The 54,786-nt window shown below is 71.6% G+C and carries 57 protein-coding genes and 1 pseudogene (1 of these 58 only partly in view); 40 read left to right on the forward strand and 18 right to left on the reverse strand.

Annotated elements, in window-relative coordinates; all coding sequences use genetic code 11:
* Positions 1-126: 126 nt before the first annotated feature.
* Both tal and tkt read right to left on the reverse strand, forming a co-directional pair.
* Entirely contained in the window at positions 127-1,245 is a 1,119-nt protein-coding gene (gene tal, locus ACZ4WH_RS12605; protein WP_468179513.1) for a transaldolase, read from the reverse strand.
* A 33-nt stretch (positions 1,246-1,278) separates the two neighbouring features.
* Positions 1,279-3,366, reverse strand: coding sequence for a transketolase (gene tkt / locus ACZ4WH_RS12610; RefSeq protein WP_468179515.1), 2,088 nt, complete (start codon positions 3,364-3,366; stop codon positions 1,279-1,281).
* Positions 3,367-3,729: 363 nt separating this feature from the next.
* On the opposite strand from tkt, the gene ACZ4WH_RS12615 reads away from it, so the two are divergent.
* From ACZ4WH_RS12615 to ACZ4WH_RS12630, 4 genes are all read left to right on the forward strand, one after another.
* A complete protein-coding gene (locus tag ACZ4WH_RS12615) occupies positions 3,730-4,698 on the forward strand; it encodes a heme o synthase (protein WP_468179517.1) in 969 nt (322 codons plus the stop codon).
* Positions 4,699-4,756: 58 nt separating this feature from the next.
* The gene (locus ACZ4WH_RS12620; RefSeq protein ID WP_468179519.1) at positions 4,757-5,077 is read left to right on the forward strand and encodes a hypothetical protein; all 321 of its coding nucleotides are present in this window, start codon (positions 4,757-4,759) and stop codon (positions 5,075-5,077) included.
* Positions 5,078-5,249: 172 nt separating this feature from the next.
* A complete protein-coding gene (locus tag ACZ4WH_RS12625; RefSeq protein ID WP_468179520.1) occupies positions 5,250-6,356 on the forward strand; it encodes an amidohydrolase family protein in 1,107 nt (368 codons plus the stop codon).
* Between the two features lie 18 nt (positions 6,357-6,374).
* A complete protein-coding gene (locus ACZ4WH_RS12630) occupies positions 6,375-7,112 on the forward strand; it encodes a nucleotidyltransferase domain-containing protein (protein ID WP_468179522.1) in 738 nt (245 codons plus the stop codon).
* Position 7,113: 1 nt separating this feature from the next.
* Here the strand turns inward: ACZ4WH_RS12630 and ACZ4WH_RS12635 are convergent, their stop codons facing one another.
* From ACZ4WH_RS12635 to ACZ4WH_RS12650, 4 genes are read right to left on the reverse strand one after another with little or no spacing between them, the layout of a single operon-like run.
* Positions 7,114-8,124 (reverse strand): COX15/CtaA family protein, encoded by a 1,011-nt coding sequence (locus ACZ4WH_RS12635; protein ID WP_468179524.1) that lies wholly within the window; start codon positions 8,122-8,124, stop codon positions 7,114-7,116.
* Positions 8,125-8,183: 59 nt separating this feature from the next.
* On the reverse strand, positions 8,184-8,900 hold the full coding sequence (locus ACZ4WH_RS12640; protein ID WP_468179787.1) for an ABC transporter permease: 717 nt from the start codon (positions 8,898-8,900) through the stop codon (positions 8,184-8,186).
* A 50-nt stretch (positions 8,901-8,950) separates the two neighbouring features.
* The gene (locus ACZ4WH_RS12645) at positions 8,951-9,874 is read right to left on the reverse strand and encodes an ABC transporter ATP-binding protein (protein ID WP_468179526.1); all 924 of its coding nucleotides are present in this window, start codon (positions 9,872-9,874) and stop codon (positions 8,951-8,953) included.
* 31 nt (positions 9,875-9,905) lie between these two features.
* Positions 9,906-10,721, reverse strand: a complete 816-nt coding sequence (locus ACZ4WH_RS12650) for an AAC(3) family N-acetyltransferase (RefSeq protein ID WP_468179528.1) — start codon at positions 10,719-10,721, stop codon at positions 9,906-9,908.
* 184 nt (positions 10,722-10,905) lie between these two features.
* Here ACZ4WH_RS12650 and ACZ4WH_RS12655 point away from each other — a divergent pair, with 184 nt between their 5' ends.
* The 8 genes from ACZ4WH_RS12655 to ACZ4WH_RS12690 are packed head-to-tail and all read left to right on the forward strand — an operon-like array spanning position 10,906 to position 17,458.
* Positions 10,906-11,640, forward strand: coding sequence for a helix-turn-helix transcriptional regulator (locus ACZ4WH_RS12655; protein WP_468179530.1), 735 nt, complete (start codon positions 10,906-10,908; stop codon positions 11,638-11,640).
* A complete protein-coding gene (gene sufB / locus ACZ4WH_RS12660; protein WP_014671980.1) occupies positions 11,637-13,058 on the forward strand; it encodes a Fe-S cluster assembly protein SufB in 1,422 nt (473 codons plus the stop codon). Before ACZ4WH_RS12655 ends, sufB begins: the two co-directional genes overlap by 4 nt.
* A 58-nt stretch (positions 13,059-13,116) precedes the next feature.
* Positions 13,117-14,301: a Fe-S cluster assembly protein SufD gene (gene sufD / locus ACZ4WH_RS12665; protein ID WP_468179532.1), complete on the forward strand. Its 1,185-nt coding sequence runs from the start codon at positions 13,117-13,119 to the stop codon at positions 14,299-14,301.
* Positions 14,298-14,618, forward strand: coding sequence for a non-heme iron oxygenase ferredoxin subunit (locus ACZ4WH_RS12670; RefSeq protein ID WP_014671978.1), 321 nt, complete (start codon positions 14,298-14,300; stop codon positions 14,616-14,618). Before sufD ends, ACZ4WH_RS12670 begins: the two co-directional genes overlap by 4 nt.
* Positions 14,619-14,625: 7 nt before the next feature.
* A complete protein-coding gene (sufC, locus tag ACZ4WH_RS12675) occupies positions 14,626-15,390 on the forward strand; it encodes a Fe-S cluster assembly ATPase SufC (RefSeq protein ID WP_468179534.1) in 765 nt (254 codons plus the stop codon).
* Positions 15,387-16,643 (forward strand): cysteine desulfurase, encoded by a 1,257-nt coding sequence (locus tag ACZ4WH_RS12680; protein ID WP_468179536.1) that lies wholly within the window; start codon positions 15,387-15,389, stop codon positions 16,641-16,643. Before sufC ends, ACZ4WH_RS12680 begins: the two co-directional genes overlap by 4 nt.
* Before the next feature lie 18 nt (positions 16,644-16,661).
* The gene (sufU, locus tag ACZ4WH_RS12685; RefSeq protein WP_468179538.1) at positions 16,662-17,129 is read left to right on the forward strand and encodes a Fe-S cluster assembly sulfur transfer protein SufU; all 468 of its coding nucleotides are present in this window, start codon (positions 16,662-16,664) and stop codon (positions 17,127-17,129) included.
* The gene (locus tag ACZ4WH_RS12690) at positions 17,126-17,458 is read left to right on the forward strand and encodes a metal-sulfur cluster assembly factor (RefSeq protein ID WP_208031583.1); all 333 of its coding nucleotides are present in this window, start codon (positions 17,126-17,128) and stop codon (positions 17,456-17,458) included. The genes sufU and ACZ4WH_RS12690 overlap by 4 nt, the downstream gene beginning before the upstream one ends.
* Positions 17,459-17,511: 53 nt before the next feature.
* On the opposite strand, the gene ACZ4WH_RS12695 is transcribed toward ACZ4WH_RS12690, so the two are convergent.
* Complete coding sequence (locus ACZ4WH_RS12695) at positions 17,512-18,264, reverse strand: AbfB domain-containing protein (protein ID WP_468179541.1); 753 nt, start codon at positions 18,262-18,264, stop codon at positions 17,512-17,514.
* 119 nt (positions 18,265-18,383) lie between these two features.
* Here ACZ4WH_RS12695 and ACZ4WH_RS12700 point away from each other — a divergent pair, with 119 nt between their 5' ends.
* The 5 genes from ACZ4WH_RS12700 (at position 18,384) to ACZ4WH_RS12720 (ending at position 22,259) form a co-directional block, all read left to right on the forward strand.
* Positions 18,384-18,707 carry a DMT family transporter gene (locus ACZ4WH_RS12700; protein ID WP_468179543.1) on the forward strand — a complete coding sequence of 108 codons (324 nt, stop codon included), beginning with the start codon at positions 18,384-18,386 and terminating at the stop codon, positions 18,705-18,707.
* The gene (locus ACZ4WH_RS12705) at positions 18,707-19,243 is read left to right on the forward strand and encodes a TetR/AcrR family transcriptional regulator (RefSeq protein WP_468179545.1); all 537 of its coding nucleotides are present in this window, start codon (positions 18,707-18,709) and stop codon (positions 19,241-19,243) included. The genes ACZ4WH_RS12700 and ACZ4WH_RS12705 overlap by 1 nt, the downstream gene beginning before the upstream one ends.
* A 64-nt stretch (positions 19,244-19,307) precedes the next feature.
* Positions 19,308-20,294, forward strand: a complete 987-nt coding sequence (gene dapD, locus ACZ4WH_RS12710; protein ID WP_468179547.1) for a 2,3,4,5-tetrahydropyridine-2,6-dicarboxylate N-succinyltransferase — start codon at positions 19,308-19,310, stop codon at positions 20,292-20,294.
* A gap of 172 nt (positions 20,295-20,466) precedes the next feature.
* Positions 20,467-21,018 (forward strand): SigE family RNA polymerase sigma factor, encoded by a 552-nt coding sequence (locus ACZ4WH_RS12715; protein ID WP_468179789.1) that lies wholly within the window; start codon positions 20,467-20,469, stop codon positions 21,016-21,018.
* Complete coding sequence (locus ACZ4WH_RS12720; RefSeq protein WP_468179549.1) at positions 21,015-22,259, forward strand: WD40 repeat domain-containing protein; 1,245 nt, start codon at positions 21,015-21,017, stop codon at positions 22,257-22,259. Before ACZ4WH_RS12715 ends, ACZ4WH_RS12720 begins: the two co-directional genes overlap by 4 nt.
* A gap of 25 nt (positions 22,260-22,284) precedes the next feature.
* Here ACZ4WH_RS12720 and dapA read toward each other — a convergent pair whose 3' ends face one another.
* Positions 22,285-23,184, reverse strand: a complete 900-nt coding sequence (gene dapA / locus ACZ4WH_RS12725) for a 4-hydroxy-tetrahydrodipicolinate synthase (protein WP_468179551.1) — start codon at positions 23,182-23,184, stop codon at positions 22,285-22,287.
* 168 nt (positions 23,185-23,352) lie between these two features.
* Between dapA and ACZ4WH_RS12730 the strand changes: the two genes are divergently transcribed.
* Genes ACZ4WH_RS12730 through ACZ4WH_RS12745 form a run of 4 tightly spaced genes read left to right on the forward strand, consistent with a single transcriptional unit; the run spans position 23,353 to position 25,230 of the window.
* Complete coding sequence (locus ACZ4WH_RS12730) at positions 23,353-23,502, forward strand: hypothetical protein (protein WP_468179553.1); 150 nt, start codon at positions 23,353-23,355, stop codon at positions 23,500-23,502.
* The gene (locus ACZ4WH_RS12735) at positions 23,499-24,194 is read left to right on the forward strand and encodes a hypothetical protein (RefSeq protein ID WP_468179555.1); all 696 of its coding nucleotides are present in this window, start codon (positions 23,499-23,501) and stop codon (positions 24,192-24,194) included. Before ACZ4WH_RS12730 ends, ACZ4WH_RS12735 begins: the two co-directional genes overlap by 4 nt.
* Before the next feature lie 53 nt (positions 24,195-24,247).
* The gene (locus tag ACZ4WH_RS12740; RefSeq protein WP_468179557.1) at positions 24,248-24,667 is read left to right on the forward strand and encodes a phage holin family protein; all 420 of its coding nucleotides are present in this window, start codon (positions 24,248-24,250) and stop codon (positions 24,665-24,667) included.
* Complete coding sequence (locus ACZ4WH_RS12745; protein ID WP_468179559.1) at positions 24,664-25,230, forward strand: DUF3618 domain-containing protein; 567 nt, start codon at positions 24,664-24,666, stop codon at positions 25,228-25,230. Before ACZ4WH_RS12740 ends, ACZ4WH_RS12745 begins: the two co-directional genes overlap by 4 nt.
* Positions 25,231-25,340: 110 nt before the next feature.
* On the opposite strand, the gene ACZ4WH_RS12750 is transcribed toward ACZ4WH_RS12745, so the two are convergent.
* Entirely contained in the window at positions 25,341-27,176 is a 1,836-nt protein-coding gene (locus ACZ4WH_RS12750) for an endonuclease/exonuclease/phosphatase family protein (protein ID WP_468179561.1), read from the reverse strand.
* 265 nt (positions 27,177-27,441) lie between these two features.
* Between ACZ4WH_RS12750 and ACZ4WH_RS12755 the strand changes: the two genes are divergently transcribed.
* The 3 genes from ACZ4WH_RS12755 to ACZ4WH_RS12765 all read left to right on the forward strand — a co-directional run bounded on the left by ACZ4WH_RS12755 (position 27,442) and on the right by ACZ4WH_RS12765 (position 32,493).
* Positions 27,442-28,869, forward strand: a complete 1,428-nt coding sequence (locus tag ACZ4WH_RS12755) for a hypothetical protein (RefSeq protein ID WP_468179562.1) — start codon at positions 27,442-27,444, stop codon at positions 28,867-28,869.
* A 188-nt stretch (positions 28,870-29,057) separates the two neighbouring features.
* On the forward strand, positions 29,058-30,509 hold the full coding sequence (locus tag ACZ4WH_RS12760) for a PhoX family protein (RefSeq protein ID WP_468179564.1): 1,452 nt from the start codon (positions 29,058-29,060) through the stop codon (positions 30,507-30,509).
* A 400-nt stretch (positions 30,510-30,909) separates the two neighbouring features.
* On the forward strand, positions 30,910-32,493 hold the full coding sequence (locus tag ACZ4WH_RS12765) for a TROVE domain-containing protein (protein ID WP_468179566.1): 1,584 nt from the start codon (positions 30,910-30,912) through the stop codon (positions 32,491-32,493).
* A gap of 60 nt (positions 32,494-32,553) precedes the next feature.
* Here ACZ4WH_RS12765 and ACZ4WH_RS12770 read toward each other — a convergent pair whose 3' ends face one another.
* Positions 32,554-32,700, reverse strand: a complete 147-nt coding sequence (locus tag ACZ4WH_RS12770) for a hypothetical protein (protein WP_468179793.1) — start codon at positions 32,698-32,700, stop codon at positions 32,554-32,556.
* Between the two features lie 88 nt (positions 32,701-32,788).
* Here ACZ4WH_RS12770 and ACZ4WH_RS12775 point away from each other — a divergent pair, with 88 nt between their 5' ends.
* The gene (locus ACZ4WH_RS12775; protein ID WP_468179568.1) at positions 32,789-33,361 is read left to right on the forward strand and encodes a TetR/AcrR family transcriptional regulator; all 573 of its coding nucleotides are present in this window, start codon (positions 32,789-32,791) and stop codon (positions 33,359-33,361) included.
* Between the two features lie 118 nt (positions 33,362-33,479).
* On the opposite strand, the gene ACZ4WH_RS12780 is transcribed toward ACZ4WH_RS12775, so the two are convergent.
* From ACZ4WH_RS12780 to ACZ4WH_RS12810, 7 genes are all read right to left on the reverse strand, one after another.
* Positions 33,480-34,664 carry a TerD family protein gene (locus ACZ4WH_RS12780; RefSeq protein WP_468179570.1) on the reverse strand — a complete coding sequence of 395 codons (1,185 nt, stop codon included), beginning with the start codon at positions 34,662-34,664 and terminating at the stop codon, positions 33,480-33,482.
* Between the two features lie 63 nt (positions 34,665-34,727).
* Complete coding sequence (locus tag ACZ4WH_RS12785) at positions 34,728-35,717, reverse strand: zinc-dependent alcohol dehydrogenase family protein (RefSeq protein ID WP_468179572.1); 990 nt, start codon at positions 35,715-35,717, stop codon at positions 34,728-34,730.
* Positions 35,714-36,541 (reverse strand): carbohydrate ABC transporter permease, encoded by an 828-nt coding sequence (locus ACZ4WH_RS12790; RefSeq protein WP_468179574.1) that lies wholly within the window; start codon positions 36,539-36,541, stop codon positions 35,714-35,716. Before ACZ4WH_RS12790 ends, ACZ4WH_RS12785 begins: the two co-directional genes overlap by 4 nt.
* The gene (locus ACZ4WH_RS12795; RefSeq protein WP_468179576.1) at positions 36,538-37,476 is read right to left on the reverse strand and encodes a carbohydrate ABC transporter permease; all 939 of its coding nucleotides are present in this window, start codon (positions 37,474-37,476) and stop codon (positions 36,538-36,540) included. Before ACZ4WH_RS12795 ends, ACZ4WH_RS12790 begins: the two co-directional genes overlap by 4 nt.
* Complete coding sequence (locus ACZ4WH_RS12800) at positions 37,473-38,843, reverse strand: ABC transporter substrate-binding protein (RefSeq protein WP_468179578.1); 1,371 nt, start codon at positions 38,841-38,843, stop codon at positions 37,473-37,475. The genes ACZ4WH_RS12795 and ACZ4WH_RS12800 overlap by 4 nt, the downstream gene beginning before the upstream one ends.
* An 85-nt stretch (positions 38,844-38,928) precedes the next feature.
* On the reverse strand, positions 38,929-39,699 hold the full coding sequence (locus tag ACZ4WH_RS12805; protein WP_468179580.1) for a DeoR/GlpR family DNA-binding transcription regulator: 771 nt from the start codon (positions 39,697-39,699) through the stop codon (positions 38,929-38,931).
* A 285-nt stretch (positions 39,700-39,984) separates the two neighbouring features.
* Entirely contained in the window at positions 39,985-40,794 is an 810-nt protein-coding gene (locus tag ACZ4WH_RS12810; protein ID WP_468179582.1) for an NAD-dependent epimerase/dehydratase family protein, read from the reverse strand.
* Between the two features lie 212 nt (positions 40,795-41,006).
* Here ACZ4WH_RS12810 and ACZ4WH_RS12815 point away from each other — a divergent pair, with 212 nt between their 5' ends.
* Together ACZ4WH_RS12815 and ACZ4WH_RS12820 are read left to right on the forward strand one after the other, a co-directional pair.
* Positions 41,007-41,948, forward strand: coding sequence for a 5-dehydro-4-deoxyglucarate dehydratase (locus ACZ4WH_RS12815; RefSeq protein ID WP_468179584.1), 942 nt, complete (start codon positions 41,007-41,009; stop codon positions 41,946-41,948).
* Between the two features lie 70 nt (positions 41,949-42,018).
* Complete coding sequence (locus tag ACZ4WH_RS12820; protein ID WP_468179586.1) at positions 42,019-43,182, forward strand: hypothetical protein; 1,164 nt, start codon at positions 42,019-42,021, stop codon at positions 43,180-43,182.
* Here ACZ4WH_RS12820 and ACZ4WH_RS12825 read toward each other — a convergent pair.
* Entirely contained in the window at positions 43,119-44,351 is a 1,233-nt protein-coding gene (locus ACZ4WH_RS12825) for an MFS transporter (protein WP_468179587.1), read from the reverse strand. The genes ACZ4WH_RS12820 and ACZ4WH_RS12825 overlap by 64 nt on opposite strands.
* Before the next feature lie 171 nt (positions 44,352-44,522).
* Here ACZ4WH_RS12825 and ACZ4WH_RS12830 point away from each other — a divergent pair, with 171 nt between their 5' ends.
* The 13 genes and pseudogenes from ACZ4WH_RS12830 to ACZ4WH_RS12890 all read left to right on the forward strand — a co-directional run.
* Positions 44,523-44,969 (forward strand): DUF6010 family protein, encoded by a 447-nt coding sequence (locus tag ACZ4WH_RS12830; RefSeq protein WP_468179589.1) that lies wholly within the window; start codon positions 44,523-44,525, stop codon positions 44,967-44,969.
* A 2-nt stretch (positions 44,970-44,971) separates the two neighbouring features.
* Complete coding sequence (locus ACZ4WH_RS12835) at positions 44,972-45,559, forward strand: TIGR03086 family metal-binding protein (RefSeq protein WP_468179591.1); 588 nt, start codon at positions 44,972-44,974, stop codon at positions 45,557-45,559.
* 115 nt (positions 45,560-45,674) lie between these two features.
* On the forward strand, positions 45,675-45,980 hold the full coding sequence (locus tag ACZ4WH_RS12840; protein WP_468179593.1) for a hypothetical protein: 306 nt from the start codon (positions 45,675-45,677) through the stop codon (positions 45,978-45,980).
* A gap of 38 nt (positions 45,981-46,018) precedes the next feature.
* Complete coding sequence (locus tag ACZ4WH_RS12845; RefSeq protein ID WP_468179594.1) at positions 46,019-46,300, forward strand: hypothetical protein; 282 nt, start codon at positions 46,019-46,021, stop codon at positions 46,298-46,300.
* 35 nt (positions 46,301-46,335) lie between these two features.
* Positions 46,336-46,527: pseudogene (locus ACZ4WH_RS12850) on the forward strand (MBL fold metallo-hydrolase); the annotation flags it as partial.
* A gap of 203 nt (positions 46,528-46,730) precedes the next feature.
* The gene (locus tag ACZ4WH_RS12855) at positions 46,731-47,387 is read left to right on the forward strand and encodes a GntR family transcriptional regulator (protein ID WP_468179596.1); all 657 of its coding nucleotides are present in this window, start codon (positions 46,731-46,733) and stop codon (positions 47,385-47,387) included.
* On the forward strand, positions 47,384-48,295 hold the full coding sequence (locus tag ACZ4WH_RS12860; RefSeq protein ID WP_468179598.1) for a dihydrodipicolinate synthase family protein: 912 nt from the start codon (positions 47,384-47,386) through the stop codon (positions 48,293-48,295). Before ACZ4WH_RS12855 ends, ACZ4WH_RS12860 begins: the two co-directional genes overlap by 4 nt.
* On the forward strand, positions 48,292-50,049 hold the full coding sequence (araD, locus tag ACZ4WH_RS12865) for an L-arabinonate dehydratase (protein WP_468179600.1): 1,758 nt from the start codon (positions 48,292-48,294) through the stop codon (positions 50,047-50,049). Before ACZ4WH_RS12860 ends, araD begins: the two co-directional genes overlap by 4 nt.
* Before the next feature lie 92 nt (positions 50,050-50,141).
* Complete coding sequence (locus ACZ4WH_RS12870; RefSeq protein WP_468179602.1) at positions 50,142-51,077, forward strand: carbohydrate ABC transporter permease; 936 nt, start codon at positions 50,142-50,144, stop codon at positions 51,075-51,077.
* On the forward strand, positions 51,074-51,958 hold the full coding sequence (locus tag ACZ4WH_RS12875; protein ID WP_468179604.1) for a carbohydrate ABC transporter permease: 885 nt from the start codon (positions 51,074-51,076) through the stop codon (positions 51,956-51,958). Before ACZ4WH_RS12870 ends, ACZ4WH_RS12875 begins: the two co-directional genes overlap by 4 nt.
* Entirely contained in the window at positions 51,955-53,097 is a 1,143-nt protein-coding gene (locus ACZ4WH_RS12880; protein ID WP_468179606.1) for a Gfo/Idh/MocA family protein, read from the forward strand. Before ACZ4WH_RS12875 ends, ACZ4WH_RS12880 begins: the two co-directional genes overlap by 4 nt.
* Positions 53,094-53,975 carry a DUF6807 domain-containing protein gene (locus tag ACZ4WH_RS12885; RefSeq protein ID WP_468179608.1) on the forward strand — a complete coding sequence of 294 codons (882 nt, stop codon included), beginning with the start codon at positions 53,094-53,096 and terminating at the stop codon, positions 53,973-53,975. Before ACZ4WH_RS12880 ends, ACZ4WH_RS12885 begins: the two co-directional genes overlap by 4 nt.
* Positions 53,972-54,786 carry the 5' portion of a glycoside hydrolase family 43 protein gene (locus ACZ4WH_RS12890; RefSeq protein WP_468179610.1) on the forward strand. The gene runs 691 nt beyond the window's last position, so the window shows 815 of its 1,506 coding nt (coding positions 1-815); its start codon is at positions 53,972-53,974; its stop codon lies beyond the right edge, outside the window. Before ACZ4WH_RS12885 ends, ACZ4WH_RS12890 begins: the two co-directional genes overlap by 4 nt.

The raw sequence follows: 54,786 nt of genomic DNA on the forward strand, positions 1-54,786 counted from the left end.
TTCTTGCGCGACAGGTCGCCCGTGACGCCGAAGATGACCAGGCCCGACGGCCCCGCGATACGCGGGAGCCGTCGGTCGGCCGGGTCACGAAGCGGGTTCGCTCCGGAACCGGAAACGGGTGACAACTCAGCCCTCCGAAGGGGCGAGGCGCTCAAGCTCCGCCTGGGTGGACTTCAGCAGGTCGGTCCAGGACGCCTCGAACTTCTCGACGCCCTCGTCCTCCAGCACCTGCACGACGTCGTCGTACGAGATGCCGAGCTTCTCCAGCGCGTCGAGGTCGGCGCGCGCCTGCTCGTAGGTGCCGGCGATCGTGTTGCCGGTGATCTCGCCCTGGTCCTCCGTGACCTCCAGCGTGGCCTCCGGCATGGTGTTGACCGTGTTCGGCGCGACCAGCTCGGTGACGTACAGGGTGGCCGGGTAGGCCGGGTCCTTCACACCGGTCGACGCCCACAGCGGACGCTGCTTGTTGGCGCCCGCGCTCTCCAGCGCGTTCCACCGGTCGGAGGAGAAGACCTCCTCGTACGCCTGGTAGGCGAGACGCGCGTTGGCGACGGCGGCCTTGCCGCGCAGCGCCTTGGCCTCGTCGGTGCCGATGCCGTCCAGCCGCTTGTCGATCTCGGTGTCCACGCGGGACACGAAGAAGGACGCCACCGAGTGGATCTTGGACAGGTCCAGGCCGCGCTCCTTCGCCTTCTCCAGGCCGGTCAGGTAGGCGTCCATGACCGCGCGGTAGCGCTCCAGGGAGAAGATCAGCGTGACGTTGACGCTGATGCCGAGGCCGATCGTCTCGGCGATCGCCGGCAGACCCGCCTGGGTGGCCGGGATCTTGATCAGGGTGTTGGGGCGGTCCACCAGCCAGGCCAGCTGCTTGGCCTCGGCGACGGTCGCCTTGGTGTTGTGCGCGAGCCGCGGGTCGACCTCGATGGAGACCCGGCCGTCCTGGCCGTTCGTCGCGTCGAAGACCGGCCGCAGGATGTCGGCGGCGTCGCGGACGTCCGCCGTCGTGATCATGCGGATGGCCTCTTCGACGGTGACCTTGCGGGCGGCGAGGTCCGACAGCTGCTGGTCGTAGCCGTCGCCCTGGGAGATCGCCTTCTGGAAGATCGTCGGGTTGGTGGTGACGCCCACGACGTGCTGCTGGTCGATCAGCTCGGCGAGGTTGCCGGACGTGATCCGCTTGCGCGACAGGTCGTCCAGCCAGATCGCGACGCCCTCCTCGGAGAGGCGCTTGAGTGCGTCTGTCATGGAATTACATCTCCTACGTGTCGTATATGAGCGTCAGCGCTGAGCGTCGGCGAGGGATTCCCGCGCCTTCGCGGCCACGTTCTCCGCGGTGAAGCCGAACTCCCGGAAGAGCACCTTGCCGTCGGCGGAGGCACCGAAGTGCTCCAGGGAAACGATGCGGCCGGCGTCCCCCACGTACTTGTGCCAGGTCAGGCCGATGCCCGCCTCCACGGAGACGCGGGCCTTCACGGACGGCGGCAGCACGGAGTCCCGGTACCCCTGGTCCTGCTGCTCGAACCACTCCACGGACGGCATCGAGACGACGCGCGTGGGCACGCCCTCGGCCTGGAGCTGCTCGCGCGCCTCGACGGCGACGTGCACCTCGGAACCGGTGGCGATCAGGATGACCTGCGGCTCGCCGCCTTCGGCCTCGAACAGCACGTAGCCGCCCTTGGCCGCGTCCTCGTTCGGCTCGTACACCGGCACGCCCTGGCGGGTGAGCGCGAGGCCGTGCGGCTGGCCCTTGCCGAACTCCTTGGTCCAGCGCCGGAGGATCTCGCGCCAGGCGATGGCGGTCTCGTTGGCGTCCGCCGGGCGCACGATGTTCAGACCCGGGATCGCGCGCAGCGAGGCCAGGTGCTCGACCGGCTGGTGGGTGGGGCCGTCCTCGCCGAGGCCGATGGAGTCGTGCGTCCACACGAACGTCACCGGCAGGTGCATCAGGGCCGACAGGCGCACGGCGTTGCGCATGTAGTCGGAGAAGACGAGGAAGGTGCCGCCGTAGACACGGGTGTTGCCGTGCAGCGTGATGCCGTTCAGCTCCGCGCCCATGGAGTGCTCGCGGATGCCGAAGTGGATCGTGCGGCCGTACGGGTTGGCCTCCGGCAGCGGGTTGCCCTCGGGCAGGAAGGAGCTGTCCTTGTCGATGGTGGTGTTGTTCGACCCGGCGAGGTCGGCGGAGCCGCCCCACAGCTCGGGGATCACCGCGCCGAGCGCCTGGAGCACCTTGCCGGACGCGGCACGCGTCGCGACGCCCTTGCCGGGCTCGAAGACCGGGAGCTTCTCCTCCCAGCCGGTGGGCAGCTCGCCCTTGCTGATCCGGTCGAACTCGGCGGCCCGCTCCGGGTTGGCCTCCCGCCACTCCTGGAGGGACTTCTCCCACTCGGACTTCGCCTGGGCACCGCGCTCCAGCGCCTTGCGGGTGTGGGCGATGACCTCGTCGGCGACCTCGAACGACTTCTCCGGGTCGAAGCCGAGGACGCGCTTGGTGGCCGCGACCTCGTCCTCGCCCAGCGCCGAGCCGTGCGCGGCCTCGGTGTTCTGCGCGTTCGGGGCCGGCCAGGCGATGATGGAGCGCATCGCGATGAAGGACGGCCTGTCGGTGACCTTCTTGGCCTCCTGGATCGCGGCGAAGATCGCCTGCGGGTCCAGGTCGCCGTTCTCCTTGGCCTCCACGCGCTGCACGTGCCAGCCGTAGGCCTCGTAGCGCTTGACGGTGTCCTCGGAGACGGCCGTCTCGGTGTCGCCCTCGATCGAGATGTGGTTGTCGTCCCACAGCAGGATCAGGTTGCCGAGCTTCTGGTGGCCGGCCAGCGAGGACGCCTCGGCGGAGATGCCCTCCTGGAGGCAGCCGTCACCGGCGATGCAGTAGACGAAGTGGTCGAAGGGGGACTCGCCGGCCGGGGCCTCCGGGTCGAACAGACCGCGCTCGTAGCGGGCGGCCATCGCCATTCCCACCGCGTTGGCGACACCCTGGCCCAGCGGGCCCGTGGTGGTCTCGACGCCCTTGGTGTGCCCGTACTCCGGGTGACCGGGGGTCTTGGAACCCCACGTCCTGAACGACTTCAGATCGTCCAGCTCCAGGCCGAAGCCGGCCAGGTAGAGCTGGGTGTAGAGGGTCAGGGACGAGTGTCCGGCGGACAGCACGAAGCGGTCGCGGCCGACCCACTCCGGATCCGCCGGGTCGTGCCGCATCACCTTCTGGAAGAGGGTGTAGGCGGCCGGGGCCAGGCTCATCGCCGTACCGGGATGGCCGTTGCCGACCTTCTGTACGGCGTCTGCGGCCAGGACACGGGCGGTGTCCACGGCCCGCTGGTCCAGCTCGGTCCACTCAAGGTCTGTGGTGGTCGGCTTGGTGCTCACCCTGGGTCAGGGCTCCTCTCCACATGTCGGTCGCCGGTCGTCGGGGCATGCGCCCACCCGGCCGCCGGCGTGCTTGTCGCCCGCCGGCCGCTGTCGAGCCTACCCCCGTAAGGACGTGCGTTTTTTCGAGTGTTTCCAGACTGCCGGGAGTCCGCGCGATCCGCCTCCCGACTGGCCGGGAACGGCATTTGGCACATGAATACGGAGCCGGTCATCTGAGCGCTCAATCGAGTGCCGGGACCCCTCTTATGGGGCGTGCGTCAACACGACCCCACCCCCGCGAAGGGCGGGGTATGGGCAACGTCTAAAGTGGCGTGGTACGCGCGAGCCTTTACCGGGACTTCATACGGGGGGCTTGCTGGGATGTCTCTGTCAGGGGTGTGCGTGACGGCCGTTGAATCCCGTCCTGCGGGGGTTATCGGGACGAGCCAGAGCCCGAGTCACCGGCCGTTCGGGGCCCGTGTCAAGGCGTTCGTGGCGCTGACCAAGCCGCGGATCATCGAGCTGCTGCTCATCACCACCGTTCCGGTGATGTTCCTGGCGCAGCAGGGCGTGCCCGACCTCACGCTGGTCCTGCTCACCTGCGTCGGCGGTTATCTGTCGGCGGGCGGCGCCAACGCGCTGAACATGTACATCGACCGGGACATCGACGCCCTGATGGACCGCACCTCGCAGCGGCCCCTGGTGACCGGCATGGTCAGCCCGGCCGAGTGCCTGGTCTTCGGCATCGCCCTCGCGGTCGTCTCGACGCTGCTGTTCGGCTTCACCGTCAACTGGCTGAGCGCCTGGCTCTCGCTCGGAGCGCTCCTCTTCTACGTCGTCGTCTACACGATGATCCTCAAACGACGTACGTCGCAGAACATCGTGTGGGGCGGCATCGCGGGTTGCATGCCCGTGCTCATCGGCTGGTCGGCCGTGACGAACTCGCTCTCCTGGGCGCCGGTCATCCTGTTCATGGTGATCTTCTTCTGGACCCCGCCGCACTACTGGCCGCTGTCCATGAAGGTGAAGGACGACTACGCGCGCGTGGGCGTGCCGATGCTGCCGGTCATCGCCTCCAACAAGGTCGTGGCCCGGCAGATCGTCATCTACAGCTGGGTCATGGTCGCCGTCTCCCTGCTCCTGACCCCTCTCGGCTACACCGGTTGGTTCTACACGGCCGTCGCGCTGGCCGCCGGCGGATGGTGGCTGTGGGAGGCGCACGGGTTGCAGAACCGGGCCAAGGCCGAGGTGACGGGCGCGAAGCTGAAGGAGATGCGGCTGTTCCACTGGTCGATCACCTATGTGTCGCTGCTGTTCGTGGCGATCGCGGTGGACCCGTTCCTGCGCTGACGAACGTCACAGAGCCCTGATCTCGCCAGCTGATCTACTCGCCGGTAGCATCCTGGCCATGGCAGACACGCAGCAGGTTGACGCGAGGGCCGAGCGCAAGGTGGCCAAGCTCGCCCGGGAGATCAGCGCCTTCGCCAAGGCCCACGGCGGCGCCGAGGGCCAGGTGGCCTACATCGGCGAACGCGGCGCCCGCATCGTCCTCGTCGGCGAGGACGGCGGCTGGGGCGACCTGGTGGCCCCGACCTACGAGATCGCCGAGAAGGCCGTCGAGAAGGCGGGCATCACGGTCCACGAGTCCTTCGACGGCGAGTTCGCGGCGAAGGTGACGACAGGATCGTACGAGTGGAAGCGGATGGCCGGCATTCAGGTGGGCGGCTGAGCAGCGCCCCGAAGGGGGCGCGGGCTGTATCCACATGCGGCTCGGCCGCATGGGCGCGGCCGGCCACATACGGTCTGAAGTCGCCAAATTACCCGCAGCTCCGAGCTCATCCGCGACCTCGGGCCCCGTTCACCCGTTAGCCGGTCAAGCCAGCGCACGCGGGGAGACCGGGATGATCGAGACGCCGTCCCTCGTGGACCAGTACTGCCACGGCGTACTGCGGACGGAACTGGGCCTCGGCACCTTCGAGGCCCAGCTGGCCCGCACCGAGGGACCCCCGGCCCCGGGCACCACCCTCTTCGACACCCAGACCGGCTTCGCCGTACGGCGCTGGTGCCCACCCCTGCTCGGCCTCGAACCGCACTGCCCGCCCGCCCGCTATCTGGCCCGGCGCCGCGAACTGGGCGTCCTGGAGTCGGGCCGCCGGCTGCTGCGCGGCAGCGGTATCACGACGTACCTGGTCGACACGGGGTTGCCCGGCGACCTCACCGGCCCCGCCGAACTGGCCTCCGCGGCGTCGGCCCAGGCCCGCGAGATCATCCGGCTCGAACCGCTCGCGGAGCAGGTCGCCGACACCTCCGGCACCGTCGAGTCCTTCCTCGCCAACCTCGCCGAGTCGGTGCACGGAGCCGCGGCCACCGCCGTCGCCTTCACCTCCGTCGCGGGCCTGAGACACGGCCTGGCCCTCGCGCCCGAGCCGCCGGGACCGGGGGAGGTGCGGGGCGCGGCGGGCCGCTGGCTGGCCGGACGGCGCGTCGGCGGCGCGCTCACCGACCCCGTCCTGCTCCGGCACCTGCTGTGGATCGCGGTCGCCTCGGGCCTGCCCCTGCAACTGCACGCGGGTCTCGGCGAGCCCGGCTCCCGCATCGACCGCACGGACCCGGTGCTGCTCACCGACTTCGTCCGGGCCACCGCCGGCCTCGGCACCGACCTGATCCTGCTGCACGGCTATCCGTACCACCGCCACGCCGCCCACCTGGCCGGTGTCTTCCCGCACGTCTACGCCGACTCGGGCGCCGCGCTCGTCCGCACCGGCGCCCGGGCGGCCACGGTGCTCGCCGAGATCCTGGAGCTGGCCCCCTTCGGCAAGATCCTCTTCTCCAGCGGCGCGCAGGGCCTGCCGGAGCTGCATGTCGTCGGCGCCCGCCTCTTCCGGGAGGCACTCGGCCGGGTGCTGGGCACCTGGGTCGCCGAGGGCGCGTGGTCCCTGGAGGACGCCCAGCGGGTGGCGAAGCTGATCGCGGCGGACAACGCGCGACGGGTGTACGGGCTCGGGTGAGGCGCCCAGACTGAGCGGATGACGACCGCGTCCCTGCTCGACGGGTTCCTGCACGCACTGCTGCCCTCGCGGCCCCGCGCCGTCTGGGCGCACGGCTCACTGGCCGGCGGTGACTACCAGGAGGGCCGCAGCGACCTCGACCTGATCGCCGTGCTGCCGGGTCCGCTGGACCGGGGGACCGTACGACGGCTCGTGGCGCTGCACCGCAGGCTGCGGAGGGAACCGCTCGCGGCCAGGCTCCATTGCAGCTACCTCACGCCGGCCGGCCTGCACGACGTGGACCGCTCGCACCTCACCTGGGCGCACGGACGGGTGATGCGCCGGCCGGTCACCCCTGTCACCCGGCGCGAGCTGCACGCCTTCGGGCGCGTGCTGCACGGTGAGGCCCCGGCCGCCCTGCTCCCGCCGGTACCGGACCGGCAGCTGGCCGACTTCGTCGTACGCGACCAGCGCGACTTCTGGCGGCCGGCGGTGGACAGGGCCCGGCTGTGGCGGCAGGACGTCTGGGTCGACCTCGGCCTGCTGACCTTCGCCCGGGCCACGGTGACCCTGCGCGACGGCCGCCTGATCTCCAAGCGGGAGGCCCTGACCGAGCTTCCGGCGCTGGGTGCCCCGGCGGAGGTCGTCGAGGACATCACCCGCCGCCGGTACGGCACCCCGGCCCCCGCCGCAACCGACTGGCTCACCCGGCGGGCCGGGCTGACCCGGACCTGTCTGGGGCCGGCGATCGATGCCCTCGTCACCACGTACGGGTGACTCACGCGCGTGTGCCGACCGGCACCTCGGCCGCCGGGCCCGGCAGGTCCAGGGTGGCTTCCGGGCGCTCGCGCAGCGACAGCAGGACGCGCAGGGTGGCGATCCAGATCAGGCACGAGCCGAGCATGTGCAGGGCGACCAGGACCTCGGGCAGGTGCGTGAAGTACTGCACGTAACCGATCACGCCCTGCGCCAGCAGCACGACGAACAGCTCACGCGTCCGGGCCAGGGGGCCCTTCGGCGCGTCGACCGCCTTCAGGACGAACCACAGGGCGAAGGTCAGCGTCACCACGATCCAGGCGAGTACCGCGTGCAGCTTGGCGACCGTCTCCCAGTCGATCGGGATGCGGTCGACCTCGCTGGAGTCGCCGGCGTGCGGCCCGGCCCCGGTCACCACCGTGCCGACCGCGATGAGCAGCACGGACGCCAGCACCAGGAACCACACCAGCTGCTGCACCGCCGTGCCGACCAGCGGACGCGGCGCCGCGTCGCCCTCCCGCGCGCGCTGCCACATCACCGTGGCGATGGCGATCAGCGCGGTGGAGAGCAGGAAGTGCGCGGCGACGGTGTACGGGTTCAGGCCGACCAGGACGACGATGCCGCCGAGCACGGCGTTGCCCATGACCACCCAGAACTGGGCCCAGCCCAGCCGGGTCAGGCCGCGCCGCCACGGCTTCTGGGCCCGGGCGGCGATGATCGCCCAGCCGACGGCCGCGCACAGCACGTACGTCAGCATGCGGTTGCCGAACTCGATGACCCCGTGGAAGCCCATGGCCCGGGTGGTGGTCAGGGAGTCGTCGGTGCAGGTGGGCCAGGTCGGGCAGCCGAGACCCGAGCCGGTCAGGCGGACGGCGCCGCCGGTCACGACGATGACCACCGACATCACGAGCGCGGCGAGCGCCGCCCGCCGGACGGTCCGGGGGTCCGGGGTCCAGCGGTCGGCGATGAAGGCGAGCGGGTTGCGCAGGGCGGCTTCGGCGTCGGCGCGGTTCAGCTTTGGCACGCGCACCATCGTAGGCCGCCGCTTGTGCACGCGTTCACGAGGGGCACCCCCGACGCGTGCGGCATGGGTCACTCCCAGCGGAAGAACGTGCCCGCCGCCGCCAGTCCGGCCACCGCCCAGACCGCGAGGACGCCCAGGTCGCCCCAGGGCATACCGGCGCCGTGCTGGAGCACGTCCCGCAGGCCGTCCGACAGGGCGGAGATCGGCAGCAGGCCGAGCAGTTGTTCACCCGTCGGGCCGAACTTCTCCAGCGGCACGACGACCCCGCCGCCGACGAGCAGCAGCAGGAAGACCAGGTTGGCGGCGGCCAGCGTCGCCTCCGCCTTCAGCGTGCCCGCCATCAGCAGGCCGAGCCCGGAGAAGGCGGCGGTGCCCACGACGAGCAGCAGCAGGACCGCGGCGGGGTTGCCGTGCGGCGACCAGCCCAGCGCGAAGGCGATGACGGTCAGCAGGACGACCTGGAGGACCTCCGTGACCAGTACGGACGCCGTTTTGGCGGTCATCAGGGCCCAGCGGGGCAGCGGCGAGGAGGCGAGCCGCTTCAGGACGCCGTAGCGGCGCTCGAAGCCGGTGGCGATGGCCTGGCCGGTGAAGGCGGTCGACATCACGGCCAGGGCCAGGATGCCGGGTGCGAGGAAGTCGACCGCCTCGCCCTTGCCGGTGTCGACGATGTCGACCGAGCTGAAGAGCACCAGCAGCAGGGTCGGGATGACGACCGTCAGCAGCAGCTGCTCGCCGTTGCGCAGCAGCATCTTCGTCTCCAGTGCCGCCTGCGCCGCGATCATGCGGGGGAGCGGGGCGGCTCCGGGCTTCGGGGTGTACGTACCCGCCGTGGTCACGAGCGCAGCTCCTTACCGGTCAGCTCGAGAAAGACGTCCTCCAGCGTGTGCCGCTCCACCGAGATCCGGTCGGGCATCACCCCGTGCTGGGCGCACCAGGACGTCACCGTGGCCAGCAGCTGGGGGTCGACCTTGCCGACGACCCGGTAGCTGCCCGGGGTCAGCTCGGCGGCCGTGCAGTCGGCCGGGAGCGCCTTGAGCAGGGAGCCGACGTCGAGGCCGGGGCGGCCGGTGAAGCGCAGGGTGTTCTCGGCGCCGCCCTTGCACAGCTCCTCCGGGGAGCCCTGGGCGATGACCCGGCCGCCGTCGATGATCGCGACGTCGTCGGCGAGCTGCTCGGCCTCGTCCATGTGGTGCGTGGTGAGGATCACCGAGACGCCGTCGGCGCGCAGGTCCCTCACCAGGTCCCAGGTGGCGCGGCGGGCCTGCGGGTCCAGGCCGGCGGTCGGCTCGTCCAGGAACACCAGCTCCGGGCGGCCCACGACGGCCATGGCGAGGGCGAGCCGCTGCTGCTGGCCGCCGGACAGCCGGCGGTAGCCGGTCCGACCGCAGGAGCCGAGGCCGAGGCGTTCGACGAGGGCGTCGACGTCCAGCGGGTGCGCGTGCAGTTTCGCCATGTGGCGCAGCATCTCCTCCGCCCTGGCGCCGGAGTACACGCCTCCGGACTGGAGCATCACGCCGATGCGGGGGCGCAGCTCGGCGGACTGCCGTACCGGGTCGAGGCCCAGGACACGCACCGTGCCGGAATCCGGCTTCCGGTACCCCTCGCAGGTCTCGACCGTGGTCGTCTTCCCCGCCCCGTTGGGGCCGAGTACGGCGGTCACGCCCGGCTGGGCCACCAGGTCGAGGCCGTCCACCGCGGTCTTCGCGCCGTACCGCTTCACCAAGGCTTGGACCTGGACCACCGGCTCACTTCGCATGGGTCCAGAGTCTAGGTACGCCGCCCGGCCCTCAGGCGTGGGGGTGGCGGAAGCCCTCCTCACGGGGCCGGTGCAGCGGCAGCCACCGTTCGGCGTAGGCGACCGCGTCCGCCACCGGGAACAGCCGGACGTCCGCCGCGCCCACCGTTCCCCGCACGACCGGCCGGTCCCGCTCGAAGTCGTGGCCCAGCTCGTCGAACCGGTCTGAGGTGATCGAGACCTCGATCACCGTCTCCCAGCCGCCGCCGGGAGCGGGCCGGCCGACCTCCACGCGGGGCGCGGGTATCCGGTACTCGGCGAGGTGGAAGGCGGTGCAGGAGTCGTAGCCCGCACCGAGCAGCAGGACCCGGGCGCCCAGCTTCTCCAGCCGGGCGAGGGGGCTCAGCTCGCCGAGCCGGCAGTCGGGGGCGTGGCCTTCGGTGATCTCCCGCGCGCGGGGGCCGACGGCGGCGAAGGAGGTCTGCGGGTGGGCGCTGCGCAGGGCACCCGGCCATGTGCGCACGGTCTCCGGGATGACGCCGACGCCGAGGGAGGGGGTGATCAGCGGGTCGTACGGCGGCATGGTGGCGCGGATACGGTCCCACCACTCCTCGGGCACCGGCGGATTCGCCCAGACGGCCGGATCGGACTGACCGCCCGTCTGGGTGGGGACGACGAGTGTCCCCGACGGGCCGAGCGCGTCCAGGAGCCCCTGGACGACCGCGACCGCGCCTCCGTTCACCCAGCCGAGGGAGCTGAGCGAGGAGTGCGCGAGGAGGGTCTCACCGGTCTCGACACCGAGCAGTCTCAGCTGTGCGGCGATGCCGTCCCGGGTGACAAGAGGGCCGGTCGGAGGGGGTGTGGGCATGGTTCGGGAGTCTCGCGGACGGGCGCGCCGGGCGCCACCGGATTCCCCCTGCCGACTGCGGCGGGTGATCGATCAGATGATCGTTCCCGCAGGTCGGATTAGGTAGGCCTAAGTGACGCAGGGCACCGGCCGGTGATCCGGACCGCGCTTGTCAGGCGCCGCGGAATTACGCAACAATGGCGTTGTGAAAAACGTCGGCGAGGCTCGGGAGACCCCCACGGGGGCCCCTCAGGAGGAGCTAGCGACCGGTGAGCGCTCGACGCGCAACCGGGTCGCGCGGTCCATCCTGGACCACGGGCCGTCGACCGTCGCCGAACTCGCCGGTCGGCTGGGACTGACCCAGGCGGCCGTCCGGCGTCACCTGGACGCGCTGGCCGCCGACGACGTCGTCGAGGCCCGCGAGCAGCGGGTGTACGGCACGCGCACGCGTGGCCGCCCCGCGAAGGTCTTCGCGCTCACCGACTGCGGCCGGGACGCCTTCGACCAGTCCTACGACAAGCTCGCCGCGGACGCGCTCCGCTGGATCGCCGAGCAGGGGGGCGGCCCGGAGGCGGTCGCCGCCTTCGCCCGCGCCCGGATCACCGCCCAGGCGAGCGCGTACCGCGAGGCGATCGAGGCCGTGACCCCCGACAAGCGCGCCGAAGCGCTGGCCAAGGCCTTGAGCGTCGACGGGTACGCTGCTACGGCGCGCAGCGCACCGGTCGGCGAGCAGCTCTGCCAGCACCACTGCCCGGTCGCCCACGTCGCGGAACAGTTCCCGCAGCTGTGCGAGGCGGAGACGGAGATCTTCGCGGAGCTGCTGGGCACCCACGTCCAACGACTGGCGACCATCGCGCACGGCGACGGCGTCTGCACGACGTTCATCCCCAAGATTTCCACTGACGCACCTGCAAGCACGGCCGGGAGGAACCCCGCATGACTCTCCCCACGGAGACTGCCCACCCTGAGCTCGAGGGCCTGGGCAAGTACGAATACGGCTGGGCCGACTCCGACGTGGCCGGTGCCTCCGCCAGGCGCGGCCTCAACGAGGACGTCGTCCGCGACATCTCGGGCAAGAAGTCCGAGCCGGAGTGGATGACCAAGCTGCGGCTGAAGGGCCTGAAGCTCTTCGAGAAGAAGCCGATGCCGAACTGGGGCTCGGACCTCTCGGGCATCGACTTCGACAACATCAAGTACTTCGTGCGCTCCACGGAGAAGCAGGCGGAGTCCTGGGAGGACCTGCCCGAGGACATCAAGAACACCTACGACAAGCTGGGCATCCCGGAGGCCGAGAAGCAGCGCCTCGTCGCCGGTGTCGCCGCCCAGTACGAGTCCGAGGTCGTCTACCACCAGATCCGCGAGGACCTGGAGGAGCAGGGCGTCATCTTCCTCGACACCGACACCGCGCTGAAGGAGCACCCGGAGCTCTTCAAGGAGTACTTCGGGACCGTCATCCCCGCCGGTGACAACAAGTTCGCCGCGCTGAACACCGCCGTGTGGTCCGGCGGCTCCTTCATCTACGTGCCGAAGGGCGTGCACGTGGAGATCCCGCTCCAGGCCTACTTCCGCATCAACACGGAGAACATGGGCCAGTTCGAGCGGACCCTGATCATCGTCGACGAGGGTGCCTACGTGCACTACGTCGAGGGCTGCACCGCGCCGATCTACAAGTCGGACTCGCTGCACTCCGCGGTCGTCGAGATCATCGTGAAGAAGAACGCCCGCTGCCGCTACACGACCATCCAGAACTGGTCGAACAACGTCTACAACCTGGTCACCAAGCGCGCCGTGGCCTACGAGGGCGCGACCATGGAGTGGATCGACGGCAACATCGGCTCCAAGGTGACGATGAAGTACCCGGCCGTCTACCTGATGGGCGAGCACGCCAAGGGCGAGACCCTGTCCATCGCCTTCGCGGGCGAGGGTCAGCACCAGGACGCGGGCGCCAAGATGGTCCACATGGCGCCGAACACGTCGTCCAACATCGTCTCGAAGTCGGTGGCGCGCGGCGGCGGTCGTACGTCCTACCGCGGTCTGATCGAGATCGGCGAGGGCGCCGCCGGGTCGAAGTCGAACGTGCTCTGCGACGCGCTGCTGGTCGACACGATCTCCCGGTCGGACACGTACCCGTACGTCGACGTCCGCGAGGACGACGTGTCCATGGGCCACGAGGCCACCGTCTCCAAGGTCTCCGAGGACCAGCTCTTCTACCTGATGAGCCGCGGCCTCTCCGAGGACGAGGCCATGGCGATGATCGTGCGCGGCTTCGTCGAGCCGATCGCCAAGGAACTGCCGATGGAGTACGCGCTGGAGCTCAACCGGCTGATCGAGCTGCAGATGGAGGGCGCGGTCGGTTAATCACCGGTCCGCACTCCCCGTCAAGCCCACACGTAAGAAAGAGAGCACTACGACAGCCATGGCTGAGGCCCAGAACATCCCCGTGGGTTCCACCACCGCGGGCTCGATCGCGGTCGCCGCGGAGTCGACCGTCGTCTCGCGCATGAGCGCGCCCCCCTCCTTCGACGTCGCGGACTTCCCGGTCCCGCACGGCCGTGAGGAGGAGTGGCGGTTCACCCCGCTGGAGCGCCTGCGCGGTCTGCACGACGGCACCGCCGTCGCGAACGGCGACGGCGTGAAGGTCGACGTCCAGGCCCCGGAGGGCGTCACCGTCGAGACCGTCGGCCGCGGCGACGCGCGCCTCGGCAAGGCGGGCACCCCGGTGGACCGCGTCGCCGCCCAGGCGTACTCCGCCTTCGAGAAGGCCTCGGTCGTGACCGTCCCCAAGGACACCGTCCTCACCGAGCCGATCCGCATCGCCGTGCACGGCCAGGGCGGCACCGCCTTCGGCCACCAGGTGATCGAGCTGGGCGCCTTCGCCGAGGCCGTCGTGGTCATCGACCACACCGGTGACGCGGTGCTCGCCGCCAACGTCGAATACCTCCTGGGCGACGGCGCCAAGCTGACCGTCGTCTGCGTCCAGGACTGGGACGACAAGGCCGTCCACGTCGCCCAGCACAACGCGCTGGTCGGCCGGGACGCCTCCTTCAAGTCCGTGGTCGTCACCTTCGGCGGTGACGTGGTCCGCCTGCACCCGCGCGTGGAGTACGCCGGCCCCGGCGGCGAGGCCGAGCTGTTCGGCCTGTACTTCACCGACGCCGGGCAGCACCAGGAGCACCGCCTGCTGGTCACCCACAACACCCCGCACTGCAAGTCGAACGTCGTCTACAAGGGCGCGCTCCAGGGCGACGACGCGCACGCGGTCTGGATCGGTGACGTGCTCATCGAGGCCAAGGCCGAGGGCACGGACACCTACGAGATGAACCGCAACCTGGTCCTCACGGACGGCTCGCGCGTCGACTCGGTGCCGAACCTGGAGATCGAGACCGGCGAGATCGTCGGCGCCGGCCACGCCTCCGCCACCGGCCGCTTCGACGACGAGCAGCTCTTCTACCTGATGGCCCGCGGCATCCCGGAGCACGAGGCCCGCCGCCTGGTGGTCCGCGGCTTCTTCGCCGAGCTGGTCCAGCAGATCGGTGTCGCCGACATCGAGGAGCGCCTGCTCGCCAAGATCGAGGAAGAGCTGGAGGCTTCGGTCGCATGACGTCGTTCGTACGCGCCTGTGGGCTGAGCGAGCTGGAGGAGGACACCCCGAAGCGGGTGGAACTCGACGGCACGCCGGTCTCGGTCGTGAAGACCGAGGGCGAGGTGTTCGCGATCTACGACATCTGCTCCCACGCGAACGTCTCCCTCTCCGAGGGCGAGGTGGAGGACTGCCAGATCGAGTGCTGGCTGCACGGCTCCGCCTTCGACCTGCGCACCGGCAAGCCGTCCGGCCTCCCCGCGACGCGCCCCGTCCCCGTATACCCCGTAAAGATCGAAGGGGACGACGTTCTCGTCTCCCTCACCCAGGAGTCCTGAGGCACCCATGGCAACGCTTGAAATCCGAGACCTGCATGTCACCGTCGAGGCCGACAACGCCACGAAGGAGATCCTCAAGGGCGTCGACCTCACCGTGAAGCAGGGCGAGACGCACGCCATCATGGGCCCCAACGGCTCCGGCAAGTCGACCCTCGCCTACTCCCTCGCGGGTCACCCGAAGTACACGATCACCAGCGGCACCGTGCTGCTCGACGGCGAGGACGTCCTGGAGATGTCCGTCGACGAGCGCGCCCGCGCGGGCCTGTTCCTGGCGATGCAGTACCCGGTCGAGGTTCCCGGCGTCTCGGTCTCCAACTTCCTGCGCACCTCCGCCACCGCCATCCGCGGCGAGGCCCCGAAGCTGCGCACCTGGGTGAAGGAGGTCAAGGAGGCCATGGAGCGCCTCAACATGGACTCGTCCTTCGCCGAGCGCAACGTCAACGAGGGCTTCTCCGGCGGTGAGAAGAAGCGCCACGAGATCCTTCAGCTGGAGTTGCTCAAGCCGAAGGTCGCGATCCTGGACGAGACCGACTCCGGCCTCGACGTCGACGCGCTCCGCATCGTCTCCGAGGGCGTCAACCGCGTCCGCGAGACCGGCGAGGTCGGCACCCTGCTGATCACGCACTACACGCGCATCCTGCGCTACATCAAGCCCGACTTCGTCCACGTCTTCTCCGCGGGCCGGATCGTCGAGTCCGGCGGCGCCGAGCTGGCCGACAAGCTGGAGGACGAGGGCTACGAGGCATACACGAAGGGTGGCGCATCCGCGTGACACAGCTGCCGGGCCTCCTCGACACCGAGGCGATCCGCAAGGACTTCCCCATCCTGGACCGTCAGGTCCACGACGGCCGGAAGCTCGTGTACCTGGACAACGCGGCGACCTCGCAGAAGCCGCGCCAGGTGCTGGACGCTTTGAGTGAGTACTACGAGCGCTACAACGCCAACGTCCACCGCGGTGTGCATGTGCTCGCCGAGGAGGCCACGGCGCTGTACGAGGGCGCGCGCGACAAGGTCGCCGCGTTCATCAACGCGCCGAGCCGCGACGAGGTGATCTTCACCAAGAACGCCTCCGAGTCGCTGAACCTCGTGGCGAACATGCTGGGCTGGGCCGACGAGCCCTACCGGGTGGATCACGAGACCGAGATCGTCATCACGGAGATGGAGCACCACTCCAACATCGTGCCGTGGCAGCTGCTCGCGCAGCGCACGGGCGCGAAGCTGAAGTGGTTCGGCCTCACGGACGACGGCCGTCTCGACCTGTCGAACATCGACGAGATCATCACCGAGAAGACGAAGATCGTCTCCTTCGTGCTGGTGTCCAACATCCTGGGCACGGTCAACCCGGTCGAGACGATAATCCGCCGCGCCCAGGAGGTCGGCGCCCTCGTCTGCATCGACGCCTCCCAGGCCGCGCCCCACATGCCGCTGGACGTGCAGGCCCTCCAGGCCGACTTCGTGGCCTTCACCGGCCACAAGATGTGCGGCCCGACCGGCATCGGCGTCCTCTGGGGCCGTCAGGAGCTGCTGGAGGACCTGCCTCCGTTCCTCGGCGGCGGCGAGATGATCGAGACGGTCTCGATGCACTCCTCGACGTACGCCCCCGCCCCGCACAAGTTCGAGGCGGGCACGCCCCCGATCGCCCAGGCGGTCGGCCTCGGCGCGGCGATCGACTACCTCCAGTCGATCGGCATGGACAAGATCCTCGCCCACGAGCACGCGCTGACGGAGTACGCGGTGCGGCGGCTGGCGGAGGTCCCCGACCTGAGGATCATCGGCCCGACGACGGCCGAGGACCGCGGGGCGGCGATCTCCTTCACCCTCGGGGACATCCACCCGCACGACGTGGGCCAGGTCCTGGACGAGCAGGGCATCGCGGTCCGCGTCGGCCACCACTGCGCCCGTCCGGTCTGCCTCCGCTACGGAATTCCTGCGACCACGCGAGCGTCGTTCTATCTGTACTCCTCGCCGGCCGAGATCGACGCTCTGGTCGACGGTCTGGAGCACGTACGGAATTTCTTCGGCTGAGAGGCGTGAGCTGAGACCGTGAAGCTGGATTCGATGTACCAGGAAGTCATCCTGGACCACTACAAGAACCCGCACGGGCGTGGTCTGAGGGATGGCGACGCCGAGGTGCACCATGTGAACCCGACCTGCGGCGACGAGATCACCCTGCGCGTGAAGTACGACGGCACGACGATCGAGGACGTCTCGTACGAGGGCCAGGGCTGCTCGATCAGCCAGGCGAGCGCCTCCGTGCTCAACGAGCTCCTCGTCGGAAAGGACCTGTCCGAGGCGCGGAAGATCCAGGAGACCTTCCTGGAGCTGATGCAGTCCAAGGGCAGGATCGAGCCCGACGACGCGATGGAGGAGGTCCTGGAGGACGCGGTCGCGTTCGCCGGTGTCTCCAAGTACCCCGCGCGGGTCAAGTGCGCCCTCCTGAGCTGGATGGCGTGGAAGGACGCGACGGCCCAGGCGCTGGGTGGCGCCGACGCCGAAAGGAAGACCGCATGAGCGACACAGTGGAGATGAAGCCGGCGTCGGAGGAAGAACTCCGCGAGGCCCTGATGGACGTGGTCGACCCCGAGCTGGGCATCGACGTCGTCAACCTCGGCCTGATCTACGGCATCCACATCGACGACTCCAACGTGGCCACGGTCGACATGACCCTGACCTCGGCGGCCTGCCCGCTGACGGACGTCATCGAGGACCAGGCCAAGTCCGCCACGGACGGCCTGGTCAACGAGCTGCGCATCAACTGGGTCTGGATGCCGCCGTGGGGCCCCGACAAGATCACGGACGACGGCCGTGAGCAGCTTCGGGCGCTCGGGTTCAACGTCTGACACAGAGCCTGTGACAGGGGCCGTGGCCACGTGCCACGGCCCCTTTCGCGTGCTCAGACGAGCCCGTTCCCCAGCAGGAACGCGGAGTCCGCGCGGTAGAGGTCGGTGTTCTGGTACGGGTCCAGCCTCAGCTGGAAGTTCTGGTGGCGGAGGAAGCGGCCGGGGTAGTTCAGCGACTCCAGGGTGACGGCGCCCGGGTGGGCCGACGGGCGGGGGCAGAACGTGGCGTCCTGGGCGAAGAGGCGGGAGCCGTCGGCGGGTTCGGCACGGAGCAGGAAGTCGCGGTGGCGCAGGTAGCCGCCGTCGGCCGTGGCGAAGGACCAACAGCGGGCGTCCGCAAGGCCCCTGACGCGGGTGAAGGTGGCGGCGCGGCGGGCCGGGGCCGAGGTGACGGGGTCGAGCTTCACCAGGCCGTCGCTGAGGTGCCAGTAGCGGTAGGGGTAGTTGACGGCGCGGACGGAGGTCCCGTGCTCCACCGGCTCCGGGGAACTCGCCGAGGGCGAGGGGGACTTGGCGGGCGTGCGCTTGGCCTGGGCGTGGGATGCGGGGGATTCGGCGGATGCGGGGGAGGAGGGCGGCTGCGAGGGCTCGCCCGGCTCGTTCTTCGCGGAAGCCGGTGGGGTGGACGGGGTGGCGAAGGAGAGCAGGCCGGGGCCGTCGTCCGGCGGGGTGACGGGCGCGGTGGTGGCTCTCCGTTCCGCCGGCTCGTCGTTCATGGTCAGGGCGGTCACGCAGGCGGCCACGGTTGCCAGGGCCAGTGCGGCGGCCAGCCGGAGTCTTCGGGCGCGGGGGGTGTTTGCGGGCACGGGCCCGCACAGTAGTGGAGGCGGAAGGCGGACGTGGGGCGTTTCAGTGAGCGGTTTCCATGAAAGCGAAACTCTCTCGTTGCGTACGGCCGTACACATCGATGTGTACGCTTGTACGCATGGGGTATCTGCTGCTCTCCGGTGCCATCGCCGCCGAGGTCGTCGCCACCACGGCGATGAAGTACAGCGAGGGATTCAGCCGGCTCTGGCCCTCGCTCGTGACCGCTCTGGGGTACGTCGTCTCGTTCGCGCTGCTCGCCCAGACGCTGAAGACCGTCCGGATCGGCACGGCGTACGCGATCTGGTCCGGCGTGGGCACCGCGACCATCGCCGTCCTCGGTCTGCTGCTCTTCGGCGAGGGGCTGAGCCCGGCCAAGGTCGCCGGCATCCTGCTGATCATCGGGGGAGTGGTCGTGCTCAACCTGGGCGGGGCGACGCACTGATGCCGCGCCGCTACGACCCCGAGCGCCGCCGGCGGATCATCGACGCGGCGATCCGCGTGGTCGGCCGGGACGGCATCGCCGGGCTGAGCCACCGTACGGTCGCCGCGGAGGCGGAGGTACCGCTCGGCTCCACGACGTACCACTTCGCCACCCTCGAAGAGCTGCTGGTGGCCGCGCTGCGGCAGGCGAACGAGGGGTTCGGCGGGGTGCTGGCCGAGTCGCTGCCGGAGGGCGGCGGCGAAGGCGACCTCGCGACGGATCTCGCCCGGGCGCTCGGGGAGTGGCTGGCGGGGGAGCGCACCGGCGTGGAGCTGGAGTACGAGCTGTATCTGGCGGCGCTCCGCCGCCCCGCGCTGCGTCCCGTCGCCGCCGAGTGGACCGAGCAGGCGGCGGCGCTGCTGGCCCGCCGCACGGACCCGGTCACGGCACGGGCCCTGCTCGCGCTGATGGACGGCATCTGCCTCCAGGTGCTGCTGACGGGCGGTTGCTACGACGAGGAGTACACGCGCGTCACGCTGGCTCGGCTGATCCCCTGATCCCGCGCCCGGCACGTGAGACGCGGTTCGCCCTGACCACCCCGCCCACGTTAGGTTTTCTTCCATGACCGAGTCTGCAACCCGTACCACCGGCGCCGTCGCCGCCGGCCTCGCCACGATCGCCTCCGACGGCACCGTTCTCGACACCTGGTTCCCGGCCCCCGAGCTGGTCGAGGAGCCGGGCCCGGCCGGCACCGAGCGGCTGACCGCCGAGCAGGCGGCCCAGCTGCTGGGCGGCGGCGCGACCGCGGCGACCGGCCCGGACGCCCGCCGGGGCGTCGAGGTGGTCGCGGTCCGCACGGTCATCGCCTCGCTGGACGAGAAGCCGCTCGACGCCCACGACGTCTACCTGCGCCTGCACCTGCTCTCCCACCGCCTGGTCAAGCCGCACGGACAGAGCCTGGACGGCATCTTCGGCCACCTCGCCAACGTCGCCTGGACCTCGCTCGGCCCGGTCGCCGTGGACGACATCGAGAAGGTCCGCCTGAACGCCCGCGCCGAGGGCCTGCACCTCCAGGTGACCTCGATCGACAAGTTCCCGCGCATGACCGACTACGTCGCCCCGAAGGGCGTGCGCATCGCCGACGCCGACCGGGTCCGCCTCGGCGCGCACCTCGCGGCGGGCACCACGGTCATGCACGAGGGCTTCGTCAACTTCAACGCCGGCACCCTCGGCACCTCCATGGTCGAGGGCCGGATCTCCGCGGGTGTCGTGGTCGGCGACGGCTCGGACATCGGCGGCGGCGCCTCCACCATGGGCACCCTCTCCGGCGGCGGCAACGTGATCATCTCCATCGGCGAGCGCTGCCTGGTCGGCGCCGAGGCGGGCGTCGGCATCGCGCTCGGCGACGAGTGCGTGGTCGAGGCCGGCTTGTACATCACCGCGGGCACCCGCGTCACCATGCCCGACGGCCAGATCGTCAAGGCCCGCGAACTGAACGGCGCCTCCAACATCCTGTTCCGCCGCAACTCGGTCACCGGCACGGTCGAGGCCCGCCCGAACAACGCGGTCTGGGGCGGCCTGAACGACATCCTGCACAGCCACAACTGACGCGCCGCGTCCGACCGAGCGCCCTTCACCCTGGTGTGGAGGGCGCTTCGTCATGCGGGGCCGCGTACAGGTTTTTCCGCCGACAGGCATAGTGGCGGGCCGGCGCGCACGTCAGGTGGGGTGCGGGGCCCGGACAACCAGGTGCGGCCCCGGGGGGAAAGAGAAGGTGACGATGGATGCCGAGGCGCAGGAGAGTTTCCGGGAGTTCGTGGCCGGGAGATCGACCGCGCTGCTGAGGACCGCCGTGCTGCTGTCCGGCGGGGACCGGCACGCCGCCGAGGACCTGTTGCAGAACGCGCTGGTCAAGGCGGCGGGCCGGTGGCAGCGGATCGACGAGCCCGAGGCGTACGTCCGGCAGATCCTGTACCGGCAGCAGATCAGCCGCTGGCGGCTGAAGTGGCGGCGGCGCGAGATCACCGTCGCCGAGCCGCCGGAGGCCGGCCACGCCCCGGACGCCTCGGGCGCCGCCGAGCTGCGGCTGGTGCTGCGGTCGGCCCTGTCCCGGCTCACCGCCCGCCAGCGGACCGTGCTGGTGCTGCGGTACTTCGAGGACCTGCCGGAGGCCGAGGTGGCCCGGATCATGGGCTGCTCCGTGGGCACCGTACGGTCCACCACCCACCGCTCACTGGCCAGGCTCCGTGAGCTGGCGCCCGAACTGGCGGCGGTCGCGCCCTGGCCGCAGCAGCCGTCCCGTGACTTCTCGCCCGTGGAGGTGCGTCCGTGAACGTGGAGGAACTCGTGCGCGAGGCGCTGCGGGAGCAGGCCGACAGGCAGCCGCCCGCGCCGCCGGGCTTCGCCGACCGGGTGCTCGGGGAGCGCCGGCGCCGCCGTACCCGCAGGCTGGCTTCGGCCGCCGCGGCCACCGCCGCCGTGGTCGCGATCGGGGTCGGCGTGCCGCTGCTGGACTCCGGCCACAAGAGCGACGTACGGCCGTCCGGGGTGCTGGACTCCGACGGCGTCCGGGCCCACCCGGACCAGTCGCCGCCGCGCGAACTGATCGGCGCCGGGGACGCCGTGCTGGCCGCCTACTACACCGCGGAGTCCCGGCAGCTGACCGAGAACCGGGCCGTCTCGGAGCGCACCTACTGGCTGCTCGACCAGAGGAGCGGGAAGTACGAGAAGGACTCCCGCTGGTCCTTCGTCGCCGTCGCCCCCGGCCTGAAGACCGCCGCCGTGCTGGAGCGGAACCTGCCCGCCCACCGGATCGGCCTGCTCGACCTCGCTACGGGGGAGGTCGAGCGGTGGATCCCGGTCCAGCACGGCGTCGGGGGGCTCGCGTTCTCGTACGACGGCACGAGGCTCGTCGCGACGACGTACGACGAGGACCCCGATCTGCGGATCAAGGAGAAGGTGTACGACAGCGAGGGCAAGGCCGAGTGGATGTGGTCGGCCCGGTACGGCCGTTCGAGCCGTTCCGGGTTCTACGACCTCGACGTGGCCTCCGGCACGGGGACCTGGAGCCGGGTCGCGTCCGACCGCAACACCAACTCCCGCGCCGACTTCGCCTTCAGCCGCAGCGGTGAGCTGGTGTACGGGCAGTACATCGGCGGCCGGGACGGCCTTCAGCGGTTCTACGACCTGGAGGGCAACGAGGTCGCCGCGCCCGCGAACGAGAAGCACCTGAGGTCGGACGTCCCCGCGCGGCTCTCCCCGAGCGGCAGGCTCGCCGCTCTCGGCCTGACGAAGGAGGTCGCCGGCTCACCCGGCCGGTCCTACTCCTCCGTCCGTGATCCCCGTACGGGCAACGAGATCACCAGGGTCCGCGGAGCCCACCTGCTCGCCTGGGCCGACGACAAGCACCTCATCGCCTGGGAACGGGTGACGAGCCTGGAGCAGGGGTACCGCCCCCGGCTCGTGCTGGTCACGATCGGCAGCGACAAGGTCGTACCGCTGAGCGGCGTCCAGGAGCCGGACAAGCCCACCGACCTGCGGCAGACGTGGGAGCCCGTCTTCACCCGCCGCTGAGAGCCCGTCCTCGCCCGCCGGCGGATCAGCCGGCGGTCAGCGCCCGGTACACCGCCAGCAGCCCGTCGGCCGTCTCCCGGCCGGCGGGCAGCAGCGGCGCGCGGACCGGGCCCGCGGGCAGGCCGAGGCGGCCCAGGAGGGCCTTCGCGGTGACGGTGCCGGGCAGGCCCGCGCCCATCATCGCCTCGGTCAACGGGGTGACGGCCAGCTGGAGTTCTGCCGCGCGGGCGGTGTCGCCGGCGTCGAACGCGGCCAGGATCGCGGCGATCCGGTCCGGTACGGCGTTCGCGACCGTGCTCGCACAACCCGCCGCGCCGACCGCGTACAGCGCCAGTACGTGCTCGTCGCAGCCCGCGTAGTACGCCAACTCCGTCCGCGCCAGCACCTTCTGGGTGCCGAGGAAGTCGTAGGAGCAGTCCTTGACGGCCACGATCCGCGGGTGCCGCGCGAGGCCGATCATCGTGTCCGGTTCGATCCGGGTGCCGGTGCGGCCCGGGATGTCGTAGAGCATCACCGGCAGGTCGCTCGCGTCGGCGACCTGGAGGAAGTGGGCGGCCACGGCCTCCTGCGGGGGCCGGCTGTAGTACGGCGTCACCACCAGGACGCCGTCGGCGCCCGCCTTCCCGGCCGCCAGCGCCAGCTCCACCGTGTGCCGGGTGTCGGACGTGCCCACGCCCGCGACCAGCGCGGCCCGGTCGCCGACCGCCTCCCGCACCGCCGCCACCAGCCGCGCCTTCTCCTCGTCGGTGGTGGTGGGCGACTCACCGGTGGTGCCGTTCAGGACCAGGCCGTCACAGCCCTCCGCCACCAGGTGCGCGGCCAGCCGCTGGGCGCCGTCCAGGTCGAGGGCGCCCTCCTCGGTGAGCGGCGTGATCATGGCGCAGAGGGTGCGGCCGAACGGAGCGGGCCCGCGGGTACTCGTCATGGGAGTAGTCTCGGCAGGACATCCGTGAAGCTCTACTTAATTCTTCTACGAGGTATCGATAAGAATTTCTGATGAATCCTCCGCGTGCTGTCGAGGCCCTATGTCCAACTCGGCACCTCATGGGTCACTATGGCCGGAGGGTCACCGACGTCCGTCATGGGAGGCGCCATGAAGCTCGGCAAGGCACTGGCCACCGGGGTCGCGGAGGAGCGGCCGCTCGTCCGGGAGGAGAAGCCGCCGGTCCCCGAGGAGACCGTCCGCACGGACGCGGCGGAACCGGCCGAACCGGCCCGCGAAGAGGTCCCGGCCGCCCGATGAGGCTCCGGCTCCCGGCGGAACGCCCGACGGAGCCGCCGACCGGCTACAAGATCGCCCACCCGGTGCTGTCCCAGGACGGCGCCCGGGCCGGGTTCACCGGTGTGTCGCTCGGCGGCGCGCTGCCGTACGGCGTCCTGGACGACGCCTCCTGCGTCTACGGCTTCCGGCACCGCCCGCCCGCACGCCGGTGCGACTGCGGTTTCCACTGCGTGCACGACCGGGCGGCGGCCGAGGCCCTGCTGTGCGGCGCCGACCACCGCGCGGCCGTCCTGCTGGAGGTCTCCGTCCTCGGCGCCTACATCCGCTTCGAGCGCGGCTTCCGCTACGCCCGGCAGCGGGTGCGCACGGCCGCGGCCGGACCCTGCGGCTGCGGCGCCCCAGCCGTCGCGCTGGCCGACGCCGGCTGGGGCCGGCCGGGCTGGCGGGTCCTGGCCCCCGTCTGCGCGGGCTGCGTGCGCGGGCGTACGTCCGTCTCGCTCGCCGGGTTCGCCCGGCTGGCCGGGCACGGGCTCCGGGTGATCGCGGGTGCCGGCGGTGCGAGCCCCGTATCCGCCGAGTTGACGGCGGGCGGCGAGCTGGGTGTGCCCGAACTCGTCGCCGAAGCGGCCTTGTTGCAGGCGCGCCTGGACTGGTTCCAGTCCCAACTGGCGCGCCTCGGCGAACAGGGGGCCGGCGGCGCCGGGCAGGGCTAACGACCTTGGGGTCGGGTACCCGGAGGTTCCGCACTGAGAGGAGGCGGAACACCGTGACCGTGACCCCGCACACCCGGCCCGCGGCCGACGGGCACCCCTCCACGGGTGAACTCGTCGGCCGGGCCACCGAACAGCTCTCGCGGCTGCTGCGGCAGGAGGTCGCCCTCGCCAAGGAGGAGCTGGCCGAGAAGGGACGCCGGGCCGGACGCGGCGGCGGCCTGCTGGGCGCCGCCGGCGCCGTCGGCTACGTCGGACTGATCACCCTGGCCGGAGCGGCCACCGCCGCCCTCTCCCTGGCACTGCCCGTGTGGGCGGCGGCGCTGATCGTGGCCGCGGTGTTCTTCGCCGTAGCCGGCCTGCTGGCCGCGACCGGTCGCGCCCAGCTGCGCCGCGCCGCCCCGCCCACGCCCGAGGAGACCCTCGGCAGTGTCAGGGCGGACGTCGACGCGATCAGGGAAAGGGCACACCGATGACGCACAGGAACCCGCACGGCTCGGGCGCCAAGGGCCCCGACGAGCTGCGGCGACAGATCGAACACACCCGCGGCCAGCTCGGCGACACCGTCGCCCAGCTGGTGGGCCGGGCCGATGTGAAGGGCCGGGCCCGGGCGCGGGCCGCGGACCTGAGGGACAAGGCCGGCGCCATGACCGTCCAGCTGCGCGCCGGCGCCGCCCAGGCGGGGCACGGGGTGCAGGACCGGGCGGCCAAGGCGGGCCACCTGGTGCAGGACCGTGCCGCGCGGGCCGGCCACACCGCGCAGGAACGGGTGACCAAGGTCGGTCACACCGCGCAGGAACGGGTGAGCAAGGCCGGGCATCTGGTGCAGGAGCGGGCCGGACACCGCCGGCACACCCTGCGGGACCGGGCGGCCCACGCCGGGCACACCATGGAGCACGACGTGCGGGTGCCGCGCCCGGTGCGGTCCGCTGTGGGCGCCGCGGTGCGGCATCCCCGGCCGGCCCTCATCATCGGCGCGGCGGGCGCCGCCGTCGTCGGCGCGGCCGTGATCTGGCGCCGGATCGACCGCTGTCAGTGAGCGGCTGTGAGTGAGTCGCCGCCAGTGAGGTGCTGTCAGTGAGTCGCTGTCAGTGAACACGGGACGGCGGGGCCGGCCGGGCGTGGTGCCGGGCCGGTCCCGCCGTCGTGTCACGGACGGAACCGCAGCACCTGCGGGTCGTGGTCGCTGATCTGGTCGTTGAACTCCGAATTGATGTGCACGCTGTCGTACTCGAAGTCGCAGCCGCGGCGGATCGCCGGGCTGATCAGGATCTGGTCCAGGACCTGCTGGTTGCCCTGGTAGTCATAGGTGTACCGCTCGCTCTTCGGCAGCGACTTGATCGCCGACCACAGCTCGCCGTCACCCTCCAGGATCCGCGTGGTCTCGGAGAACTCGAAGTCGTTCATGTCGCCGAGGGCGATGACGTTCGCGTTCTTCTGCGCGGACAGGATGTCCTTGACGAACGCGTTCACCTCGGTCGCCTGGGCGTGCCGCTGGATCTCCGAACTGCGCACCGGCGGCTGGTACTGCGCGGTCAGACCCTGGTCACCGCCCTTGGAGTTGAGGTGGTTGGCGATCACGAAGACGGTCTTGCCGCGGAAGACGAACTCGCCCGCGAGCGGCTTGCGGCTGTTGCTCCAGGCCGCGTTCGCCGGGTCGATCCGGCCCGGGGAGAGGGTCAGCTGGGCCTTGCCGTGCACCTTGGTGACGCCGACCGCGGTGGTCGAGTCGCCGCCCGCGCGGTCCACGAAGGACACCCGCTCCGGGTTGAACAGGAAGACCTGGCGGATGTTGCCGCCGGGCTCGCCGCCGTCCTGGTCGTTGACCGGGTCGACCGAGCGCCAGTCGTACGTGGGACCGCCGGCCGCGACGATCGCGTCGATCAGCTTGGCCACGGTCTGGTCCGCGTCGACCGTGCCGTCGTCCTTGGCGCCGTTGTTGTCCTGGATCTCCTCCAGGGACACGATGTCCGGCGACTGGAGGTTGTGCACGATCGCGGAGGCGTGCTGGTCGAAGGTGGCGTCCGACGGGTCGAGGTTCTCGACGTTGTACGTCGCCACCGCCAGCTCGCGGCCGGCCTGCTTCTGGGTCGTCTCCCGCTCCAGGCCGGCGCTGTCCAGCGTGCCGAGCTCGCTCGCGACGAGGGTGTAGCCGCCGTACTGGTTGAAGTCCAGCGGGCCGGTGGTGGTGCCCTCCAGGGTGTCGCCGACGTTCGCCTTCGGGAAGTCGGCGGTCGAACCCAGCGACTGGATCTGGAGCCGGCCGGTGTTCTGGGAGTCGTAGGAGCCGTAGACCGTGCCGCCGCGGCGGCTGCGGTGCTCCCACGGCTTCACCGTGACCCACAGCTCGCTGTACGGGTCGGTCGCGGTGACCACGCGGACGTCGGTGACCTGGACGTTCATGCCCTCCAGGGACTCGTAGTAGTCCAGGGCGTACGCCGACGGGTCCAGGGGGAGGCCGTTGATCGAGCCGGCCGCGGCGGTGTCACCGGTGGGCGCGTACGCGTCCGGCACCGCGTCCTCGTCGACGACGACCGGCGCCGGGACCGCGTTGCCGGTGGAGACGGTGGTGATCACCGGCTTGGTGATCTCCGTCAGCGACTGGTTGCCGGAGGAGGTGCCGCCCGGGACGTACTCGGAGACCGTGCCGGTCACCTTCACCGCGTCGCCGACCGCGACCTTCGGCGTGGAGCTGGTGAAGACGAACACGCCCTCACTGGTGGCCGGGTTGTCGTCCGGGGTCGGGTCCTGGATCCAGAAGCCCCTGGAGGAGCCGTAGGTGCGCGTGGCCGTGACGATGCCGGGCACGTCCGTCACTTTCTGCCCGGCGAACGGGGATGTCCGGGTCGTGCCCTGGATGTCGTGGACGCGCACCGAGTCGGCGTGTGCGGGCGTGGGGAGGACAACTATCTGGCTGACCGACGCCGCGCCGCAGACGGCGGCGACGGTGAGCGCGGCGAGGCGCGCGGAAGACCTGCTCGGCAAGGGATCCCTCCGGGGACGTACGTGAGCGCCGGGACGAGGGTGGAACGGGAGCGTGCCGGGCTCGTAGCCCTCTGTGACACGCGTAGAGCCGAGTGAACAGTTGTCCCCCCAACTTCTACGCGCGTCAATCTCCTGCCTGGCCCGGTGAGTTGTCAAGGTTTCGGCCATGTACGGCTGCTTGCCGGGAGATGAACCGGGCGGCATGGGTGGAAATCCGTCTAGGCTGAGCGGCTGAGCCCGTTCACGGTCCGAGGAGAACCAGCCGATGTCAGACAGCTCCCCCCTGCCGCCCGTACGGCTGCATCCCGAAGCGGAGCTGGCGCGGGCCGCGCTGTCCACGCCGTTGCTCTCCCGAGCCGCCCGCCTCGCCCGCTGGGCCGGCCCCGACACCCGTGTCGACGCCGGTGGCGGGCTGGTCGAGGAGCAGTTGCCGGCCGCCGTCGAACTGCTCGGACTGACCGGTGACGACGCGGTCGCGTACGCCGGCGAGGCCTGGCGGGTCGCCGTGGACGCCGGTCTGGTCGAGATCGTGGACGAGGAGGCCGGCACCGTCCGGGCCGGGGAGGAGCTGAAGCTGCTCACCGGCGGCTCCCCGCGGGACGTGCTCACCGTGTGGCTCGCCGCGCTGGAAGCCGTCATCGCCGACGCGACCGTCCCCGACCTGGACGATCTGGTCGACGCGATGGACGAGGGCGGAGAGGTCGATTTCTCGTCACTCGGCTGGGACCCGGAGGCCGAGGCTGAGTTCCTCGACGGCGTCCTCGGCAACCTCTACCTGCTGACCGTCGGTGAGGACGGCCCCGGCGACGGCACCGTCCCGCTGCCCGCCCTCGCCGCCTCCGTGATCCTGCCCGACGGCATGGGTGAGCCCACCAACGACGTCCTGGAGCGGGTCTCCGACGCGATGATGCGGCTGGACGACCAGTTCCGGGTGCTGGAGCCGATCGGGCTCGTGGCCTACCGGCCGGTGGACGAGGGGCTGATGGCCGACACCGACGAGGAGCCGGCCGCGACCGTGGACGACACCGACGTCGCCCGCTACGGCATGGTCCGGCTCACCCCGCTCGGCGTGTACGGCATCCGAGCGCGGCTGCTGGAGGCCGGGTTCGAGGCGCCGGCCGTGGGCGACCTGGCCGACAAGGGCGCGGACGTGCTGCTCGACGGCACCGCCCGGTTCGGCCGGTTCGCCGCCCGGGCCGAGACCGAGCAGTGGCTGGCCCGCCGCGAACCGCTCGCGGCGGCACGCGAGTTGCTGGCGGCGGCGCGCGGCACGGACGCCGGGGCCCCGCTGCGCAGGCTCCGCTGCCAGCAGGCGCTGTCGCTGGTCGGCGCCGAGGCCGAGCCCGCGCTGCGGGAGGTGCTGGACGACCCCGAGCTGGGCGGGCTCGCCCGGGTGTGGCTGAGCGAGCGGGGCGCCGCCGGGGTGCCGGCGCCGTCCGAGGACATGGTGTTCTGGCTGACCGTCGACACGCTGGCCGCACAGCTCGCGGCCGAGGGCAACTCCGAGGAACTCCAGGCCCTCGTGGAAGGGCTGGCCGCACAGCACAGCGGGTTCTTCGCGGCGGCCTGGCGGGTGGAGCACCCCGCCACCGCCGAGGTGCTGGACGCGATGGGGCGGCTGCACCCGGACAAGAAGGTGGCGAAGCAGGCCCGGAAGGCGGCGTTCAAGGCGCGCTCCCAGCAAGGGAGTTGACGGCGCGGCCGGTCGCGGGACCGGCCGGTGCTTTTTGCTGGCGATGGGGTAGTGCGTACGGATTCTTGAACAAGGACCTGTGAAGTAGCCGGGCGTTCAACTCACGTTCACAAGTGGGCGGGAGCGTGTGCGCCGAACCGAGGCCCCCCACCCTCCACGGCACTACCACCGTCGTCACAGGAGACACCATGTCGCTCACCCGCAGGGACTTCGCCAGAAAATCCGCGATCACCGGTGCCGGGGTCGCCCTGGCGGGCAGCGTCGGCGCCCTCGCCACCGCGCCGAACGCCCTTGCCGCCACGGACACCGAGAGCACCGAGGCCGAGTCCGCGCACGGGGGCCACCGCGGCGTCGGCTACGGCCCGCTGATCGCCGACCCGAAGGGCATCCTGGCCCTGCCCGCCGGCTTCTCGTACAAGATCATCACCTACAGCGGCAGGACCAAGCTGGAGTCCGGCGAGTTCACCCCGTCCAACCACGACGGCACGGCCACCTTCGAGGGCCCCCGTGGCACCACCCTGCTCGTCAACAACCACGAGCTGGCCGGCGCCCGCGCCCAGTGGCCGCACCCGGTGCCGCTCACCGAGGGCCTGGTCTACGACCCGGCGGCGGCCGGCGGCTGCACCGTCGTCGAGGTCCGCCGTGGCGGCGAGGTCGCCGAGTGGGTGGGCATCGCCGGCACCGCCACCAACTGCGCCGGCGGCAGCACCCCCTGGGGCACCTGGCTGACCTGCGAGGAGACCGAGGACAAGGCCGGCAAGAACGGCTTCACCAAGGACCACGGCTACGTCTTCGAGGTCGACCCGGAGGACCGCCGGGCCAACCGCGACCCCAAGCCCATCAAGGCGCTGGGCCGCTACGCCCACGAGGCCGTCGTGGTCGACCCCAAGCGCGGCCACGTCTACCTCACCGAGGACGCCTCCGGCCCCAACGGCCTGTTCTACCGCTGGACCCCGCCGGAGGGCTTCCGCCACGGCCGCGGCAAGCTGCGCACCCTCGCCGACGACGCGGGCGTGCTCCAGGCCTTCAAGTGCTTCGACTCCGGCGGCAAGTTCGTCGACGACCTGTCCCGCGCCACCAAGATCGGCACCGTGTACGGCGTGGACTGGGTGGACGTCCCCGACCGTGACGCCCAGACCGTCTCGGTGCGCAAGCAGTTCACCGACGGCCAGATCACCCGCGCCCGCAAGCTGGAGGGCATGTGGTGGGGCGACGGCGGCGTCTACGTCGTCTCCTCCTACGCCCGTCAGGAGAGCCCGGTCCAGCACGACGGCCAGGTCTGGTTCTACGACCCCAAGCGCCGCACGCTGACGCTGAAGGTGCTGCTCGGCGTGAACCCGGACCCGTCCAAGGACGGCAACTTCGACGGCCCCGACAACATCACCGTCTCCCCGTACGGCGGCCTGGTCATCGCCGAGGACGGCGAGGGCGTCCAGCACCTGTTCGGCGCCACCGACAGCGGCCGGACCTACCCGATCGCCCGCAACGAGCTGAACATCGGCACCGCGGAGGCGCCGGAGTACAGCGAGTTCACCGGCGTCACCTTCTCGCCCGACGGCAGGACCCTCTTCGCCAACATCCAGACGCCCGGCATCATGCTCGCCATCACGGGCCCCTGGAAGCGCCAGAAGTGCGACTGAGTTCCGCGCGGTAATCAATTCGCTGGCTCGTTCCCGCGGCCCCCTCGTAGAGTGATTCTCGTCCAGGTGGCCGCGGGAACGCGTCCCGCGTCCCAGGACACCGAAAACATCACGCACTCCCGGTGCGCGGGCTGCGGTTACTTCTTTCGCAAAGAGAATCCACAACCGCCGCCGACCTGATCTCGGGAGGCGTGGCACATGGTGGGTGTCCGGTGCGCAGGCAGCGGTTACTTCATCGGATCGGACGGTTGCGGGTTCGAGTCCCGTCATCGACTTCGGGTCGGTGTAGCTCAATCGGTAGAGCATCTGGGTAAAAGTCCGCCGCCGACTCCTGATCTCGGACACCCTCCATGTGCCGCGCCTTCCTCCGAACAGTCCATGAATTCGGGGGGATTTCATCATGGCGCGATTCAACACACGTGCCGCGAGGGCGCGGCCCACGTCGGCGGTGACGTCGACGGGACGCGTTCTGCGGACCTACGAGGGCGGCCGGGGCCAGGAGCGCGAGCCGCGCTCGGAGCTTTTCCTGCTCGCCGTCTCCCACTTCGTCACCCGGGACACCTTCTACGAGAGCGGCTCCGCCCGCGACGCCCGCTTCACCCGCCTCGTCCGCGACCTCGCCGTCAGCGACCCGCAGTGGACGGCCGGCCTGCTCGGCTGGCTGCGCGGGGACGCCAGCATGCGCACCGCCTCCATCGTGGGCGCCGCCGAGTACGTGCACGCGCGGCTCACGGCCGGGGCGACCGACGGCCCGTCGAACCGGCAGGTCGTGGCCTCCGTGCTCCAGCGTCCGGACGAGCCCGGCGAACTGCTCGCGTACTGGACGTCCACGTACGGCCGCGCCCTGCCCAAGCCCGTCAAGCGCGGTGTCGCCGACGCCGTACGACGGCTCTACCACGTCAGGTCGCTGCTCAAGTACGACACCCTGTCCAAGGGCTACCGCTTCGGTGACGTCCTCAACCTCGTGCACGCCGCGCCGGACCCTGACATCCCGTGGCAGGGCGACCTGTTCCGGTACGCCCTCGACCGGCGTCACCACCCGGACACCGCCGTCCCGCCCGCGTCGCTGCCGGCGCTCGGCCTGCACCGCGAACTGATGGCGCTGCCCGTCGAGCGGCGGCGGGAGGTCGTCACCTCGCCCGACGGCGTCGAGCGGCTGGCGGCGGCCGGCGTCACCTGGGAGGCGCTGGCCGGCTGGCTCCAGGGGCCGATGGACAAGGCGGCCTGGGAGGCCGTGATCCCGTCCATGGGCGCGATGGCACTCGTCCGCAACCTGCGGAACTTCGACGAGGCCGGGGTGTCGGACGAGGTCGCCGCCCGGATCGCGGCGAAGATCAGCGATCCGGCGGAGGTGCGCCGCTCGCGGCAGTTCCCCTTCCGCTACCTGGCCGCCCACCGGCACGCGCCCTCGCTGCGCTGGTCCTACCCACTGGAGCGGGCGCTCGGCCACTCGCTGGCCAACGTGCCCGCGCTGCCGGGCCGTACCCTCGTGCTGGTCGACCGTTCCGGCTCGATGTTCTGGTCGCCGGTGTCCGAGCGGTCCGAGCTGAGCCGGGCCGACGCGGCGGCCGTCTTCGGCACCGCCCTCGCACTGCGGGCGGCGGACGCCGATCTCGTCCAGTTCGGATCGACCAGCGAGAAGGTGACGTTCCGTACGGGCGAGTCGGTACTGAAGGTCCTGGAGCGCTTCGGGGATCTCGGCGGTACCGACACCACCGAGGCGGTACGCCGGCACTACCAGGGGCACGACCGGGTGCTGATCGTCACCGACGAGCAGTACGCCCCGCACCGGCACGGCGGCCCGACCGCCCGGATACCGGACCACGTCCCGGTCTACACCTGGAACCTGGAGGGCTACCGGGCGGGCCACGGCCCGTCGGGCACGGGGAACCGGCACACCTTCGGCGGGCTCTCCGACGCCGCGTTCCGCATGGTCCCGCTGCTGGAGAGCGGCCGGGACGGCCGCTGGCCGTGGCTGACCTGAACAGCCGTCCCGGGCTCTTGAGCGGCCGTCTCCGGCTCTAAGCGGCCTGGCGTCGGCCGGTCAGGGCCGTCGCCGCCAGGAGCAGGCATCCGGCAGCGCTACGTTGACGACGGGGGAGTCGACGCCGACCATCAGGTAGGCGGTGACGATGACGAGGAGCGTGGTGCCGAGCCGCGCCGGTGGCGCGGGCAGGGATGAGCTGCCCACGGAGCACTACGGGCGGCAAGCGGAGACTGTCTCCGTTCAGTGCTCGACAAGATGCGGAGGGGGTCCCCGGTTTGCAAGGAGTGAGTGGATGACGCAGGGCAGGCCCATGCGCGCGGACGCTCGGCGCAACTACGAGCGGCTGCTGAAGGTGGCGGCCGAGGCCTTCGCCGAGCATGGGGAGAACGCGTCACTCGACGACATCGCCAAGCGGGCGGGCGTCGGCTCGGGCACGCTCTACCGGCACTTCCCGACCCGGCATGCGCTGCTGGAGGCGGCGTACGTGGACCGGATCGAGGCGCTCGGGGCGCGCGCCGACGAGCTGGCGAAGGAACGGCCGCCGGGCGAGGCGCTCATGGAGTGGCTGTACGAGCTGGCGGTCGGCGCCCTTCAGGTGCGCGGGATGAAAGCCCTGCTCAACTCTGCGGTGACGGAGCAGAGCAGCGCGGCGACGCTGACGGCCTGCGGGCCCGTCGTGAAGGGAGCGGCGACCCGGCTCGTGGAGGCAGCACAGGCGGCGGGTGCGCTGCGGGGGGACGTCGAGCCGATCGAGGTGCTGCGCCTGGCCCACGGGGTGGCTTCGGCGGCGGAGCTGGCCGGGGTGGGGGAGCGGGAGATCCGGCGGTATCTGGGGCTGCTGACGGAGGGACTGCGGGCCGGCTGAGCGCGCTTTCCGGTGCGGTCGGCTCAGGCTGGGGGCGCTTGCCCGCGTCGGCGGGGTGCCTCCCCAGGCCCTTGAGGCACTGGGGGAGGCACGACTGCCCGCAGCGGCGGTCGCTGGACTACAGAGCCCTCGCCCCCGGCTCCACCATGTTCCGTACGGTGCGGGCCTTCACGAACTCGCCCAGCGCCGTCATGTCCCACTCGCCGGAGAACTGGCGGACGAGCTTGGCCATCACGACGCCCGTCCGGGGCTCCGCGCCGGTGAGGTCGAAACGGACCAGCTCCTCGCCCGAGAAGGCGTCGACCAGACGGCAGTACGCCTTGGCGACCTCCGTGAACTTCTGGCCGGAGAAGGAGTTCACGGTGAAGACCAGCCCGGTGACGTCCTGGGGCAGCCGGCCGAGGTCGACCGTGATGACCTCGTCGTCGCCCCCGCCCTCGCCGGTCAGGTTGTCCCCGGAGTGCCGGATCGCGCCGTTCAGGATCGTCAGCTTGCCGAAGTAGCAGCTGTCGATGTGGTTGCGCTGCGGGCCGTAGGCGATGACCGATGCGTCCAGGTCGATGTCCTTGCCCCGGAACGCCGGCTCCCAGCCGAGGCCCATCCGCACCTGGGAGAGCAGCGGCCGGCCGCCCTTGATGAGGGACACGGTCTGGTTCTTCTGGAGGCTGACCCGGCCCTTGTCCAGGTTGATCTTCCCGGCGCCCGGCGCGGGAGCGGACGGCGGGGCCGTCGGCTGCGGCGGGGCGGCGGCGGGCTGCGGCGGAGTGGCGGTGGCGGCCGGCTGCGGCGGAGCCACGGGGGCCGCGGCCGGCTCCTCCACCGTCACGCCGAAGTCGGTCGCGATGCCCGCGAGCCCGTTGGCGTACCCCTGCCCGACGGCCCGCGCCTTCCACTGGCCGCCCCGGCGGTAGATCTCCACGACCACCAGCGCCGTCTCGCTGCCGAGCTGCGGCGGCGTGAACGTCGCCAGTACGGCGCCGCCGTCCGCTTCCCGGATCGTGGCCGTCGGCTCGATGCCCTGGAAGGTCTGGCCGGCCGCGTCCGGGCTGGCCGTGACGACGATCTTCTCGATCTCCGGCGGTACGGCGGCGGTGTCGACGGTGACCGCGTCCGGTGCCGTACCGCCACCCGACCGGTACGTCACGCCCGGCCCGGTGGGCTGGTTGTAGAAGATGAAGTCGTCGTCGGAGCGCACCTTGCCGTCGCCGGTGAGCAGCAGGCCCGACACGTCGAGCCGCACCGGAGCGGAGACGTCCACCGTCACGCGCGCGGCCGAGAGAGGGATGTTCGAGCCAGGGGTCATAGCTGTCATGCCGGGAGAACGAACGACACCGCTTTACCGTTCCCTTACCCATCCCCGATCGGCTCAGGGCACGACCACGATCTTGCGCCCCACCCCCGCCGCGAACTGCTCCAGCGCCTGCGGGTACCGCTCCAGCGGGATCCGGTCGCTGATGAAGACGCCCGGGTCCAGCACGCCGTTCGCGAACAGCTCCGCCGCCCGCTCGAAGCTGTGCAGCACCGCCATGGAGCCGGTGATCGTGATCTCCTGGTTGTAGATCCGGTACGGGTCGATCGTCACGCGGGTCGCGTAGTCCGCCACCCCGAACTGGAGGAACGTGCCCGCCTTGGCCACCCGGTCCAGGCCGTCCTGGATCGCCGCCGCGTTGCCGGTCGCGTCGATCACCACGTCCCAGCCCTGCGGGCGGTCCAGTTCGTCGGCGTTCGCCGCGGACGCCGAGACGCCGAGCAGACGGGCCGTCTCCAGGCGGGCCGGGTTCACATCGACCACGTCCACGCTCGCCGCGCCGGTCCGCTTGGCCAGCTCCAGCATCATCAGGCCCATGGTCCCGGAGCCGTAGATCAGGACGTGGGAGCCCAGGCGGGACCGGAGGACGTCGTAACCTCGGACCGCGCAGGACAGGGGCTCCACCAGGGCCGCGTCCTCGGTGCGGACGTGGTCGGGCAGTTTCACGCAGTTGGCGACCGGGGCGAGCGCGTACCGCGCGGCGCCGCCCGCCGTCGTCACGCCGATCGCGGCCCACCGCTCGCACAGGTTGTTGTGGCCGGTACGGCAGTACCGGCACTCGTAGCAGTACAGCGAGGGGTCCACGGCCACCCGGTCGCCGACGGCCACCTCGGTGACCTGGGTGCCGACGCCGACGACCTCGCCCGCGAACTCGTGCCCGGGGACGATCGGCAGCTTGGGCGCGAACTCGCCCTGGAGGATGTGCAGATCGGTGCCGCACAGGCCGCAGGCCGCGACCTGGACGACCACCTCGCGGGGGCCCGGCGTCGGGTCGGGCACCTCGGTGACGACGGCACGGCCCACGGACTCGATGACGGCGGCCTTCATTTCACGGCTCCCAACGACAGGCCCTGGACCAGCTTGTCCTGGGCGGCGAACCCCGCGGCGAGCACCGGCAGGGAGATGACGAGCGACGCGGCGCACACCTTGGCCAGGAACAGGCCCTGGCTGGTGATGAAGCCGGTCAGGAAGACGGGGGCGGTCTCGGCGACCACGCCCGTCAGGACTCGGGCGAAGAGCAGTTCGTTCCAGCTGAAGATGAAGCAGATCAGGGCGGTCGCGGCGATGCCGGGCAGGGCGATCGGGGCCACCACGCGCGCGAGGATGACCGGAAGACGGGCGCCGTCCACCCGCGCCGCCTCGATGACCGCGACCGGCACCTCGGCGAGGAAGGACTGCATCATCCACACCGCGATCGGCAGGTTCATGGAGGTGTAGAGGATGACCAGGAGCCAGATGTTGTCGAGCATCCCGGCGTTCTTGGCGAAGAGGTAGATCGGCAGCAGGCCCGCCACGGCCGGCAGCATCTTGGTGGAGAGGAAGAAGAACAGGACGTCGGTCCACTTCTTCACCGGCCGGATCGACAGCGCGTAGGCCGCCGGGAGGGCCAGCAGCAGGACCAGGAGCGTCGAGGCGACCGATGCCACCGTGGAGTTGATCAGCGCGGGCCACGGGCTCGCCCCGCCGCCGCTGCCGAAGAACTCGCGGTACCCGTCGAGTGTCAACGCGGCGGTGAAGGACGGCGGGTTGGTCGCCGCGTCCGCCTCGGAGTGGAAGGACGTCAGGGCCATCCACGCGATGGGCAGGAAGAAGACGATGCCGGCCAGCCAGGCCACCAGGCCGAGCCCGCCCCGGCGCAGTACGGCGGTCATGCGCGGGACACCTCCTCGCGGAACAGGGACGACACCACGCGCAGGGCGAAGGTCGCGATGACGATCGAGCCGATGACCACCAGGACGCCGGCGGCCGAGGCCAGGCCGTTCTCGTGGGCCTGGTAGAAGCTCTGGTAGACGGTGTAGGGCAGGTTGGCGGTGCCCAGGCCGCCGGACGTGATGGTGAAGACCGCGTCGAAGTTCTGGACGATGTAGATCGACCCGAGCAGCGCGCCCAGTTCCAGGTAGCGGCGCAGGTGGGGCAGGGTCAGATGGCGGAAGATCTGCCAGTCGCTCGCGCCGTCGACCCGCGCGGCCTCGATCTGCTGCTGGTCCCGGCTCTGCAACCCGGCCAGCAGGATCAGCATCATGAACGGCGTCCACTGCCACACCAGGGAGGCCTCGACCGCGAGCAGCGGGGTGCGGGACACCCAGTCCGGCTGTGGACCGCCCACATAGTGCAACAACCCGTTCAACAAGCCGTATTCAGGGTTGTAGAGCACATGCTTCCAGAGCAGGGCGGCGGCCACCGGCACCACCAGGAAGGGGGCGATGAGCAGGGTGCGGACAATGCCCCGGCCGCGGAACCGCCGGTCCAGCAGCAGCGCCAGCGCCAGCCCGAGGACCAGGCTGGCCAGCACCACGGCCGCCGTGAGCAGCACGGTCGTCCACACCGAGTGGCGCAGGTCGGCGTCGGTGAGCACCTGGCGGTAGTTGTCCAGGCCGGTGAAGCGGCGGGCCTTCGGATAGAGGGCGTTCCAGTCGAAGAAGGAGATCACCAGCGTGGCCACGAAGGGCAGCTGGGTCACCACGATCATGAAGACGAGGGCCGGCAGCAGCGGGGCGCGGGTGGCCCAGGCGCGCAGCCGGGCCGGGGGCTGCCTGACCGTCCGGGTGGGTGTGGCCGTGAGGGGGGCCGTGGTCGTCGCTGTCATCGTCCCTCGTACTCCTCGGAGATCTTCTCGGCGAGCGCCTGCGACTTCTTCAGGGCCGCGCCCACGGACTGGCGTCCGGCGATGGCCGCGCTGATCTCCTGGGAGACCTTGGTGCCGAGATCGGTGAACTCGGGGATGCCGACGAACTGGATGCCGGGCGCGGGCCGGGGCTGCACGCCGGGGTCGTTCGGCCGGGCGCTCTCGATGGCCTCCTTGGTCATCTCCTGGAACGCGGCGGCCGACTTCCGGTAGTCGGCGTTGGTGTAGGTCGAGGCCCGCTTGCCCGCCGGGACGTTCGACCAGCCGCTGGTCTCGCCGACCAGCCGCTCGTAGCCCTTGCCCGACGCCCAGGAGACGAACTTCCAGGCCTTGTCGGGGTTGCGGGAGGCCTGCTGGATGCCCCAGGCCCAGGTGTAGAGCCAGCCGGAGGACTCGGTGCGCTCGACGGGGGCGGGGGCGTAGCCGAGCTTCCCCTTGACCGGGGAGTCGGCCGCCTCCAGCAGTCCCGCCGCGGAAGTGGCGTCGTACCACATGGCGACCTTGCCCTGGGTCATGTTGTTCAGGCATTCGGCGAAGCCGGACTGGGCGGCGCCGGACTCGCCGTGCTCGCGGACGAGGTCGACATAGAACTTCGTCGCCTTCGCGAAGGCCGGGGAGTCCAGCCGCGCCTTCCAGTCCTTGTCGAACCAGGTGCCGCCGAAGGTGTTCACGACCGTGGTCAGCGGTGCCATCAGCTCGCCCCAGCCGGGCAGCCCGCGCAGGCAGATGCCCCGCATGCCGGGCCGGGCGCCGTCCACCTCGGCGGCCAGGTCGGCGACCTGCTGCCAGGTGGGACGGTCGGGCATGGTCAGGCCCTTCGCCGCGAAGACGTCCTTGCGGTACATGAGGAAGGACGACTCGCCGTAGAAGGGCTGTCCGTAGAGCTTGCCGTCGTCGCCGGTGAGGGACTGGCGCATCGGCTTCAGCACGTCCTGCTCGTCGTACGACGGGTCCTTCGCGACGTAGGGGTTCATCTCGCGCAGCCAGCCGTTGCGGGCGTAGATCGGTATCTCGTAGTTGGACAGGGTGGCCACGTCGTACTGGCCGGCCTGGTTGGCGAAGTCCTGGCTGATCTTGTCGCGGACGTCGTTCTCGGGCAGGACCGTGAAGTTGACCTTGATGCCGGTGTCCTTGGTGAAGTGGGCGGCGGTCAGCTTCTGCAACTCGGTCATCTGGGGGTTGTTGACCATCAGGACGTTGATGGAGTCGCCGCCGGAACCGGTCCCGCCGGCACCGGCCCAGCAGCCGGAGAGCAGCGGGGCGAGCAGCGTCCCTGCGGCGGCCAGGGCGAGCGTGGCTCGCGGCCTCCGTCGGCTCGGGGTGCGCATGGATCGCTCCTGAAAAGATGGGAAAGGGGGCATAAGGGGCGCTCGGGGGTGAGGAACGCCCCGGTGGAGAGGGCAAGGTGGAAAATCAGACCCGGATGACCTGCGGGCCCAGCAGGGAGTAGCGGTGGGCCTCGGCGGCCGGGAGCAGGGTGCTGGTCACGATCGCCTCCAGGGCGCCGATCTCCGCGAACCGGCAGAAGCTCACCGCGCCGAACTTGGTGTGCACGCCCGCGAAGACCGTACGGCGGGAGGCCCGGACCGCCTGCGCCTTCACCTCGCTGACCGCCGGATCGGGAGTGGTCAGGCCGTGTTCGCGGGAGATGCCGTTGGCCCCGATGTAGGCGAGGTCGATCACGAAGCCGGCCAGCATCTTCGTCGTCCAGTGGTCGACGGTGGCCAGCGTGCCGGAGCGGACCCGGCCGCCGAGCAGCAGCACGGAGACCTGGTCGGCCTCCGCGAGGGCGCCCGCGACCGGCAGGGACGCGGTGACCACGGTCAGCGGCCGGTCCCTGGGCAGTGCCTCGGCGATGAGCTGCGGGGTGAAGCCCTCGTCGACGAAGACCGTCTCGGCGTCCCCGAGCAGCTCGGCCGCCGCGGCGGCGATCCGGCGCTTCTCGGGCACATGACTGGTGGCGCGGAAGGCGAGCGTCGTCTCGAACCCGGCGCTCTCCACCGGATAGGCGCCGCCGTGGGTGCGGCGGACCAGGCCGTGGTCCTCCAGGGCGCGCAGATCGCGCCGGATGGTCTCCTTGGCCACGCCCAGTGCGGCGGCGAGCGCGGTGACGTCCACGGAGCCGGTGGCGCGGGCGGCCCGCACGATCTCGCGCTGGCGTTCTTCCGCCGTCCTGGTGGTCATGTCGTCACCCACTTCCCTGTGGAACTGCCCGTTCGGGCCCATGGGGGAAGTTCTACCGCCGGTGCGCGGCGCTGACCAGGTCTGTTGCGGGCCCGATACTGCCCGCTTGGGCCCGCTTCGCACGGGCCGTGCCCGCCGCGGACCTGCGCGGCTGTTCGGCGCGGGGTGGGATCGGGCACGGCGGATGCCCGGACACGGCGGCGGGCGGGCCCGTTCGGTGCCCGCCCGCGCGCGTGGACGATCGTTTCCGGCCGCCGGGAGCCACCCGGGGGTCGGCGAAGGGGGTCAGTACGGCCAGATCGGCGGGTCGTTCACGAAGTGCCCGCCCAGGTGGCTGTGGGCCGGGTTCTCCGGGTCCAGCTCGCCCTGCTCGGCGATGAGCTTCTCGGCGTACGGCTCCGAGTCGTCCCGGGGGTCGTAGCCGAGCGCCCGCGCGGTGGTCAGGTCCCACCACAGGCGGGTGTTGGCGGAGGAGCCGTAGACGACCGTGTGGCCGACCTCCTCGGCGGTCAGGGCCGCGTGGAAGAGCCGGGCGCCGTCGGCCGGGCTCATCCACACCGAGAGCATGCGGACGCTGGTGGGCTCCGGGAAGCAGGAGCCGATGCGCACGGAGACGGTCTCCAGGCCGTGTTTGTTCCAGTAGAGCTGGGCCAGGTCCTCGCCGAAGGACTTCGACAGGCCGTAGAAGGTGTCCGGGCGGCGCGGGGTGTCGATCGGGATCGGCGGCTCGCCCGCGCGCGGGGCCGGCGTGAAGCCGACGGCGTGGTTGGAGGAGGCGAAGACGATCCGCGGCACGCCCTCCTGGCGGGCGGCCTCGTACAGGTTGTAGGTGCCCTCGATGTTCGACTTCAGGATCTTCTCGAAGGGCGCTTCCAGGGAGATCCCCGCGAGGTGCAGGATGGCGTCCACGCCCCGCACCGCCTCGCGCAGCGCCTCCGTGTCGACGAGGTCCGCCGTGATGGCGTCCGGCTCGCCCTCGATGGGGCGCACGTCGAACAGGCGCAGCGTGTAGCCGTACTCCGGCAGCAGGGACCGCATCAGGGTGCCGAGCCCGCCGGCGGCGCCGGTGAGCAGGATCGTGCGGGGAGCGGGCATCCTCGGTTCTCCTTGTGGCCGGTATTCACATACGTGGACACGCTAGAGAGTTCGCCCGGCACCGTCAAGTGTGGCGTGATGTCGGTGAATTCGCTGCCGGTCGTGCGAGTTTGCCTGCTTGACCTGCCACAAGCAGGCCCCTTAGCGTGGCCACGTTCAGAAATATGGACGTGGATCAGAAACATGCACCGGCGTGTCTCAAGGGAGAGTCCGTGACGCCAGCCCCTCTGACCGAACGGCTCAGCGATCCGCGCGGGCCGCTGTTCTTCCCCGTCACGGCCTACGGCCCCGGCGGCTCAATCGACCTGGACGCCTACCGCACCCATGTGCGCCGCGGTGTCGCGGCCGGTGCCGCCGCCGTCTTCGCCTGCTGCGGCACCGGGGAGTTCCACGCGCTGCTGCCGGAGGAGTTCGAGGCCTGCGTCCGGGTGGCCGTCGAGGCGGCCGAAGGGCGCGTCCCGGTCGTCGCGGGCGCCGGTTACGGCACCGCCCTCGCCGTCCGCTACGCCCGTCTCGCCGCCGGTGCGGGCGCCGACGGCCTCCTCGCCATGCCGCCGTACCTCGTGCTCGCCGGCCAGGAGGGCCTGCTGCGGCACTACCGGGAGGTCGCCGCGGCCACCGAGCTGCCCGTGATCGTCTACCAGCGCGACAACGCCGTCTTCACCCCGGCGACCGTGGTCCAGCTGGCCCGCACCGAGGGCGTCATCGGCCTCAAGGACGGCCTCGGCGACCTGGACCTCATGCAGCGGATCGTCAGCGCCGTCCGCACCGAGGTCCCCGGCGACTTCCTGTACTTCAACGGTCTGCCCACCGCCGAGCAGACCCAGCTCGCCTACCGCGCCCTCGGCATCACCCTGTACTCCTCCGCGGTGTTCTGCTTCGCGCCGGAGATCGCCCTCGCCTTCCACCGCGCCCTGGAGACGGGCGACCTGCCCACCGCCCACCGCCTCCTGGACGGCTTCTACCGCCCGTTCGTGGAACTGCGCGCCCAGGGCCGCGGGTACGCCGTCTCCCTCGTCAAGGCCGGCGTACGGCTGCGCGGCCTGGACGTCGGCGAGGTCCGGCCCCCGCTGCACGAGCCGGCCGAGGACCATGTCAAACAGCTCGCCCAGCTGATCGAACGCGGCTACGAGCTGCTGGAGGAGAACGCGTGAGCGAGCACGGCCACGCCCTGCCGAAGGGGCGCGTGAGCGAGCACCGCCACGCCCTGCCGAAGGAGGACGCGTGAAGGCGTCGGCGTTCGTCTACCCCTGGGACGTCAACGGGGACCCCGCCGCCCCGGAGCGGATCGCCGGACTCGGAGTGGAGCAGGTGACCCTGGCCTCCGCCTACCACTCCACCCGCGCCCTCACCCCCCGCCACCCCCGCCACCGCATCGTCACCGCCGAGTACGCGGCCGTCCTCTACGCGCCGGGCGACCGCTGGGCCGGCCGCGGCCTGCGGCCGTACCCCGCCGGCCGCTGGGCCCCTGGCAACGCCTACGGCGAGGCCGCCGAAGCCCTCGCCGCGGCCGGCCTGGAGGTGCACACCTGGGTCGTCCTCGCCCACAGCTCCCGCCTGGGCGCCGAGCATCCGGACACCTCGGTCGTCAACGCCTACGGCGACCGCTACCCGTGGGCCCCCTGCGTCGCCCAGCCCGCCACGCGCGCGTACCTGGTCGACCTGGCCGCCGAGGCCGCCGTACGCCCCGGCGCGCACGGCACCGAACTGGAGTCCCTCGGCTGGTACGGACTCCAGCATCTGCACGCCCACGACAAGACCGCCGGCGTCGGCCTCGGGGACGCCGGGCAGTACCTGATGTCCCTGTGCTTCTGCCCGTCCTGTCGCACCGGCTACGGCGAACAAGGCCTGGACGCCGACGCGCTGGCCGGGGCCGTACGCGAGGCGCTGGAGCCGTTGTGGCGGGGCGCGGTGGACGACGAGGGCTGGCCGACGGTGCGGAAGCTGCTCGGCGAGGACACGGCGGCCGCCACGCGCGCGTGGCGCGACACCACCGCCCGCACCCTCCAGGAGGAGGCCGTCACCGCCGTACGCGCCGCCGCGCCGGAGGGCTTCCAGATCCTGCTGCACGCCGACCCGGTCTCCTATCACTGCGGCGCCAACGTGGGCGTCGACCCCGCCCACATCCTGTCCGTGGCCGACGGCGTGGTGGTGCCCTGCACCGGCGGTACGGCCCTGCTGGCGCCCTTCGCCGGGCAGGCGCGAGAGGGCACGGTGCTGGCCGCCAACTTCACGGTCGTCGCGGGGATGGGCGGCAGCCCCGGCACGCTCGCGGCGGACGCGGTACGCGCGCGTGCCGAGGGCGCGACGGAACTGCGGCTGTATCACGCCGGGTTGGCGTCGGACGGGGACTTGGCGGCGGTCCGCGAGGCGCTTTCCGCGCGCTGAGCCAGCGGCAGCGCCGTCAGGAGCAGCGCCACGCCGTAGAGCGGCAACAGCAGCCCGGGGCCGGCCAGTTCGACCAGGCCGGCCCCCAGGGCGAGGCCGAGCACGTTCGGGGTGAAGAGCAGTGTGCCGGCGGTGGCCGTCGCCCGGCCGAGCAGCGGGCCGGGGGTCTCCCGCTGGACCGCTGTGAGCGCGGCGATCAGCACACAGGGCAGGCCCAGACCACTGGCCGCGCTGGTGGCCAGCGCCACCGGGTCCCAGGGCACGGCCCGCGCCACCACCGCGACCCCGGTCAGCGCGATCCCCGCCGCCGCGAACCGCCGGCCGCCCAGCCGCCGCAGCGCCGGGCCGGCGAGCAGCCCGGCCGCCACCGAACCGGCGCCCTGGGCGGCGTACAGCACGCCCGTGTAGGCGGGGGAGTGGCCGAGGCGGTCGACCACGGCGTACACCGTGGTGCCGCTCAGCGCCGTCAGCAGCATGGTCGTACCGCCCGCCCGGACCAGCGGGCGCAGCACGGGGTGGCCCCACAGGTGCCGGACCCCTTCCGCCGTCTGCTCCCGCCAGCCGGCGCCGGAGAGCACGGGCCGCTCCTCGCGCACCCGCAGCAGGCCGCACAGCCCGGCGGCGAGCAGGAAGGTGGCGGCGTCCAGGCAGGCCACGGCCGGGCCGCCGAGGGCCGCGTAGAGGCCCGCCCCGGTCAGCGGGGCGACGAGCTTCATGCCCTCGGTGAGCGTCATCCGCAGCCCGTTGACGTCACCGAGCAGCTCCGGGCCGACCGCCGCCGTCATCAGCGCCGACTCGGCGGCCTCATGGACGGCACCGGCGGCGCCGTACACCACCAGCACGGCGAACAGCAGCCACAGGCGGCCGGGGGAGTCGACGGCGAACAGGGCGGGCAGCAGTGCCGCGAGGCCCAGGTTCACCGTGATGAGCAGGGGCTTTCGGCGGAACCGGTCGGCGAGCGTGCCGAGCGCCGGGCCGGCGAGGGTGGGTGCCCACATCGCGAGCAGGCACAGGGCGGCCAGCCCGTCCGACCCGGTCAGCTCCTTCACCCACACACCCGACGCCAGCCACAGCGAGGAGGTGCCGAAGGCGGACACCACCAGGCCGGTCAGACACAGCCCCGCGTTGCGGTCCCGCAGCACGCGGGACACGGTCCAGGAAGTCGTCATGCCCGGTCATCGTGCGCCTAAGGCGGGGGGCCGCGGATCGGGCAGGTGCCCTAGGCGTGTGCGGCGAACAGCCCGGATCACCAAGAGCCATGCGCGCGGCGGCGACAATCCGTCGGAACCTGGCACTGACGCCCCTGGGGCGCCCGGGCCCGGAAACCTACCGTCGACCGCATGCGCTACCTCGCCCCCCTACTCATAGGCCTGCTCTACGTCACCCTCATGTCCCTCGTCCCGGAACGCCACCGGCGCCGCCTCAACGCGGTCATGGTCGCCGGGGCCGGAGCCGCCTACCTCAGCGGCGGCGGTCTGGGCGGCTGGGAGTTCGCGTTCGCGGCCGTCGCCACCTACGTCGCCTACAAGGGCCTGGACTCCTGGGCCTTCATCGGCGTCGGCTGGCTGCTGCACACCGCGTGGGACGTCGTCCACCACCTCAAAGGTCACCCGATCATCCCCTTCGCCCACGACTCGTCGTTCGGCTGCGCGCTGTGCGACCCGGTGATCGCCGTCTGGTGCCTCGGCGGCGGCCGTGCGCCGTGGGAGTGGGCGCACCGCACCGATGAGTTTCCGGGAGCCCGCCGGTCAGCCCTTCGTACGGAGAGCGCGACCCTGAAGGAGTGAGCATGACCATGGTGGACCTCGGCCCGCAGACCAGGATCGTGGCCCGGCTCGCGGAGTCGGTGACCGACGAGCAGCTGACCGCCGCCACACCGTGCCCGGACCACGCGGTGCGCAACCTGCTGGGCCACCTGCTGACGCTGTCCGTGGCCTTCCGTGACGCCGCCCGCAAGGATCTCGGCGCGACGACCGACACCAACCCGAACGCCACCGCCTGGGACATCGGCCCCGGCTGGCGCGAGGAGCTGCCGAAGGTGCTGGACGAGCTGGCCGACGCCTGGCGCGACCCGGCCGCCTGGACCGGCGACACCCGCGCCGGCGGGGTGGACCTGCCGGCCGCGGTCGCGGGCGCCGTCGTCGCCGACGAGCTGGTGATCCACGGCTGGGACCTGGCCCGCGCCACCGGCCAGGACTACGCCCCGGACCCGGCCGCCCTCGACTCGGCCCTCACCTTCCTCCGGGCCGCGGCCGACGACCCCGACCGCGGCAACGGCCTCTTCGGCCCGGTCGTCCCGGTCCCGGCCGAGGCGCCCCCGCTTGACCGGGCGGTCGGCCTCAGCGGGCGGGACCCGGGGTGGCCGCACCGGGCCTGACCCCATAGGGCCGGACCCGGGGGCCGGCCGGCGGTCGCCGGGCGGCGAAAGCGGCGCATCCGGCCTACGGTGCCCCTGAGAGGGGGCAAGCCGAACGGGTACGGAGGAGATCACCATGCAGGAGCACTACGTGTGGGTGACGACGCGCCGGCTCAAGCCGGGCACGTTGGAGGACTTCGAGACGGCGTGGCGCCCGGAGCCCGCACCGCAGGGCCTGCACCGGGCCTACGCCTACTGGTCCGAGGACGGACAGGAGGTCACCGGAGTGTCGTTCTGGGACTCCCAGGAGGCATGCGACGCGTGGCGGGCCTCCGAGCCGGAGGCGCGGCGGCGGGCGGCCATGGCCCCGTACGTCGCCGAGGAGCGCGAAGGTTTCTACCGCGGCCGCGAACTCGGCCTGCCCAGCGCCACCGGCGGGTGAACGCGGCCGGTCCGGGCCGCCGCGCCTAGGGTGGAGACATGAGCGAGATCGTCGTCCTCTACGAGCTCGAGCAGCCCGTGTCCGCACGCACCCCCGCGGACCGACCGCCCGACGCGGAACGGGTCCCCCGCAGGGTGCACGCGGCGCCCGCCGCCCCCGGCAGGTCCGACGCCGCGGGCCCGCGGACCCTGTGCGGCAAGGACACCTTCGCCATGGCGAAAGCTCCCCGGATGTCTTCCCGGCGCCCTGACGAGCCGTGGTACCCCGACGCGTACGCGTCCCTGGTGTGCTCGGACTGCGACGCGGTGATGGAGATCTGACCGGCGCCGGAGCGAGCCGTCGCGCGCTCCTTCCCATGTCGCTCACCCTCACCGTCCTCGGTACCGCCTCACCGCACCCGGGCCCCGACCGGCCCTGCTCCGGTCATCCGCTGTCCGGCGGGGGCGCCGAGGTGGGGGTGGACGCTGGGCCCGGTACGTTCGCCGCGTTGCAGCGGCACACGGATCCGGCGCGGCTCACCGCGATCTGGACCTCCCATCTGCACGCCGCTCTCCCCCCGTCTCGGCTCCGGCCGACCGGGCGGTGCCGGACGTCGACACGCGTGCGGGAACTGCTCGTCACCCACGTCCGAGCGCACCCCAACTTCCTTTGTCAGAAGCATTGACGAAACCAGGGCCCCCTCCTACCTTCAACGCGTCGTACTTCGTACGTCATATATGAGACGCGATATGTGAGATCCGAGAGGGCCGCATGACCTCTGTGCCCACCCCGATCCCGTCCCGCACGCAGTACGTGCTCGACGCGATCAAACACCGCATCCTCACCGGGCGGCTGACACCCGGTCAGGCCCTGGTCGAGACGGAGCTGGCCGCGCAGTTCGGGGTGTCCAAGACCCCGGTGCGCGAGGCGCTGAAGACCCTCGCCGGGACCGGCCTGGTGGTGATGAGCCAGTACAAGGGCGTCACGGTGCGCATGGTGGACGCGGACATGGCGCACGAGGTCTACGACGTACGGCTGCTGCTCGAACCCGAGGCCCTGCGCCGGGCCGTCGCGCGAGGCGCCTCCCTCGACGCCGCCCGGGACGCGCTGACCCGCGCCGACACCGCCACCGACACCGCCGAACGCTCACTCGCCAACCGGGAGTTCCACCGCGCCCTCTACGTGCCGTGCGGCAACCCGCTGCTCAGCCGGATGCTGGACGCGCTCCGCGACCAGGCCGCCCTCGTCTCCGCCGTCGCCTGGGCCGCCGACCCCTCCTGGGAGCGGGAGGCCGCCGAACACCGGGAGATCCTGCGGCTCGCGCTGGACGGTGACGCGGACGGCGCCGCGAACGCCCTGCACGCCCACATCGCGTCCTTCGTACGCCGTGCGTTCCCCGAGCCCCGCCCAGAGGAGGGCCAGAAATGAGCAGCGTGACGTTCGAGCGTCAACGGGCGGCCCTGGCCGACGTGGTGGCCATCCCGGTGACCCCGTTCGCCGAGGACGGCTCCGTCGACCGGGAGACCCACCGGGCCCTGCTGCGTCGCCTGCTCGACGGCGGGATCAGGACCCTCACCCCGGGCGGCAACACCGGCGAGTTCTACGCCCTCACCCCCGAGGAGCGCCGTCTGGTCACCGAGCTGACCGTCGAGGAGGCCGGCGACCGGGCCACCCTGCTGGTCGGGGTCGGGCACGACCTGCCCACCGCCATCGCCTCCGCCCGGCACGCCCGCGACCTCGGCGCCCAGATGGTGATGGTCCATCAGCCCGTGCACCCGTACGTCTCGGCGGCCGGCTGGGTCGACTACCACCGGGCCATCGCCGAGGCCGTCCCGGAGCTGGGCGTGGTGCCGTACCTGCGCAACGCCCAGCTGCCCGGCGCCCGGCTCGCCGAACTCGCCGACCACTGCCCGAACGTCATCGGCGTCAAGTACGCCGTCCCGGACGCCGCCCGGTTCGCCGCCTTCGCCCGGGACGCGGGCCTCGACCGCTTCGTATGGGTCGCCGGCCTCGCCGAGCCGTACGCGCCCTCCTACTTCTCCGCCGGCGCCACCGGCTTCACCTCAGGACTCGTGAACGTCGCCCCGGCCGTCTCGCTGAACATGATCGAGGCGCTGCGCTCCGGCGACTACCCGGCCGCCATGAAGGTCTGGGAGCAGATCCGCCGCTTCGAGGAACTGCGCGCCGCGCACGGCAACGCCAACAACGTCACCGTCGTCAAGGAGGCCCTGGCCGCGCTCGGCCTGTGCCGCCGGGACGTCCGCCCGCCGAGCAGGCCGCTGCCCGAGGGCGAGCGCGCCGAGGTCGCCGCCATCGCCGCCGGGTGGTCCATATGAACGCACCCCACGAGAAGCCCGTGAACGCATCCCGCAAGAGGCCCGAGGAGCTGCGCAGCCACCAGTGGTACGGCACCGACGGGCTCCGCTCCTTCAGCCACCGCGCCCGTACCCGCCAGCTCGGCTACCTGCCCGAGGAGCACCTCGGCAAGCCGGTCATCGCGATCCTCAACACCTGGTCCGACATCAACCCCTGCCACGTCCACCTCCGCGACCGCGCCCAGGCCGTCAAGCGCGGGGTGTGGCAGGCGGGCGGCTTCCCGCTGGAATTCCCGGTCTCCACCCTCAGCGAGACCTTCCAGAAGCCGACCCCCATGCTCTACCGCAACCTGCTCGCCATGGAGACCGAGGAGCTGCTGCGCTCCTACCCGGTCGACGGCGCGGTCCTCATGGGCGGCTGCGACAAGTCCACGCCGGCGCTGCTGATGGGCGCCGCCTCCGTCGGCCTGCCCGCCGTCTTCGTGCCCGCCGGCCCCATGCTCCCGGGCCACTGGCGCGGTGAGGTCCTCGGCTCCGGCACCGACATGTGGAAGTACTGGGACGACAAGCGGGCCGGCCTCATCGGTGACTGCGAGATGGCCGAGCTGGAGAGCGGCCTGGCCCGCTCGCCCGGCCACTGCATGACGATGGGCACGGCGTCCACGCTCACCGCCGCCGCCGAGGCGCTCGGGGTGACCGTGCCGGGCGCGTCCAGCATCCCGGCGGTGGACTCCGGGCACGATCGGATGGCGGCACGATCCGGCATGAGGATCGTTGAACAAGTCCACATGGGGCGCAGGCTCACCGACATCCTCACCCGCGAGGCCTTCGAGGACGCCGTCACCACCGTGCTCGGCCTCGGCGGCTCCACCAACGCCGTGATCCACCTGATCGCCATGGCCGGCCGGGCGGGCGTCCGGCTCACCCTGGACGACTTCGACCGCATCGCCCGCACGGTCCCGGTCCTCGCCAACGTCCGCCCCGGCGGCCAGAGGTACCTGATGGAGGACTTCCACTTCGCGGGCGGCCTGCCCGGCTTCCTCTCCCGGATCACCGACCTGCTCCACCTGGACCGGCCGACGGTGTCCCACGACACCCTGCGCGAGCAGCTCAAGGGCGCGCAGGTGCACGACGACGACGTCATCCGGCCCCGGGACAACCCGGTCGCGACCGAGGGCGGGGTCGCCGTGCTGCGCGGCAACCTCTGCCCGGACGGCGCGGTCATCAAGCACATCGCCGCCGAGCCCCGCCTGCTCGAGCACACCGGCCCGGCCGTCGTCTTCGACGACTACCGGACCATGCAGCGCACCATCAACGACCCGTCACTCGGCATCACCGCCGACAGCGTGCTGGTGCTGCGCAACGCCGGGCCCAAGGGCGGCCCGGGCATGCCCGAGTACGGCATGCTGCCGATACCGGACCACCTGCTGAAGCAAGGCGTGCGGGACATGGTCCGGATCTCCGACGCCCGCATGAGCGGCACGAGTTACGGCGCCTGCGTGCTGCACGTGGCCCCGGAGTCGCACATCGGCGGCCCGCTGGCGCTGGTCCGCACCGGCGACCTCATCACCCTGGACGTCGACGCCCGCAGCCTCCACCTCCACGTGGACGACGAGGAGCTGGACCGCAGGCGGGCCGCGTGGACCCCGCCGCCCGCCCGGTACGAGCGCGGCTACGGCGCCCTCTACAACGAGCAGATCACGCAGGCCGACACCGGCTGCGACTTCGAGTTCCTGGCCCGCCCGGGCACCGTGCCGGACCCGTACGCCGGCTGACCTTCCCCTGTCCCACCACGCTCGACGCATGTGTACATAGCAAGCGCTTCCTGCACCCGCTGTACATGCCCCACTGCGAACGGAGAACAGTCATGGCCCAAGCCGCAGCCGTGGCGAAACCGCCCGCGCCACCCCGGCGGCGCCGTGCCTCCGCGACCCCGCGCAGGCTGCCGTATCTGCTGATCGCCCCGGCGGCCCTGCTGATGCTGGGCTTCATCGCCTACCCGGTGCTCAGCGTCTTCTACTACAGCCTTCAGAACTACAACCCCACCAAGCCGTGGCGGAACGGCTTCGCGGGCCTGGACAACTTCACCCAGGCCTTCGCCCACGACCCGCAGTTCTGGGACACGCTGACCTTCAGCGCCAAGTGGGTCGTCGTGGAAGTCGGGTTGCAGCTGCTGTTCGGTCTCGCCCTGGCGCTCATCGTCAACCAGACCTTCGTGGGCCGGGCGCTGGGCCGCGCCCTCGTCTTCTCCCCCTGGGCCGTCTCCGGCGTGCTGACCTCCGCCATCTGGGTGCTGCTCTACAACTCCCAGACGGGCGTCACCCGTTACCTCGCCGACGCGGGGCTGGGCTCCTACGGCACCAGCTGGCTGTCGGACACCTCCACGGTGTTCCCGGCGGCGGTGGTCGCCGACCTGTGGCGCGGGGTGCCGTTCTTCGCGATCCTCATCCTCGCCGACCTCCAGTCCGTCTCCCGGGACCTGTACGAGGCCGCCGAGGTCGACGGGGCGAGCCGGCTCAAGCAGTTCTGGCACATCACCCTGCCCCATCTGAAGGACGCCATCGTGCTGTCCACGCTGCTACGGGCGGTGTGGGAGTTCAACAACGTCGACCTGCTCTACACCCTCACGGGCGGCGGGCCCGCCGGGGAGACCACCACCCTCCCCCTCTACATCGCCAACACCAGTGTCGACGCCCACAACTTCGGCTACGCCTCCGCCCTGACCACGGTGGCGTTCGTGATCCTGCTCTTCTGCTCGATCGTCTATCTGCGGCTGAGCAAGTTCGGAGGTGACTCCAAGTGATCACCGAGATCGCTCCCGCGCCCGAGCGCGTAGCGGCCGAGCCCGCCCGGCCCGGCAGGAAGCGCCGCGCCTGGGACGAGGTCCCGCGCTGGCAGATCTACGTTCCCCTGACGGTCTACCTGCTCTTCACCCTGATCCCCTTCTACTGGATCCTGCTCTTCGCGCTCCGCCCGGCCGGCTCCACCTCGCTCGTGCCGTGGCCGATGACGTTCGAGCACTTCGAGAAGGTGTGGACCGAGCGCAGCTTCGGCACCTACTTCACCAACAGCGTCTACGTCGGCCTCGCCACGCTGGTGCTGACCACCGTGGTCGCCCTGGCCGGCGGCTACGCCCTGGCCCGCTTCGACTTCCGCCTCAAGCGGGGCTTCATGCTGGCCCTGCTGTGCTCCCAGTTCGTGCCGGGCGCGCTGCTGCTGGTGCCGCTGTTCCAGATCTTCGCCAAGCTGTCGATGATCAACTCCCTCGGCAGCGTGATCATCGCCGAGACCGTCTTCCAGCTCCCGCTGTCGATGATCCTGATCAGCGGGTTCATCCGGAACGTGCCGTACTCCCTGGAGGAGGCCGCCTGGGTGGACGGCTGCAACCGGTTCACCGCCTTCCGGATCGTCGTCCTCCCGCTCCTGCGGCCGGGGCTGATCGCCGTCGGCTCCTTCGCCTTCGTGCACGCCTGGAACCACTTCCTGTTCGCCCTGATGTTCCTCTCCGACCAGAGCAAGCAGACCATCCCGGTCGGCCTCAACACCCTGATGAGCGCGGACAGCGTGGACCTGGGCGCCCTGGCGGCGGGCGGCATCATCGCGGCCGTCCCCGTGGTGATCGTGTTCGCCTTCATCCAGAAGTGGCTGATCACCGGGTTCAGCGCGGGGGCGGTGAAGGGATGAGCGTCGACGTCGTCCTGGCGGGCGCCCGCGGCCACGGCCACTGGCACCTGGACAACATCCGCCGGCTCCAGGCCACCGGCCTCGTGCGGCTGGCCGGGATCTGCGAGCTGACCCCGCTGACCGAGGACGAGATCCCCGACGGACTCGGCACACCCGAGCAGTCCGCCGACCTCGGGGCGCTCCTGGACTCCACCGGCGCCCGGATCGCGGTCGTCTGCACCCCGATCCCCACCCACACCGACCTGGCCCTCACCGCCGCCGCGCGCGGGACACACCTGCTGCTGGAGAAACCGCCGGCGCCGTCGTACGCGGAGTTCCGGCGGATGGCCGACGGGGTCGCCGAGGCCGGGGTGGCCTGCCAGATCGGCTTCCAGTCGCTCGGCTCGCACGCGGTGCCCGCGATCCGGCGCCTCCTCGCGGAGGGCGCGATCGGCGAGGTCATCGGGGTCGGCGGGGCCGGGGCCTGGGCCCGGGACGAGGCCTACTACCGGCGGGCGCCCTGGGCGGGCCGGCGCCGGCTGAACGGCGCCGACGTGGTCGACGGGGTGCTCACCAACCCCCTCGCGCACGCCGTCGCCACCGGCCTCGCCCTGCTCGGCACCACCCGCGCCGAGGACGTCACCGGCATCGAGACCGAGCTGCTGCGCGCCAACGCCATCGAGTCCGACGACACCTCCTGCGTCCGCGTCCGCACCCCGTGCGGACCCGTCACGGTCGCGGCGACCCTGTGCGCCGAGCACCCCGGGGAGCCGTACCTGCTCGTGCACGGCAGCAGCGGCCGGATCACCTTCTGGTACAAGCAGGACCGGGTGCTGCTCCAGCGGACCGGCCACGGCCCGGAGGAGACCGAGTACGGCCGCACGGACCTGCTGGAGAACCTGGTCGCGCACCTGGCGGACGGCACGGAGCTGCTGGTCCCGCCGGATGCGACCGGCGCCTTCATGCGGGTCGTCGAGGCCGTCCGCACCGCCCCCGACCCGGCGCCGCTCCCCGAGCACGCCTGGCGCCCGCTGCCCGCCGAACACCGCCGGATCGTGCCCGGCATCGACGGCCTGGTCGCGGCGGCGGCCGACACCCTCGCCCTCTACTCCGAACTGGGCGCCTCCTGGGCCCTGCCGAACGAGGTGAGCACCCGATGACGTCCCCCGACAGTCTCGTCCTGCGCGTCGCGGGCCGCCCGGTCGGCCGCTACGTCACCCGCCCCGAACTGCCCGCCCGGCTCTCCCCGCGCCCCTTTCTGCACCCCGTCATCACCCTGGCCGGCACGGCGGTCACCGAGATGAGCCCCGCCGACCACGCACACCACCTCGGCGTCGGTGTCGCCGTTCCCGACGTCGAGGGGCACAACTTCTGGGGCGGCCGGACCTTCGTCCGCGACCGGGGGCCGACCGAACTCGACAACCACGGCGCGCAGCGGCACACCGGCTTCCAGCTGCGCGACCCCGACGGCTTCGTCGAGGAGCTGCGCTGGGTCGCCGCAGGCACCGAGCTGCTGCGCGAGCGCCGTACCGTCGCGGCCACCGGACTCACCGGCACGGCCTGGGCGCTGGACTTCACCTTCTCCCTCACCAACGTCACCACCGAGCCCCTGTCGCTGGGCAGCCCCGCCACCAACGGCCGGCCCGGCGCGGCCTACGGCGGCTTCTTCTGGCGGGCCCGCAAGGAGTCCCGGGCCCCGGAGGTCTTCACCGCCGACCGGAAGGGCGAGGCGGAGGTGCACGGCAGCCGCGCCGACTGGCTGGCGCTGGCGGGATGGGGGTCCCCCCGCTCGAGCGGAGCCGAGAGTGGGGGAGGCTGGACGCTGGTCCTCGCCGGCGCCACCGAGGACACCCGCCGGGACCCGTGGTTCGTCCGGGCCGCCGAGTACCCCGGGGTGGGCTCCTCCCTGGCGCACACCGAGCGGCTGACCGTCCCGCCCGGCGAGACCGTCGTACGCCGGATCGTCACCGTCGTCGCCGACGGCCGGCTCGCCCGCGACGAGGCGGCGGCCCTGGTCCGCAAGGCGGTGAGCCAGTGACCACCTACCGGAACCCGGTCCTGAACGCCGACTGGTCCGACCCGGACGTCGTCCGCGTCGGCGACGACTTCTACCTCACCGCCTCCAGTTTCGGCCGCGCCCCCGGCCTGCCGCTGCTGCACTCACGGAACCTGGTCGACTGGACGCTCGTCGGCCACGCCCTCGAACGCCTGGAACCGGAGGAGGAGTTCGCCCGGCCCCGGCACGACCGTGGGGTCTGGGCGCCGTCCATCCGGCACCACGACGACCGCTTCTGGATCTTCTGGGGCGACCCGGACCAGGGCATCTTCCAGGTCAACGCGCCCGAGATCAGGGGCCCTTGGACCCGTCCGCACCTGCTGAAGCCGGGCAAGGGCCTGATCGACCCGTGCCCGCTGTGGGACGACGAGACCGGCGAGGCCTACCTCGTGCACGCCTGGGCCAAGTCCCGCTCCGGCGTCAAGAACCGCCTCACCGGCCACCGGATGCACCCCGACGGCACCTCGCTGCTCGACGAGGGCAAGGTGATCGTCGACGGGGACCGCATCCCCGGCTGGTTCACCCTGGAAGGGCCCAAGCTCTACCGGCACGACGGCTGGTTCTGGATCCTCGCCCCCGCCGGGGGAGTGGAGACCGGCTGGCAGGGCGCGTTCCGATCGCGCGGCTTCTTCGGCCCGTACGAGGAGCGGATCGTCCTGGAGCAGGGGGACACCGACGTCAACGGGCCGCACCAGGGAGGCTGGGTGCGCACCGCCGCCGGCGAGGACTGGTTCCTGCACTTCCAGCAGCGCGGCCCGTACGGCAGGGTCGTCCACCTCCAGCCGATGCGCTG

Source organism: Streptomyces sp. NPDC029138, from assembly GCF_055564375.1.

Coding starts and splice junctions, on each gene's coding strand:
- ACZ4WH_RS12795 (WP_468179576.1), bottom strand. CDS start 37,476: ATGACAGCGACGACCACGGCCCCCCTCACGGCCACACCCACCCGGACG.
- araD (WP_468179600.1), top strand. CDS start 48,292: ATGAACGCACCCCACGAGAAGCCCGTGAACGCATCCCGCAAGAGGCCC.
- ACZ4WH_RS12620 (WP_468179519.1), top strand. CDS start 4,757: ATGGCAGACACGCAGCAGGTTGACGCGAGGGCCGAGCGCAAGGTGGCC.
- tal (WP_468179513.1), bottom strand. CDS start 1,245: ATGACAGACGCACTCAAGCGCCTCTCCGAGGAGGGCGTCGCGATCTGG.
- ACZ4WH_RS12635 (WP_468179524.1), bottom strand. CDS start 8,124: ATGGTGCGCGTGCCAAAGCTGAACCGCGCCGACGCCGAAGCCGCCCTG.
- ACZ4WH_RS12625 (WP_468179520.1), top strand. CDS start 5,250: ATGATCGAGACGCCGTCCCTCGTGGACCAGTACTGCCACGGCGTACTG.
- ACZ4WH_RS12780 (WP_468179570.1), bottom strand. CDS start 34,664: ATGACCCCTGGCTCGAACATCCCTCTCTCGGCCGCGCGCGTGACGGTG.
- ACZ4WH_RS12775 (WP_468179568.1), top strand. CDS start 32,789: ATGACGCAGGGCAGGCCCATGCGCGCGGACGCTCGGCGCAACTACGAG.
- ACZ4WH_RS12870 (WP_468179602.1), top strand. CDS start 50,142: ATGGCCCAAGCCGCAGCCGTGGCGAAACCGCCCGCGCCACCCCGGCGG.
- ACZ4WH_RS12730 (WP_468179553.1), top strand. CDS start 23,353: ATGAAGCTCGGCAAGGCACTGGCCACCGGGGTCGCGGAGGAGCGGCCG.
- ACZ4WH_RS12855 (WP_468179596.1), top strand. CDS start 46,731: ATGACCTCTGTGCCCACCCCGATCCCGTCCCGCACGCAGTACGTGCTC.
- ACZ4WH_RS12880 (WP_468179606.1), top strand. CDS start 51,955: ATGAGCGTCGACGTCGTCCTGGCGGGCGCCCGCGGCCACGGCCACTGG.
- dapA (WP_468179551.1), bottom strand. CDS start 23,184: ATGACGAGTACCCGCGGGCCCGCTCCGTTCGGCCGCACCCTCTGCGCC.
- sufC (WP_468179534.1), top strand. CDS start 14,626: ATGGCAACGCTTGAAATCCGAGACCTGCATGTCACCGTCGAGGCCGAC.
- ACZ4WH_RS12715 (WP_468179789.1), top strand. CDS start 20,467: ATGGATGCCGAGGCGCAGGAGAGTTTCCGGGAGTTCGTGGCCGGGAGA.
- ACZ4WH_RS12670 (WP_014671978.1), top strand. CDS start 14,298: ATGACGTCGTTCGTACGCGCCTGTGGGCTGAGCGAGCTGGAGGAGGAC.
- ACZ4WH_RS12810 (WP_468179582.1), bottom strand. CDS start 40,794: ATGCCCGCTCCCCGCACGATCCTGCTCACCGGCGCCGCCGGCGGGCTC.
- ACZ4WH_RS12630 (WP_468179522.1), top strand. CDS start 6,375: ATGACGACCGCGTCCCTGCTCGACGGGTTCCTGCACGCACTGCTGCCC.
- ACZ4WH_RS12700 (WP_468179543.1), top strand. CDS start 18,384: ATGGGGTATCTGCTGCTCTCCGGTGCCATCGCCGCCGAGGTCGTCGCC.
- ACZ4WH_RS12760 (WP_468179564.1), top strand. CDS start 29,058: ATGTCGCTCACCCGCAGGGACTTCGCCAGAAAATCCGCGATCACCGGT.
- ACZ4WH_RS12825 (WP_468179587.1), bottom strand. CDS start 44,351: ATGACGACTTCCTGGACCGTGTCCCGCGTGCTGCGGGACCGCAACGCG.
- ACZ4WH_RS12785 (WP_468179572.1), bottom strand. CDS start 35,717: ATGAAGGCCGCCGTCATCGAGTCCGTGGGCCGTGCCGTCGTCACCGAG.
- ACZ4WH_RS12765 (WP_468179566.1), top strand. CDS start 30,910: ATGGCGCGATTCAACACACGTGCCGCGAGGGCGCGGCCCACGTCGGCG.
- ACZ4WH_RS12755 (WP_468179562.1), top strand. CDS start 27,442: ATGTCAGACAGCTCCCCCCTGCCGCCCGTACGGCTGCATCCCGAAGCG.
- ACZ4WH_RS12845 (WP_468179594.1), top strand. CDS start 46,019: ATGAGCGAGATCGTCGTCCTCTACGAGCTCGAGCAGCCCGTGTCCGCA.
- ACZ4WH_RS12800 (WP_468179578.1), bottom strand. CDS start 38,843: ATGCGCACCCCGAGCCGACGGAGGCCGCGAGCCACGCTCGCCCTGGCC.
- ACZ4WH_RS12615 (WP_468179517.1), top strand. CDS start 3,730: ATGTCTCTGTCAGGGGTGTGCGTGACGGCCGTTGAATCCCGTCCTGCG.
- ACZ4WH_RS12885 (WP_468179608.1), top strand. CDS start 53,094: ATGACGTCCCCCGACAGTCTCGTCCTGCGCGTCGCGGGCCGCCCGGTC.
- ACZ4WH_RS12805 (WP_468179580.1), bottom strand. CDS start 39,699: ATGACCACCAGGACGGCGGAAGAACGCCAGCGCGAGATCGTGCGGGCC.
- ACZ4WH_RS12650 (WP_468179528.1), bottom strand. CDS start 10,721: ATGCCCACACCCCCTCCGACCGGCCCTCTTGTCACCCGGGACGGCATC.
- ACZ4WH_RS12745 (WP_468179559.1), top strand. CDS start 24,664: ATGACGCACAGGAACCCGCACGGCTCGGGCGCCAAGGGCCCCGACGAG.
- sufB (WP_014671980.1), top strand. CDS start 11,637: ATGACTCTCCCCACGGAGACTGCCCACCCTGAGCTCGAGGGCCTGGGC.
- ACZ4WH_RS12645 (WP_468179526.1), bottom strand. CDS start 9,874: ATGCGAAGTGAGCCGGTGGTCCAGGTCCAAGCCTTGGTGAAGCGGTAC.
- ACZ4WH_RS12735 (WP_468179555.1), top strand. CDS start 23,499: ATGAGGCTCCGGCTCCCGGCGGAACGCCCGACGGAGCCGCCGACCGGC.
- ACZ4WH_RS12840 (WP_468179593.1), top strand. CDS start 45,675: ATGCAGGAGCACTACGTGTGGGTGACGACGCGCCGGCTCAAGCCGGGC.
- sufD (WP_468179532.1), top strand. CDS start 13,117: ATGGCTGAGGCCCAGAACATCCCCGTGGGTTCCACCACCGCGGGCTCG.
- ACZ4WH_RS12705 (WP_468179545.1), top strand. CDS start 18,707: ATGCCGCGCCGCTACGACCCCGAGCGCCGCCGGCGGATCATCGACGCG.
- ACZ4WH_RS12790 (WP_468179574.1), bottom strand. CDS start 36,541: ATGACCGCCGTACTGCGCCGGGGCGGGCTCGGCCTGGTGGCCTGGCTG.
- ACZ4WH_RS12830 (WP_468179589.1), top strand. CDS start 44,523: ATGCGCTACCTCGCCCCCCTACTCATAGGCCTGCTCTACGTCACCCTC.
- ACZ4WH_RS12690 (WP_208031583.1), top strand. CDS start 17,126: ATGAGCGACACAGTGGAGATGAAGCCGGCGTCGGAGGAAGAACTCCGC.
- ACZ4WH_RS12835 (WP_468179591.1), top strand. CDS start 44,972: ATGACCATGGTGGACCTCGGCCCGCAGACCAGGATCGTGGCCCGGCTC.
- ACZ4WH_RS12860 (WP_468179598.1), top strand. CDS start 47,384: ATGAGCAGCGTGACGTTCGAGCGTCAACGGGCGGCCCTGGCCGACGTG.
- ACZ4WH_RS12640 (WP_468179787.1), bottom strand. CDS start 8,900: ATGATCGCGGCGCAGGCGGCACTGGAGACGAAGATGCTGCTGCGCAAC.
- dapD (WP_468179547.1), top strand. CDS start 19,308: ATGACCGAGTCTGCAACCCGTACCACCGGCGCCGTCGCCGCCGGCCTC.